The organism is Mucilaginibacter sp. GW821-FHT07H05, assembly GCF_059418485.1.
Genome location: NZ_JBWKPY010000001.1, coordinates 57672 through 115342, shown reverse-complemented (window position 1 = coordinate 115342; position 57671 = coordinate 57672). Strand labels below are relative to the sequence as shown.

61 protein-coding genes (2 of these 61 cut by a window edge) are annotated in these 57671 nt (G+C 43.8%); 44 read left to right on the top strand and 17 right to left on the bottom strand.

Annotation, left to right across the window (positions count from 1 at the left end):
- From AC07M6_RS00545 to AC07M6_RS00415, 27 genes are all read left to right on the top strand, one after another.
- Window positions 1–232, top strand: partial view of a CatB-related O-acetyltransferase gene (locus tag AC07M6_RS00545; protein WP_494886680.1) — the 3' portion only. Its footprint begins 416 nt before the window's first position; the window shows 232 of its 648 coding nt (coding positions 417–648); its start codon lies off the left edge, out of view; its stop codon occupies window positions 230–232.
- Window positions 229–1125 (top strand): alpha-1,2-fucosyltransferase, encoded by an 897-nt coding sequence (locus AC07M6_RS00540; RefSeq protein ID WP_494886679.1) that lies wholly within the window; start codon window positions 229–231, stop codon window positions 1123–1125. The genes AC07M6_RS00545 and AC07M6_RS00540 overlap by 4 nt, the downstream gene beginning before the upstream one ends.
- The gene (locus AC07M6_RS00535) at window positions 1118–2071 is read left to right on the top strand and encodes a glycosyltransferase family 2 protein (protein ID WP_494886678.1); all 954 of its coding nucleotides are present in this window, start codon (window positions 1118–1120) and stop codon (window positions 2069–2071) included. Before AC07M6_RS00540 ends, AC07M6_RS00535 begins: the two co-directional genes overlap by 8 nt.
- On the top strand, window positions 2068–2649 hold the full coding sequence (locus tag AC07M6_RS00530; protein ID WP_494886676.1) for an acyltransferase: 582 nt from the start codon (window positions 2068–2070) through the stop codon (window positions 2647–2649). The genes AC07M6_RS00535 and AC07M6_RS00530 overlap by 4 nt, the downstream gene beginning before the upstream one ends.
- Window position 2650: 1 nt before the next feature.
- A complete protein-coding gene (locus AC07M6_RS00525) occupies window positions 2651–3802 on the top strand; it encodes a glycosyltransferase family 4 protein (RefSeq protein WP_494886675.1) in 1152 nt (383 codons plus the stop codon).
- A complete protein-coding gene (locus AC07M6_RS00520) occupies window positions 3799–4695 on the top strand; it encodes a glycosyltransferase (RefSeq protein ID WP_494886673.1) in 897 nt (298 codons plus the stop codon). Before AC07M6_RS00525 ends, AC07M6_RS00520 begins: the two co-directional genes overlap by 4 nt.
- Window positions 4695–5447 (top strand): glycosyltransferase family 2 protein, encoded by a 753-nt coding sequence (locus AC07M6_RS00515; protein WP_494886671.1) that lies wholly within the window; start codon window positions 4695–4697, stop codon window positions 5445–5447. Before AC07M6_RS00520 ends, AC07M6_RS00515 begins: the two co-directional genes overlap by 1 nt.
- 29 nt (window positions 5448–5476) lie before the next feature.
- Window positions 5477–6418, top strand: coding sequence for a hypothetical protein (locus AC07M6_RS00510; RefSeq protein ID WP_494886670.1), 942 nt, complete (start codon window positions 5477–5479; stop codon window positions 6416–6418).
- The gene (locus AC07M6_RS00505; protein ID WP_494886669.1) at window positions 6415–7320 is read left to right on the top strand and encodes a glycosyltransferase; all 906 of its coding nucleotides are present in this window, start codon (window positions 6415–6417) and stop codon (window positions 7318–7320) included. Before AC07M6_RS00510 ends, AC07M6_RS00505 begins: the two co-directional genes overlap by 4 nt.
- Window positions 7317–8324: a glycosyltransferase family 10 domain-containing protein gene (locus tag AC07M6_RS00500; RefSeq protein ID WP_494886668.1), complete on the top strand. Its 1008-nt coding sequence runs from the start codon at window positions 7317–7319 to the stop codon at window positions 8322–8324. The genes AC07M6_RS00505 and AC07M6_RS00500 overlap by 4 nt, the downstream gene beginning before the upstream one ends.
- Window positions 8325–9308: a glycosyltransferase family 2 protein gene (locus AC07M6_RS00495; protein ID WP_494886667.1), complete on the top strand. Its 984-nt coding sequence runs from the start codon at window positions 8325–8327 to the stop codon at window positions 9306–9308.
- Between the two features lie 27 nt (window positions 9309–9335).
- Window positions 9336–10187: a glycosyltransferase gene (locus AC07M6_RS00490; RefSeq protein ID WP_494886666.1), complete on the top strand. Its 852-nt coding sequence runs from the start codon at window positions 9336–9338 to the stop codon at window positions 10185–10187.
- On the top strand, window positions 10180–11157 hold the full coding sequence (locus AC07M6_RS00485) for a hypothetical protein (RefSeq protein WP_494886664.1): 978 nt from the start codon (window positions 10180–10182) through the stop codon (window positions 11155–11157). Before AC07M6_RS00490 ends, AC07M6_RS00485 begins: the two co-directional genes overlap by 8 nt.
- Before the next feature lies 1 nt (window position 11158).
- Complete coding sequence (locus AC07M6_RS00480) at window positions 11159–12079, top strand: glycosyltransferase family 2 protein (RefSeq protein WP_494886662.1); 921 nt, start codon at window positions 11159–11161, stop codon at window positions 12077–12079.
- Window positions 12080–12176: 97 nt separating this feature from the next.
- Window positions 12177–13073 carry a hypothetical protein gene (locus AC07M6_RS00475; protein WP_494886661.1) on the top strand — a complete coding sequence of 299 codons (897 nt, stop codon included), beginning with the start codon at window positions 12177–12179 and terminating at the stop codon, window positions 13071–13073.
- On the top strand, window positions 13070–14092 hold the full coding sequence (locus AC07M6_RS00470; protein WP_494886659.1) for a glycosyltransferase family 4 protein: 1023 nt from the start codon (window positions 13070–13072) through the stop codon (window positions 14090–14092). Before AC07M6_RS00475 ends, AC07M6_RS00470 begins: the two co-directional genes overlap by 4 nt.
- Window positions 14089–14823: an FkbM family methyltransferase gene (locus AC07M6_RS00465; RefSeq protein ID WP_494886657.1), complete on the top strand. Its 735-nt coding sequence runs from the start codon at window positions 14089–14091 to the stop codon at window positions 14821–14823. Before AC07M6_RS00470 ends, AC07M6_RS00465 begins: the two co-directional genes overlap by 4 nt.
- Entirely contained in the window at window positions 14813–16054 is a 1242-nt protein-coding gene (locus tag AC07M6_RS00460) for a glycosyltransferase family protein (RefSeq protein ID WP_494886656.1), read from the top strand. Before AC07M6_RS00465 ends, AC07M6_RS00460 begins: the two co-directional genes overlap by 11 nt.
- Window positions 16047–17357: a glycosyltransferase gene (locus AC07M6_RS00455; RefSeq protein WP_494886654.1), complete on the top strand. Its 1311-nt coding sequence runs from the start codon at window positions 16047–16049 to the stop codon at window positions 17355–17357. Before AC07M6_RS00460 ends, AC07M6_RS00455 begins: the two co-directional genes overlap by 8 nt.
- Window positions 17358–17366: 9 nt before the next feature.
- On the top strand, window positions 17367–18521 hold the full coding sequence (locus tag AC07M6_RS00450) for a glycosyltransferase family 4 protein (RefSeq protein ID WP_494886653.1): 1155 nt from the start codon (window positions 17367–17369) through the stop codon (window positions 18519–18521).
- A gap of 17 nt (window positions 18522–18538) precedes the next feature.
- Window positions 18539–19945, top strand: coding sequence for an exosortase Y-associated Wzy-like protein (locus AC07M6_RS00445; protein ID WP_494886651.1), 1407 nt, complete (start codon window positions 18539–18541; stop codon window positions 19943–19945).
- Window positions 19936–21075 (top strand): XrtY-associated glycosyltransferase XYAG1, encoded by a 1140-nt coding sequence (locus AC07M6_RS00440; protein WP_494887626.1) that lies wholly within the window; start codon window positions 19936–19938, stop codon window positions 21073–21075. The genes AC07M6_RS00445 and AC07M6_RS00440 overlap by 10 nt, the downstream gene beginning before the upstream one ends.
- The gene (locus AC07M6_RS00435; RefSeq protein WP_494886649.1) at window positions 21068–21688 is read left to right on the top strand and encodes a class I SAM-dependent methyltransferase; all 621 of its coding nucleotides are present in this window, start codon (window positions 21068–21070) and stop codon (window positions 21686–21688) included. The genes AC07M6_RS00440 and AC07M6_RS00435 overlap by 8 nt, the downstream gene beginning before the upstream one ends.
- Entirely contained in the window at window positions 21685–22560 is an 876-nt protein-coding gene (locus tag AC07M6_RS00430; RefSeq protein ID WP_494886647.1) for a glycosyltransferase family 2 protein, read from the top strand. The genes AC07M6_RS00435 and AC07M6_RS00430 overlap by 4 nt, the downstream gene beginning before the upstream one ends.
- Window positions 22538–23098 (top strand): exosortase Y, encoded by a 561-nt coding sequence (xrtY, locus tag AC07M6_RS00425; RefSeq protein ID WP_494886646.1) that lies wholly within the window; start codon window positions 22538–22540, stop codon window positions 23096–23098. The genes AC07M6_RS00430 and xrtY overlap by 23 nt, the downstream gene beginning before the upstream one ends.
- Window positions 23085–23636 carry a WcaF family extracellular polysaccharide biosynthesis acetyltransferase gene (locus tag AC07M6_RS00420; RefSeq protein WP_494886645.1) on the top strand — a complete coding sequence of 184 codons (552 nt, stop codon included), beginning with the start codon at window positions 23085–23087 and terminating at the stop codon, window positions 23634–23636. Before xrtY ends, AC07M6_RS00420 begins: the two co-directional genes overlap by 14 nt.
- 18 nt (window positions 23637–23654) lie before the next feature.
- Window positions 23655–25187, top strand: coding sequence for a hypothetical protein (locus AC07M6_RS00415; RefSeq protein ID WP_494886643.1), 1533 nt, complete (start codon window positions 23655–23657; stop codon window positions 25185–25187).
- A gap of 70 nt (window positions 25188–25257) precedes the next feature.
- Here the strand turns inward: AC07M6_RS00415 and AC07M6_RS00410 are convergent, their stop codons facing one another.
- Window positions 25258–26106, bottom strand: coding sequence for a ferritin-like domain-containing protein (locus AC07M6_RS00410; protein WP_494886642.1), 849 nt, complete (start codon window positions 26104–26106; stop codon window positions 25258–25260).
- Between the two features lie 11 nt (window positions 26107–26117).
- The gene (locus tag AC07M6_RS00405) at window positions 26118–26807 is read right to left on the bottom strand and encodes a ferritin-like domain-containing protein (RefSeq protein WP_494886641.1); all 690 of its coding nucleotides are present in this window, start codon (window positions 26805–26807) and stop codon (window positions 26118–26120) included.
- Window positions 26808–26926: 119 nt separating this feature from the next.
- Between AC07M6_RS00405 and scpB the strand changes: the two genes are divergently transcribed.
- From scpB to AC07M6_RS00390, 3 genes are all read left to right on the top strand, one after another.
- On the top strand, window positions 26927–27487 hold the full coding sequence (gene scpB / locus AC07M6_RS00400) for an SMC-Scp complex subunit ScpB (RefSeq protein ID WP_494886639.1): 561 nt from the start codon (window positions 26927–26929) through the stop codon (window positions 27485–27487).
- A gap of 119 nt (window positions 27488–27606) precedes the next feature.
- Window positions 27607–27783, top strand: a complete 177-nt coding sequence (locus AC07M6_RS00395; protein WP_494886637.1) for a hypothetical protein — start codon at window positions 27607–27609, stop codon at window positions 27781–27783.
- An 82-nt stretch (window positions 27784–27865) separates the two neighbouring features.
- Window positions 27866–28984, top strand: coding sequence for a GNAT family N-acetyltransferase (locus AC07M6_RS00390; protein ID WP_494886636.1), 1119 nt, complete (start codon window positions 27866–27868; stop codon window positions 28982–28984).
- Between the two features lie 90 nt (window positions 28985–29074).
- On the opposite strand, the gene AC07M6_RS00385 is transcribed toward AC07M6_RS00390, so the two are convergent.
- The 10 genes from AC07M6_RS00385 to AC07M6_RS00340 all read right to left on the bottom strand — a co-directional run bounded on the left by AC07M6_RS00385 (window position 29075) and on the right by AC07M6_RS00340 (window position 38663).
- Complete coding sequence (locus tag AC07M6_RS00385) at window positions 29075–29416, bottom strand: helix-turn-helix domain-containing protein (protein WP_194106140.1); 342 nt, start codon at window positions 29414–29416, stop codon at window positions 29075–29077.
- Between the two features lie 71 nt (window positions 29417–29487).
- A complete protein-coding gene (locus AC07M6_RS00380) occupies window positions 29488–30861 on the bottom strand; it encodes a UDP-N-acetylmuramate--L-alanine ligase (protein WP_494886634.1) in 1374 nt (457 codons plus the stop codon).
- A 28-nt stretch (window positions 30862–30889) separates the two neighbouring features.
- On the bottom strand, window positions 30890–30982 hold the full coding sequence (locus tag AC07M6_RS00375; protein WP_494886633.1) for an AgrD family cyclic lactone autoinducer peptide: 93 nt from the start codon (window positions 30980–30982) through the stop codon (window positions 30890–30892).
- 106 nt (window positions 30983–31088) lie between these two features.
- A complete protein-coding gene (gene prmA, locus AC07M6_RS00370) occupies window positions 31089–31931 on the bottom strand; it encodes a 50S ribosomal protein L11 methyltransferase (protein WP_494886631.1) in 843 nt (280 codons plus the stop codon).
- 44 nt (window positions 31932–31975) lie between these two features.
- Window positions 31976–32443, bottom strand: coding sequence for a hypothetical protein (locus AC07M6_RS00365; protein ID WP_494886630.1), 468 nt, complete (start codon window positions 32441–32443; stop codon window positions 31976–31978).
- A 98-nt stretch (window positions 32444–32541) separates the two neighbouring features.
- A complete protein-coding gene (gene tpiA, locus AC07M6_RS00360; RefSeq protein ID WP_494886629.1) occupies window positions 32542–33306 on the bottom strand; it encodes a triose-phosphate isomerase in 765 nt (254 codons plus the stop codon).
- A gap of 103 nt (window positions 33307–33409) precedes the next feature.
- Window positions 33410–34582, bottom strand: a complete 1173-nt coding sequence (locus AC07M6_RS00355; RefSeq protein WP_494886627.1) for a putative sugar nucleotidyl transferase — start codon at window positions 34580–34582, stop codon at window positions 33410–33412.
- A gap of 68 nt (window positions 34583–34650) precedes the next feature.
- Window positions 34651–34899 (bottom strand): type B 50S ribosomal protein L31, encoded by a 249-nt coding sequence (locus AC07M6_RS00350; RefSeq protein WP_494886626.1) that lies wholly within the window; start codon window positions 34897–34899, stop codon window positions 34651–34653.
- A gap of 274 nt (window positions 34900–35173) precedes the next feature.
- Window positions 35174–35764 carry an alpha-ketoglutarate-dependent dioxygenase AlkB family protein gene (locus tag AC07M6_RS00345; RefSeq protein ID WP_494886624.1) on the bottom strand — a complete coding sequence of 197 codons (591 nt, stop codon included), beginning with the start codon at window positions 35762–35764 and terminating at the stop codon, window positions 35174–35176.
- 253 nt (window positions 35765–36017) lie between these two features.
- Window positions 36018–38663: an MBG domain-containing protein gene (locus AC07M6_RS00340; protein WP_494886622.1), complete on the bottom strand. Its 2646-nt coding sequence runs from the start codon at window positions 38661–38663 to the stop codon at window positions 36018–36020.
- A gap of 396 nt (window positions 38664–39059) precedes the next feature.
- Here AC07M6_RS00340 and AC07M6_RS00335 point away from each other — a divergent pair, with 396 nt between their 5' ends.
- Together AC07M6_RS00335 and AC07M6_RS00330 are read left to right on the top strand one after the other, a co-directional pair.
- Complete coding sequence (locus AC07M6_RS00335) at window positions 39060–39869, top strand: hypothetical protein (protein WP_494886621.1); 810 nt, start codon at window positions 39060–39062, stop codon at window positions 39867–39869.
- A 104-nt stretch (window positions 39870–39973) separates the two neighbouring features.
- Window positions 39974–40726, top strand: a complete 753-nt coding sequence (locus AC07M6_RS00330) for a hypothetical protein (RefSeq protein ID WP_494886620.1) — start codon at window positions 39974–39976, stop codon at window positions 40724–40726.
- 458 nt (window positions 40727–41184) lie between these two features.
- On the opposite strand, the gene AC07M6_RS00325 is transcribed toward AC07M6_RS00330, so the two are convergent.
- Window positions 41185–41556 carry a nuclear transport factor 2 family protein gene (locus AC07M6_RS00325; RefSeq protein ID WP_494886618.1) on the bottom strand — a complete coding sequence of 124 codons (372 nt, stop codon included), beginning with the start codon at window positions 41554–41556 and terminating at the stop codon, window positions 41185–41187.
- A gap of 221 nt (window positions 41557–41777) precedes the next feature.
- Between AC07M6_RS00325 and AC07M6_RS00320 the strand changes: the two genes are divergently transcribed.
- Window positions 41778–42281, top strand: a complete 504-nt coding sequence (locus tag AC07M6_RS00320; protein WP_494886616.1) for a hypothetical protein — start codon at window positions 41778–41780, stop codon at window positions 42279–42281.
- A gap of 231 nt (window positions 42282–42512) precedes the next feature.
- Here the strand turns inward: AC07M6_RS00320 and AC07M6_RS00315 are convergent, their stop codons facing one another.
- Window positions 42513–43058: an ImmA/IrrE family metallo-endopeptidase gene (locus AC07M6_RS00315; RefSeq protein WP_494886615.1), complete on the bottom strand. Its 546-nt coding sequence runs from the start codon at window positions 43056–43058 to the stop codon at window positions 42513–42515.
- A 23-nt stretch (window positions 43059–43081) separates the two neighbouring features.
- Complete coding sequence (locus AC07M6_RS00310) at window positions 43082–43429, bottom strand: helix-turn-helix domain-containing protein (protein ID WP_494886613.1); 348 nt, start codon at window positions 43427–43429, stop codon at window positions 43082–43084.
- A 182-nt stretch (window positions 43430–43611) separates the two neighbouring features.
- On the opposite strand from AC07M6_RS00310, the gene AC07M6_RS00305 reads away from it, so the two are divergent.
- Window positions 43612–43887, top strand: a complete 276-nt coding sequence (locus tag AC07M6_RS00305; protein ID WP_494886611.1) for a hypothetical protein — start codon at window positions 43612–43614, stop codon at window positions 43885–43887.
- 197 nt (window positions 43888–44084) lie between these two features.
- Here the strand turns inward: AC07M6_RS00305 and mce are convergent, their stop codons facing one another.
- On the bottom strand, window positions 44085–44486 hold the full coding sequence (gene mce / locus AC07M6_RS00300; protein ID WP_494886609.1) for a methylmalonyl-CoA epimerase: 402 nt from the start codon (window positions 44484–44486) through the stop codon (window positions 44085–44087).
- 91 nt (window positions 44487–44577) lie between these two features.
- On the opposite strand from mce, the gene AC07M6_RS00295 reads away from it, so the two are divergent.
- From AC07M6_RS00295 to AC07M6_RS00250, 10 genes are all read left to right on the top strand, one after another.
- Window positions 44578–45789 (top strand): IscS subfamily cysteine desulfurase, encoded by a 1212-nt coding sequence (locus tag AC07M6_RS00295; protein WP_494886607.1) that lies wholly within the window; start codon window positions 44578–44580, stop codon window positions 45787–45789.
- Between the two features lie 126 nt (window positions 45790–45915).
- Window positions 45916–46329, top strand: coding sequence for a Fe-S cluster assembly scaffold IscU (iscU, locus tag AC07M6_RS00290; RefSeq protein ID WP_494886605.1), 414 nt, complete (start codon window positions 45916–45918; stop codon window positions 46327–46329).
- 86 nt (window positions 46330–46415) lie between these two features.
- Entirely contained in the window at window positions 46416–46742 is a 327-nt protein-coding gene (locus AC07M6_RS00285; protein ID WP_494886604.1) for a HesB/IscA family protein, read from the top strand.
- 348 nt (window positions 46743–47090) lie between these two features.
- Complete coding sequence (locus AC07M6_RS00280; protein WP_494886603.1) at window positions 47091–47912, top strand: MOSC domain-containing protein; 822 nt, start codon at window positions 47091–47093, stop codon at window positions 47910–47912.
- A gap of 312 nt (window positions 47913–48224) precedes the next feature.
- Entirely contained in the window at window positions 48225–49907 is a 1683-nt protein-coding gene (locus AC07M6_RS00275) for a ribulokinase (RefSeq protein WP_494886602.1), read from the top strand.
- Between the two features lie 9 nt (window positions 49908–49916).
- Window positions 49917–50615 carry an L-ribulose-5-phosphate 4-epimerase gene (locus tag AC07M6_RS00270; RefSeq protein WP_494886600.1) on the top strand — a complete coding sequence of 233 codons (699 nt, stop codon included), beginning with the start codon at window positions 49917–49919 and terminating at the stop codon, window positions 50613–50615.
- A gap of 21 nt (window positions 50616–50636) precedes the next feature.
- Window positions 50637–51998 carry a glycoside hydrolase family 27 protein gene (locus AC07M6_RS00265; RefSeq protein WP_494886599.1) on the top strand — a complete coding sequence of 454 codons (1362 nt, stop codon included), beginning with the start codon at window positions 50637–50639 and terminating at the stop codon, window positions 51996–51998.
- A 21-nt stretch (window positions 51999–52019) separates the two neighbouring features.
- A complete protein-coding gene (gene araA, locus AC07M6_RS00260) occupies window positions 52020–53519 on the top strand; it encodes an L-arabinose isomerase (protein ID WP_494886598.1) in 1500 nt (499 codons plus the stop codon).
- A gap of 496 nt (window positions 53520–54015) precedes the next feature.
- Window positions 54016–55659 (top strand): M28 family peptidase, encoded by a 1644-nt coding sequence (locus AC07M6_RS00255; protein WP_494886597.1) that lies wholly within the window; start codon window positions 54016–54018, stop codon window positions 55657–55659.
- Between the two features lie 175 nt (window positions 55660–55834).
- Window positions 55835–56545 carry an NUDIX hydrolase gene (locus AC07M6_RS00250; protein ID WP_494886595.1) on the top strand — a complete coding sequence of 237 codons (711 nt, stop codon included), beginning with the start codon at window positions 55835–55837 and terminating at the stop codon, window positions 56543–56545.
- A gap of 173 nt (window positions 56546–56718) precedes the next feature.
- Here the strand turns inward: AC07M6_RS00250 and AC07M6_RS00245 are convergent, their stop codons facing one another.
- Window positions 56719–57671: the final stretch of a sensor histidine kinase gene (locus AC07M6_RS00245; RefSeq protein ID WP_494886593.1), read on the bottom strand. It continues 1177 nt past the right edge of the window; only the last 953 of its 2130 coding nucleotides appear in the window; its start codon lies off the right edge, out of view — the gene reads right to left on this strand; the stop codon is at window positions 56719–56721.

Sequence of the window (57671 nt, the reverse complement as noted above, 5' to 3'; positions counted from 1 at the left end):
TGTGACAATTGGGGACGGTGCCATTATTGGCGCCGGCGCGGTGGTAACTAAAGATGTACCTCCTTATGCCATTGTGGTTGGCTCACCGGCGAAAGTGATCAGGCACAGGTTTGAAAAAGAAGAGATTGATTTTTTATTAACCTTTAAATGGTGGGATAAAGATGAGGACTGGCTCAAAGCCCATTTTAAAGACCTGCACAATATCAAATCATTTGTTAAAAAACACGCTTGATCATCGTAAAATTACAAGGCGGCCTGGGTAATCAAATGTTTCAATACGCTTTTGGGCTTTCACGTTCGGCAGCGTTAAATAGTACATTATACCTTGATCTTTCGTTTTTCGCATCGCAACAAACTGGCTCTGACGTAACTTATCGTGAGTATGAGTTAGGCTTATTTTCGGATAAGATCCAGATAGCTAACAACGAAATTATCAAAAGCTTTACTAATCCTAATCGCTGGCAAAAGGTATTAACTAAGTTGGGCACCACAAAAAAACAAGTTTACCGGGAGTATTCGTTAAAGGTAGATCGGGAGGTCTTCAACCTCTCCCCTCCTGTTTACTTTGATGGCTATTGGCAAAGCGATGATTATTTCAAAAGCCACGAAAGATTAATAAGAGAGGCCTTTGAATTTAGGAAACCACTAAACAGCCAGTCTCAAAATATTGCAGATACACTAAACTCACAGCAAAATACAGTTAGCATTCATATCCGTCGGGGCGATTATGCAAGTTCGGCAAGGACTAACGAACTACACGGTACTTGTTCGGTAAGCTATTACCGGCAGGCTGTTGGCACTATCAAATCCAGACTCACCGATCCTCATTTTTATTTTTTTTCGGATGAGCCTAATTGGGTAAAGGATAATTTAATAGCCGATTTGGAAAACTATTACATAGTTCAGCACAACACCGGTGCCGATAGCTGGCAGGATATGGCCCTGATGAGTCAATGCCAGCACCACATTATTGCCAACAGCAGTTTTAGCTGGTGGGGTGCCTGGTTAAATCCTGATAAGGAAAAAATAGTTATAGCCCCGCAAAACTGGTTCAATGCAAAAACCGATTATTTTAATGATGCGGATATCATACCCAAAAACTGGATCAAAATAGCCAATGCCTGAACCGCTGATCTCCATTATTATGCCGGCCTATAACGCGGCGCAGTATCTGGAGGAATCTATTCAATCGGTTATTGACCAAAGTTATACTAACTGGGAGTTGATCATCATCAACGACGGATCAACAGACGGCACGGAAGCTATCGCTAACAAATACACTTTGGCCGATACCCGGATAAAGCTGATTAACCAATCAAACCAAAAGCTGAGCGCGGCACGAAACACAGGTATAAAAATCGCCACGGGGCAATGGATAGCTTTTTTAGACGCCGACGACCTGTGGATACCCGAAAAGTTAGCCAGGCAAGTTAAAACGATGGAGGAATACCCGGATGCAGGTGTAGTTTTTACCGGCGGTTATACTTTTACCAATAACGATATCAACGACAGTTTACCATACCAAACCATCTCAGGCTTTTATAGCGGTGCCGAAATGTACAAATTATTATACCAGGGCAATTGCATTCCAGTGTTATCGGTATTAGTTAAAAAGCCTTGCTTGGATATGGTCGGGTTGCAGGATGAAACCTTAATGGCTTGCGAGGATTGGGACCACTGGCTAAGGCTCGCCGCTAAAAATGTTGGCTTTTATGGGATGCCTGATAAACTATTTTATTACCGCAGGCATACAAGCAATATGTCTAATGATCCTCACTTAATGTCTTTTTCAAAAGCGTACGTCTTACTCAAAAACTTCAGGGCAGCGTTTTTTACCCCGGCAGAAATAACAAAATTGAAAAACTTTGTTCAAGTTACTATTTGCCAGCTGATTAAAGCAGGTAAAATTAAGGAGGCTTTGTATTTAAACAGCAAAAACACGATTATTACAAAAGACGCCTCCGGCAACCTGATCGGTTTTTTAATGAACAAGTTAAAAGGGCAGTCATATTATTTAGTGCGCCTGATTTTTAAAGTGGATAAGATATTATCTAAACCCGTTCAGCAATGAAAACATGGTTAAATAATTGCCTGGCTAAAATAGTGAACAGACTGCTTTTACTGCATGAAAAACACAGACTGAACATCATTTACAAAAACCCCAATATCACCGGTACCGAAGGGTTAAGGATAGAGGAATACTTTACGGCCAACCTCCCTGCAGGCAACTTCAGCATTAAGTTTGGCCCGTACGTTTACATTAAAAAGTATTGCCACATTTTGCTTTTCGACGGGGCCGAATTAACGATTGATACGAATGTATTTATCAATAACTATTGCTCTATTAACTGCCTGGAGAAAATACACATCGGCGAAAACACCATGTTTGGCGAAGGCGTAAAAATATACGACCATAACCATGCCCACAGTTATATCAACGGAAAACTTACTGTTGAAAAAGCAGATTTCAATACCGCGCCAATAATTGTTGGCGCTAACTGCTGGATAGGCAGCAACGTAACCATATTAAAGGGTGTTACCATTGGCGACAACGTAATTATTGGCGCCAATAATCTCATCTATCAATCTATCCCGGCTAATACTATTGTAAAAGCAAAAAGCGAGTATACTATAGTACCACAACCATAATTTGGCAAACGCCCCAAACAAAGTATTATTTATCAGTCACGAAGCTTCACGCAGCGGCGCCCCGATAGTGCTATTGCATTTACTGCGCTGGATAAAGGCCAACACCAATTTGCAGTTTGATATATTACTATTAAACGACGGCGTGTTGCGGCCCGATTTTGAGGCCATTGCTAAAACTTACATAGCAGAAGATCTCTTTAACGAGCATAGCGTTATCAACAGGCTTAAAAAGAAGTTTTTCAATTTATCGGCCGATAAAGTAAAAGGGGTAACAGACCGGCTTGCGCATAACAAATATCACCTTGTTTATGGCAACACGGTTGTAAGCCTGCCCTGGCTAAACCGGTTCAGGCAGGATCATCAGGTAAAAACAATTTGCTGTATCCATGAACTATCGTACGCGTTAAATTATTGTTTCAGCAAAGTATATCTTACCCAAAACCTGCCATTGGTTGATAAAACTATAGCGGTTTCAAACGCGGTAAAAACCAATCTGATCCATAACTATGGTTTAAGCGAGCATCAAATTGAACTGCAATATGAGTTTATAGATACTCATGTAACCGTAGGCACCGTTCCACCATTGCCCATCGGGGCCGGCGAGTTTATAATAGGCACCGGCGGCACCCCCGAATGGCGAAAAGGCGCCGACCTGCTTATCCCTCTTGCCTTAAAATTGACAGAACGCTACCCTGATTTAAAATTCAAAATTGCCTGGCTGGGTGCCGATGAAGAAAACACCTATGTGAAAAACCTGATTTACGATGCCGGAAAATGCGGCATCCGCGATCAATTGATCTTTATCAAACCAAATGATAGCCCCCTGGATACCATCAGTCAGTTTGATGTTTTTGTATTGCTATCGCGCGAAGATCCTTTTCCATTGATAGCGCTGGAAGCCGCTTTTTTACAAAAACCCATCATCGCGTTTGAAAACAGCGGCGGGATCCCCGAACTGATTAATCAAGGGGCCGGGCTGCTTGCACCATACCTGGATATCGGCCAGATGGCCGACTGCATTTACCGGCTGTATCATGATAAAATACTGAGGGATAAAACCGGGGCAAAAGGAAAAGAATTGATACTGACCAAATACAATTCTGATGTTATCCCACCTGATATTTATGCGATTATAAATAAGTTGATGGCATGATATCTATCATTATTTGTTCGCGCTCCGCAGTGTTAAACCAGGAATTAGCCCATAATATCAAGCAAACCATTGGTGTAGAACATGAGGTGATCCTGATAGATAATTCCGCCAACCAGTATGGCATTTGCGAAGCTTATAATCTTGGCGTAAAACACAGCAAGCACCCTATACTATGCTTTATGCACGATGATATTTCCTATCATACCCAAAACTGGGGCCAAAATGTGATAGCCCATTTCGGGGATGAGCAGGTAGCGGCAGTCGGTGTGGCAGGCACGCCTTACTGCGCTTTTATGCCCGGGCCATGGTGGGGGAACGGTATACAATACCAACACTTGCTGCAAGCCGATAAAAACAACCCGGCGGCTTTAAAATCAAACGCTGATGGCATTGCAAAACGGGAAGCTGTTATATTAGATGGGGTTTGGCTCTGCATTAAAAAGCAGGCGTTCGATCAAATCAGTTTTGATGCGTTTACTTTTAAAGGCTTTCATTTTTACGATGCGGATATCTGCATGCAGTTGCATCAATCAGGCGGCAAAGTATACTGTATTAATGATGTACTGATCAGCCATGCCTCATTAGGCGAAGTAAACACTACCTGGATAGAAAATGCTTTAACATTTCATCGCAAGTGGGAAAAGCATCTGCCGGCCACCTGCCTCAACCTAAGTAATACCCAAATGGGGCATCTGGAATATAAAACCCTCAATAGCTTTATTTGGGCCTGCGCGGCAAATAAATATACCAACAAGCAAATTTATGCCCTGGCTTTAAAGTACCTGGCGCGTTTTAAAAAAGGTTATCTGTTTTATAAAACACCGGGATATTTCATCAAGTTTGGGTTTAAATATTTGTTTAAAAAAGGCGCTCCTTTTTATAATTTTAATTAATGACCGCAAAGAAACACATTGACATTATCATACTCAGCTATGCTAAAAACGACCATTTAAAAGGGCTGACCATACAAACTATCGAAACCCTTTTAGCTTCCGAAGATCCGAAAGCGGTCCATTTTAATGTAGTGGTAATAGAATCGGAAAAAACACTGCAGCCCTATCAGTTTCCAAACTCAACTACTATTTACCCGCAGGAAAAATTCGGTTTTCATAAATATCTCAACATCGGGATTAAAAAAACCAATAACCCATACGTTTGCCTTTGCAATAACGATCTGATATTTCATAAAGGCTGGGCCACCGAAATATTAAAAGCGATGAATAACGATCCCTTGATGCTAAGTGCGGTACCCTATTGCCCCAACTTTCACAAAAAGGAGGGCTTTGCCGAGGGCGCACCGCCATTTGAAGGTTACTTTGGCGTTTTAATTGGCTGGTGCATTTTTGTTAAGCGGGAAATTTTTGATGTGATTGGCTTACTGGATGAAAAGTTTACATTTTGGTATTGCGATTATGATTATTCAAATACCTTAGAAAAATATAAAGTAAAAAACTGCCTGATCTCCACCTCTATTGTAACCCATTTAGGCAGCGAATCGCTTAAAACCGTTGATAAAAAAGCTTTTCAGCGATTAACCCAGATACCCCGGTTTTACTTTAGTTATAAGTGGCACCACCGCTCTTATTTAAAGTTTATGGCCCAAACTACCCTGTTTAAACTTCAGATGCTGTTGGGTATGGCATAAGGATAATTTCAATATAAAGCACCTCGTTTTTGCCTCCGGTTTTCGATCATAACTATTCGGTAATAACCATAGCCACCAATAAGCTAAGCTATGTTCAGTTTGCCCTTAATTGCGCGCAATCGGTACTGCTGCATAACGATATCGACATTTATATCATATCCAATTTAACTTTCCCGGTCCCCGATCCATTACAAAAAAGGGTTAAAATAGTTAAGGCTACGGAAGAACATGCCGCATTAGGTATAGGCATTAAGCTTTATTTAGATCAATACCTGCAAACCGAAAACACATTGTTCATCGATTCGGATTGTTTATGTTATGATAGTCTGGAACCTGTATTTAGTGCATTTAACGGAAAAGATGTTTCGGTGGTTGGCACCATAGTTAATGCAGCCGAATGGTGCGGCCCTGACGACGCCGTGGTTATTGAAAACGCGTTTGGAATAAAAAAGCTCCCAAGGTTTAACGGCGGCATCTACTTTATAGCCAAAACTGCCATTGCAGAGAACGTCTTTAATTTTGCGAGGGATTTGGCCCCGCAATATGATCAGATGGGCTTTAGCCGGCTAAAAAACAAATGGATCAACGAAGAGATCCTGATCGCCATAGCGATGATGGTGTATCACCAAACACCTATAACTGATAACGGGACTTTCATGACGGATCTATACACAGACCACCATCCGGCTGTATTAAATGTATTGAAAGGATCAAGGCAATTAAACAACCCGCAACCGGGTGAATTATATCACCGCCCCTGGTATCCCATTGGCAGTTATTCGCCTGTTATCCTCCATTTCGGCGGTAATAATTTATACGCATTCCCTTACATCACTCAATATGCTTTGCTCAAATTAAAAGCACTTAAGTTCGGTAATAGCTTAAGTTCTATATTGAGTGGCCTGTTTTTAAAGCTCCCCTATCAATTATACCGCAATGGGAAAAAGATCATAAACCAGTCAACTGAATGAGCGCTTTCACCCTTTCCTACATCATTGCTACCCGCAACCGTCTCCCTTTTCTGAAGATCACTTTAGAAAAACTGATGGGCGCATTGCAGCCTGACGAGGAGATTGTAGTGGTTGATGGCAACAGTACCGATGGTGCCAAAGAATACCTGCAGCAATTGTTTGAGCAAGGCAAGATCCACCAATTGGTTTCGGAACCCGACCACAACCAGGCACACGGCTGGAACAAGGCCATGCTTATGGCTAAGGGCACCATCATCAAAAAAATAATAGATGATGACGTGCATCATTATACAGCCATCCGCAAATGCCGGGATTATATGTTAAATAATCCGCAGATTGATATCTGTATTTCCAATTGTCTGTCCACAGCGCTTTTATCGCCTCAGAATATTACTGAAGCTAACCGGTTTGATCAGTATAAAAAATGGAAAGCCGGCATGGTAAATTGTTTTACGTTTAGCGATATCTCCATGCTGATCAGGAAAAGCGCGTTAAGCTACCTGGGGTTGTACGACACGCAATTTGCAATGATGGATTGGGAATACGCGCTGCGCTGCTCCTATTTAAAAGCGGACATTGTTTATTATACCGGCTATAATTCGCTTAGCGTGGATACCCCGGGTAATGTCACATCCAAGACAGATGACGCTAAATTGAAGGCAGAAGGGCGCATAGGCCAGCTAAAATATGACTACGAAGGCGATAGGTCTGATATCTCGTTTTACTCGGAAATGAAGATCGCTATAGGTAAGATCATCTTCCGTAAACGGGGCAGTCCATCGGCAGAAACGCCCGGTTTGGAAACGATCCCCCCGGAAGAATTAAGCAAAATATATTACCAGCTGTATCAGTACCTGGAGAATTATAGCCGGGCAACTGATGCAGCATTTATTGAGCAGTGAAAAAAAAGATCAGGATTAAATTTCAAAACGGCATAACCTACCAAATGGCCCTTAACGAAGTGCTGAATGTGGTAGCCGATACATTTGATTTTGAAGAAAGCGACCAGCCCGATTATATTTTCTTTGCGCCTTATGGTAATGATATCCCTGTACCGGGGCCTTATGTCCGCATTGGCTATTTTTGTGAGAATATTACACCCGACCTGACTTGCTGCGAATGGGCTTTTGGCATTCCGCCGGAGCAGCAGGTTAACGATCCTAAATACAAACGGATACAATGGCATAATCTAAACCCCGAAGACCTGGTAAAAAAAGACTGGGATGCTGAAGCTATCCTGGCTTCAAAAACCGGGTTCTGTAATTTCCTGTATTCGCACCGGGTGCCTTACCGCGAAGAATTTTTCAGGCAGCTATCCAAATATAAAAAAATAGACGCGCCGGGCAAAAGCATGAATAATATACCTCCCATAGATAGCCGGCCCGGAGATGATAAGTGGGATATCAAACACCGGTTTCTTTCGCAGTATAAGTTTACCATCGCTTTTGAAAATTACGTTTACCCGGGTTATCAAACCGAAAAACTGTACGATGCCATGCTTTGCCAAAGTATCCCCATTTACTGCGGCGACCCTGACATCGGCACGATATTTAACACCAAAAGTTTCCTGAACGCTCCCGATTATATTAACACCAATAATTCACCGCTTGTACAATTTCTGGAAAGGCGGTCGCAATCTAATTTTACCGATATCCGGCCCATGTATTACAAATCGCCGAAAGACCGTATTCAGCGTAAGCTAAAATCAATTGGGAAAGTATATAAAATGAAACTGCAGTTTAATAAGCTGGATTTTAGCCCCTTAATAGACCAGGTAATTGCACTGGATAAAGATCCGGATAAATATATGACCATGCTTAAACAGCCCTGGTTTAATAACAATACCGTTCCGCCCGGTACCTCATTAAGAGATCGCTGGATAGAGATATTTAATTCGGGAAGATAAATGATAGCCCCTTTAGTTTCCATTATCATCCCTGTTTATAATGCCGAAGCCTACCTTGCGCAAACCATACAATCGGCCTTGGATCAAACCTGGCCGAATAAGGAGATCCTTATGATTAACGATGGCTCTACCGATAATTCATTGGCCATAATCCGGCAATTCGATAGTGACATCATTAAAATATATTCGCAGGAAAACCAGGGGGCCAGTGTGGCCCGCAACTATGGGTTAAAGCAGGCGCAGGGCGAGTATATTCAGTTTTTGGATGCGGATGACCTGTTAAGCCCCGATAAAATTAAGACGCAGATGGAGGTTTTGATGGATTTCCCCGGTTATGTTGGCTTGTGTGGCACCATTCATTTCCAGGATGGTACCGATCCCCTGTCCTATCCCTTGCAACACGAGTGGGTATCAGCAGGATCGGATGATCCGGTTGATTTTTTAATAAAACTATATGGCGGGGCGATGATAGGGCCCGAATATGGCGGGATGGTACAACCCAATGCCTGGTTAACGCCCAAAGCATTAATTGACAAAGCCGGCCCGTGGAACGAAATGCGTAGTCCAGACGATGACGGCGAATTTTTTTGCCGGGTGATACTTGCCTCAAAAGGCATTAAATATGCTCATAACGCTGTCAACTACTATCGCAAGTTCACCACATTAAATAGCTGGAGTGCGCAGCGAAGCCACCAATCGTGCAGTAATATATTGCAGGCAACTAAATTAAAAGCACAGCATTTGCAGAACAGGAAAGGCGACCCAAGGTTGAAAAATGTACTGGGCCGCTTGTTTTGGGAAAATGCGTACAGTTTTTACCCCTATTATACAGACCTGGCAGCCGATGCGCAAAAAAACGCGGAAACGTTAGCGCCTCATTTTAAGTTCAATCCCTATCAAAAGGGATTAAACCATGCGTTGGCCCGGGCCTTCGGCTGGAAAACGGTGAAATACCTGCAATACCTCAAGCAAAAGATCAGTTGAAACATACAGTTAAACGATTGCTACATTATGTCAACCCATAAGGCCGTTACTTTAGTCATTTTCACCTGCAAGGGGCGCGAACACCTGCTTCAAAAATCTTATGCTTCATTTAAAAAAGCCTGTAGTTTTGAATTCAGTAAAATAATACTGGCTATTGACGGGCAGATTGACCCGACCATTATCGTTCAGATAAACCCTGATGTTATTATCCAGCACACTGAAAGGCGCGGTTATGTAAACAGCATAGCCAAAGCCTTAAAGCTGATTGACACGCCCTATTTTTTTTGGCTGGAAGACGACTGGGCATTTCATCAGCAAGTAGATATAGCCCTGATGATGGACTACCTGGAAAACAATAAAAACTGGGCCGAAATACTATTAAGTCAGTATGGCCCGTTAAAGCCCGAATTTAAAACACAACCATTAGGCAACCATTTATACAAGGCGCCTTTCGGCTTTTCGGCCAATCCCTGCCTGTGCCATACACATCATATCCGCGAAGCGTTTAACTTGCTGGAAACATCACCCAAAGGTGATAAACTGGGCGAGGATGGTTTTGAAAACTTCCTGACGAAAACCTTTGAGGAAAAAAATATCACCTGTGCTATTCTCGACCCGGTTGACGGTTTAGGTATAACGCACGAAGGTTATCTGGAAAGTACCCCCCGCAATTGGCACATGACCAATTCTATGGAAGCAAAAACTAAAGCGCATTTATTAACCATACCGGTGCCCACCTTTGCGCGTAGGGTTTATATGATGGTTAAGCTTTTTGCAACGTTTTGCCGGCTGTCTGCAACCCAGTTAACCAGTAACAAGGTGTATGAATATTGTTTCCGCATCATTTCGTCTGCAAAAACCTTAAAAAAGGATGACTGAGCAGCGATACGTTTTAACTATAGCCACCGGCAAAAAGCTATACCTGGATATGGCGGTTAACCTGGCCCGTTCTTTTTTTTTATGGCACAAGGATAATAGCATCATTTTTCAGCTGGTTACAGATCAGCAACAGCATATTCCGGCTGACATCCTATCAAAAATTGAGGTTATTGATATCAAACCGGGCGCATTGGGCGAAGGGTTTTCGCCTAAACTGCATTTGGATAAACTGGCTGATAAAGGTCAAACCTTGTTTATTGATAGCGATTGCCTGATATATGGTAACCTCGGCTTTGTGTTTGAACAATTTAAGGGGCATGCCGTATCGGTAGCCGGTGCTTATATCTCAAAAGGCGAATGGTTTGGCAGTATCGAACACGTTTGCAAACAATTTAACATCCAGCATTTGCCAAAATTTAACGGCGGCATCTATTATTTAGAAAATGGCGAAGTTGCGGCTAAAGTATACCAAACCGCCCGTGAGTTAGAAAAGCGGTACGATGAAATAGGTTTTGTGCGATTGCGGAACCGGCCCAACGATGAAGTTTTAATGGCTTTAGCTATGGAGTTGAACGGCCAAAAACCTATTCCTGATGATGGCAGCATATTAGCCGAGTTTGTCAATTTCCAATCGGGCATAAAGTCTGATCTGTTAAACGGAATAGCCGAACTTTATAATCATCCTGAACACCCCTTATACCAATCCAACTGGCATTTAATCATTGCCAGGCCGGCGATAGTCCACTTTTTGGGCTATCATAACCAGGTGATGCCATACATTAAAGAAGCGAATCTGCTGAAGCATCTCTACGAGGGTAAACGATCAAAAAACACAGCGGCATTACTTACCTACTGGCAAGTCACTTTACCATTTAAAACCCTTGCTTATTTAAAAGGAAAATTAAGGCCGCTATACCGTTTACTGTTTGGTACCCGCGAAATAAAAAAATCGGAAAGGGTGGTTGACTGACATGGATGTAAGCATTATTATCGCCACCTATAACCGTTTATGGAGTTTGCCCAAAGCTGTAAATAGTTGCTTTGATACGGCATTAAACATCGAGGTAATAGTTGTTGACGATGGCAGTACCGATGGCACCTGGGAATGGCTTACAACGCAGGATAACGTGACGGGCATCCGTCAGGATAACCGGGGGAAAGATTGGGCGGTAAATAAAGGCTTCGAGGCTGCAAAAGGGAAATATATCCGCTTTTTAGATTCGGATGATTGGCTGCTGCCCAACTCAACCGATGAGTTATTTAGCGCGGCAGAGCACCATGAACTGGATATTACTTGTGCCGGGTACCAGGTTTTTAACGAGGATGAGACTTTCTTAAAAGAAATAACCTGGACGGTATGCGACGATTTTTTAGCCCAGCAGCTGGGTGAATGCGATTCATCGCACTATAGCGCCTACCTGTTTAAAAAAGACTTTATAAAAGATATCCCCCATCGCCAGGAATATGGTGCTTATGACGATCGTAAATTTATCATTGAAGCGGCCATACAGCAACCTAAAACAGGATATATAACCCATCCTGCTTTTGCGCACCGGGAACATAACAAGGGCCGGTTGCAGCAAAGCACGGGTTTGCAGGCAAGCGCCAACCATTTGGCCTTACTAAATATCTATAAAGAAAGCTTTGATGAATTAGCTAACAAAGGGGCGTTAACACAAAGGCATAAAAACGCGGCTTGCAACACCCTATGGCACCTGGCACACTGGATAGCTAAAACCGATATGGTTAAAGGCCGGGATACTTACAAATGGGTTTACCAACTAAATCCCGCTTTCCGGCCCACTGAAAACTTAACCATAGCGCGCTTATATCAAGCTATTGGCTTTGTAAACACCGAGAAACTATTACGATTACGGCGCGCATTTAAATAATATATCGATTAAAGCTTTAAACCTCTTTTACGAAGAACCCGATCCCGACCGCTGGCTGCCTTATGACCGTTATCCGCGTAAACTGATTAGACGGATAGTGCGAGGCAAAGCCAAACCCGGCGGAGTGATGATGGTGGCGCTTAACTTAATGAAGGGGCTGGATAGCCTGCATATCCCCTACCGGTTTAACGATTATAAATACATCAGTCAACATCCTGATGAAACGGCCTGCATTATTGGGAAACCTCACTTGCTGTTCAAAAAGAAATGGAAAAACCCTATTGTTTTTGGGGCCGGCATTTTCTCGCACCCATCTGATGAGCCAGATCTGTTAGCCCGTTGCCCAACTATCAAACGCATACTGGTCCCTGGTCCCTGGATGGTGGAGATGTTCAGGCCACTCTACGGCGATATGGTTTCGGCGTGGCCCACAGGTATTGATACCGAACAATGGTCGCCCGATGGTGAGCAAAAGGATAAGCCCTTCGATTTTTTGATATATGATAAGATCCGCTGGGAGCGGGATCAATATGTACCCAGCATACTGCAGCCTATCCTGGATATCTTATCCAAACATCAACTTAAATACACCGTGCTAAAATATGGCACATACGCCCCGGCCGATCTAAAAGCCGCGCTCGGTCAAGCGAAAGCTGCCATTTTTTTATGTGAGCACGAAACGCAGGGATTAGCCTATCAGCAAATACTGGCTACTGATACACCCATACTTGCCTGGGACCGCGGCGGGTACTGGCAGGACCCATCGTATTATCCCCGCATCCAATTTGGCCCGGTAAGCTCTGTTCCGTATTGGAGCGATGGCTGCGGACTTAAATTTGCATCCATACCAGATTTCGAGATGAAGCTAAACGAGTTTTTAAAGCTATATCAAACAGGAGTATTTAAACCGAGGGAGTATATCCTGGAAAACCTGACACTTGAAAAGTGCGCGGCCAATTATGTAAACATCGTGCAATCAACCCAACTTAAATGAGGATATTACTGATCATGGATCCCGGCATACCGGTACCGCCTCAGCTTTATGGCGGGCACGAACGTTTGGTATATCTTTTTGCAGAAGAGTATCAAAGACTGGGACATGAAGTAACGCTGCTTGCCGGGCCCGATTCCTATTGCAGCGGCAAAACAGTAACTTTTGGCATCAACTCGCTTGAGCGGTCTGGTTTACAAAAGCTTAAGGAAATGCTTTTTGTGTGGAAATATCTTTATCAGCGGCATTCGGATTTTGATCTCATCCACAATTTCGGGCGTTTGCTATATCTGCTGCCTGTTTTAAACAAAAGGGTTAACAAAATCATGACCTACGGGCGTAAAGTAACACCATCGGGGATAAAAAGGATAACCGCCCTTCCTCATCAAAACCTGATATTTACGGCCTGCAGCAATTATTGTGTAAGTACCGGTAACGTAGCCGGCAAGTGGGCAACCGTTTATAATACGATCGATTTTTCAAGCTATACCCTAAACCCTAAATTTGATGAGCACGCCCCCTTAATGTTTTTGGGTAGATTAGATAGCATAAAAGGCGTACATTTAGCCATACAAGCTGCTAAGGCAAGCCACCACCAATTAATTATTGCCGGCAATATCTCTCATACAGCCGATAATTTGCATTATTATAAAACAGAGGTAGAGCCGTATATTGATAACGAACAAATAAAATACGTAGGCGCGTTAAATGATACCGATAAGAACAGGTACCTGCGACAAGCCAAAGCCCTGCTATTCCCCATACAATGGGATGAACCATTTGGTATGGTAATGATAGAAGCCATGGCCTGCGGTACGCCCGTTATCGCCTTTAACCGCGGGTCGGTGCCCGAAGTGGTTAGGGATGGCGTTAATGGATATATCGTTAATAACCTGCAGGAAATGATAGCATCGGTAAACCGCATCAGCCAGATAGACAGGGCCGACTGCTGTAAATCGGCATACGATAATTATAACGTAACCCTGATTGCGAAAAACTACCTTAACCTGTTTAACCCATGAGTTTAAAGCTTAAAATAGGGCAACTGATCAGTTATATAATTGATAGCCTTACCCGTTTAAATATAAAATCTGTTTCGTTTTTACCCAACGGCAGATTGGTTGTGCTTGATTTAAAAAGGGCCGGGATTAACCTGCAAACTATTTTTGATGTAGGCGCCAATGTTGGGCAAACGGCAACTGCATTAAATAAGCATTTCCCTAAAGCCAGCATTTACTGTTTTGAACCAGTAGCTGATGTGTACCGGGAAATGGTAAAAAACACGGCAAAGCATCTGCAAATTACCTGTATCAACAAAGCTTTAGGCGGTGCAAAAGGCGAAAGTAAGATCTACAAATCGGCCAATTACAGCGGGATCTCTTCTATCAACGGACGGGGCGTTAAAGATTTTTCGCAGGAAGAGGTGATCTGTGTTGATACCGGTTTAAATATTTGCAAAGAATACCAGGTAACTGATATTGATATGCTGAAAATAGATACGGAAGGCTACGAGATAGAAGTACTGAAAGGCTTTGAGCCGATGCTGAAAAACCATATTAAAATGATCTATATTGAAGTTGGTTTCGATCCTGCTGACCCGTGCAAAACCTATATATCAGATCTGCTGACTTACTTGCGCGCTTACAATTTTATCCCCTCCAGTTTGTATGACTCGTATAGATTAGGGCGCGGTAAACTCAAGTTGAACCATAGCGATATGCTGCTGATCAATACCAACCTGATTGAGCTATAAAATACTGATCGTTTCATCCGGCCAGCCATCCTTAAACCCGCGTTTGGTGAAGGAGGCCGATACCCTTAGCGAATACGGCTATGCCGTTACGGTATTATATGCCTACTGGAATGCCTGGGGGACTGAACTGGATAAAGAACTGTTAAGCACTAAAAAATGGAATGCTATCCGGGTCGGTGGCGATCCTGTGCACCAGCCGGTTACCTATTTCATCAGCAGGCTTATTTATAAAGCCGCCAGGTTGTTTACCCAAAAAACCGGCTCCATGCTGTTTGCAGATATAGCTATCGCACGCAGCAGTTTTTTCCTCATCCGCGAAGCAAAAAAACATGATGCCGATCTGTATACCGGGCACAATTTGGGGGCACTGCCTGCTATAGTTAAGGCTGCAAAAAAACATAACAAATTATGCGCGTTTGATGCCGAAGATTTCCACCGGAACGAGGTTACTGATGATGCGGACAACATGCACGTAAAACTAACCACCTGTATTGAAGACCGCTATATTCCCCATCTGCAATACTTAACCGCAAGCAGTCCGCTGATCAGGGAAAAATACCAGCAGCTTTACCCGCAGATAACAACGGAAACCATCCTCAACACCTTTTCAAAAAATCAGGGTGTTAAGATCCCACAGGCTGGCACTGATGGTGCGGTCAGGCTCTTCTGGTTTTCACAAACTATTGGCAATAACCGCGGGCTGGAAGATGTAATTGGCGCTATGATCATATTAAAAGGGCTTCCGCTGGAACTGCACCTTTTAGGGCATCTGCCAAACGGTCCGCAAAAAGATCATCTGATGGGTTTGATAGCCATAGCCGGTGTGCACAAGCGTGTGTTTTTTTACGATCCGTTACCGCCTGATGAATTAGCGGCCTTTGCATCGCGGTTTGATATTGGTTTAGCTTTAGAACCCGGATTTTGCATCAATAATAACCTGGCCTTAAGCAATAAAATATTCACTTATTTGCAAGCCGGTTTAAGTGTTATAGCCAGTGATACACCGGCGCAATCACTGCTGTTAAGCGCGTATCCACAAATTGGCGCGCTATATAAAAAAGGTGACCATAAAGAGCTGGCACAAGTAATTAAACGCTGGCTAACGGACAGGCAATTATTAATCGCTTCAAAAAACGACGCTTACCAGATTGGACAAACTACCTTAAACTGGGAAAACGACGGCGGTAAATTGTTAAAACTGGTTAAAAATACATTAGGGTCAATTGAATAAAAAGCTGCTCATTATATCTCCTTATTTCCCGCCCTCAAACGCGGCGGATATGCAACGGGTACGAATGAGCTTGCCCTACTTTGCAACTTTTGGCTGGGACGCCGAAGTAGTTGTGGTTGATGAAAGATACGCGGATATAGTGAAGGACGACCTGCTGATGCAAAGCGTTCCCTCATCAATAAAAATCCATAAGGTAAAAGCGTTTAATAAAAAGCTGACTGCAAAATTTGGATTAGGCAGCATTGCCTTACGATCGTTATGGTATTACCGGCAAAAGGTTAACCGGCTGTTGAAAGACGATAAGTACGATTTGATCTACTTTTCGACCACGCAATTCCCGGTTTGTATTTTGGGGGCCTATTGGAAAAGGCGGTTTGGCATACCTTATGTGATAGATGTGCAGGACCCCTGGCATACCGATTATTATCGCGATAAGCCTAAAGATCAGCAGCCGCCTAAATACTGGTTCTCCTACCGTTTAAACAAATACCTGGAGCCTGTGGCCATCAAAAATGCGGATGGGCTGATCAGTGTATCTGCCGCTTATGTTGATGATCTGAAAGCACGTTATCCCGAGATAAAGGATCTGCCGGCAGCAACCATCACCTTCGGCGCTTTTGAGCCTGATATGGAAATTGCGGAGGAAAACATGGGCCAATTCCCCGGATTATTGGATCCAGACTTGGTTAACATCGTTTATATTGGCCGCGGCGGTGCAGATATGCATAAAGCTATAACGCCGGTATTTGAAGCAATACAAGCCGGCTTACAAAACGATCCACAATTATTTCAAAAGTTAAGGTTCTATTTTATTGGTACCAGTTATGCCCCGGCGGGTACCGGCATCTCTACTATTATGCCATTGGCTAAACAATACGGTGTTGAAGATCATATTGTGGAGATTACAGATAGGATAAGTTATTATCATACCCTAATTACCTTGCAAAAAGCCGATGCCCTGTTTATACCCGGCTCGGATAGCCCACAATACACGGCATCAAAAATTTATCCTTACCTACTAACAAAAAAACCTTTACTGGCTATCTTCCATCCGGATAGCAGTGCGGTAGAAATATTGAAAAGCTGTACCGAAAACGCCCATGTGCTAACGCTGGATGCCCCTCCTGATGAAATGGCTGATGCTTTAACCCCAATATTAGCCAATTGGGCTAATGGCCTGTTTAAACCCATTACACTCAACAGCCATATGGATAATTATACAGCTAAAAAACTAACCGGCCAACAGGCCGGATTATTTGACAAAGCCATCCAACATTTTGAAGCCGGACGTAGTAGTATTTAAACTTTGTAGTTGAAAAAACTTGTTATAATTACCACCCACCCCATACAGTATTACGCGCCGGTTTTTAAATTACTGAACCAGCGTAAGCGTATCGATATAAGGGTTTTTTATACCTGGGGCCAAACCTCCCTGCAAAAACACGACCCCGGTTTTGGCAAACAGGTGGAGTGGGATATCCCATTATTAGAGGGATATGATTATGAATGGGCAATAAATACATCACCGCGACCCGGCTCGCATCATAGCAAGGGCATTATCAATCCGGGATTAATTGCCCAGATAGGAGCTTACCAGCCCGATGCCATATTAATATTCGGCTGGAATTATCACAGCCATTTAAAGGCGATGCGGTATTTTAAAAACAAAGTGCCGGTGTATTTCAGGGGCGACTCTACCCTACTTGATGAGCAGGGAGGGTTAAAATCGTTACTGAAAACCATCTATCTGAAATGGGTTTACCGGCATATTGACCATGCTTTTTATGTCGGGACAAACAACAAGGCCTATTTTAAAAAATACGGTCTAAAGGATGAGCAGCTCAGCTTTGCCCCACATGCGGTTGATAACGAAAGGTTTGCAACATCCCGGCAGGTTGAAGTAACCGAACTGCGTAAAAACCTGGGCATCGGGATACAGGATACGGTAATTCTGTTTGCAGGTAAGTTTGAAGAGAAAAAAATGCCGCAACTGCTTTTAAACGCTTTTTTGCTGATCAATAACCAGGCGCTGCATCTGCTATTTGTTGGTAATGGCGTATTGGAAGATCAACTACGCAAACAAGCCGCTGGGCATGCCAATATTCATTTTTTAAATTTCCAAAACCAAAGCTATATGCCAGTAATATACCAGGCTTGCGATCTATTTTGCCTGCCCTCCAAAGGACCAGGCGAAACCTGGGGGCTGGCTGTTAACGAGGCAATGGCCTGTGGTAAGGCCGTGCTGGTATCTGATCAATGCGGCTGCGCTGTTGACCTGGTAACTAAAACCAACGGAATAATTTTCAAAAGCGGTGATATTGATGAAATAACATTAGGTTTAAAAAAGATAACAGCAAATACAACAGATCTAAAAGCAATGGGCAGGCAGTCGGCTTTGCTGATAAAAGAATGGGATTTTGAACATATTGCAGCCGCGATTGAAAACAAACTATTAAATGAAATTTGATTTAACCCGCCATATTTATGCCTAAGCAGGTTTCGTACGAGCGGCTTATTGCATTATACATCCCGTGGGCGCTGGCCTTGCTGTTCAAAAACGATCCGGTGTTATCTTACTACATCGCCTGGCTGGGTTCGTTTTTCATATTTTCAATAACATTAACAGGCTGGGTTAAGCCCCTGCCGGGCGATCTTTCGTTTGGCGAACAGCTCATGCGGCCCATCATTTTAGTGCAGATCATTTTTGCAGGATATATGTGCTGCACATCTATATTTTACTTTTATAATGTATTAGGGTATGATAACTTCGAGAAAATAAGCTCGTACTTTATTATTGATAAGGATAAACTTTTAATCACCGCCCAGTGCCAGCGGTTTTATTGCCTGGGGCATGCCGCCTTTGTTTCGGGGATCCTTGTATTTATGAAATACCCCGAAAAGCCAAAATTTGTATTTGAAAAGGAGCGCGCCGCGAGTTTGCTGTTTTATACGGCTATCATCAGCTTTCCGGCGTACTTTATTTTTAACAGGGTTCCCGGCCTTTCGCAGTTCTCTAATCAGTTTAGTACGTTAAGTTTCATAGCCGGTACACTGGCACTTGCTTTTGCCATACCCGAAAAAAAACCATGGAATATAATTATCTGTTTGTTGTTATACTTCTCTAATTTTTATACCGCACTGGTATCCGGTTTTAAAGAACCTATCATTATCAGCGTAATGGTATTAGGGATATTTTTATATCCTAATTATAAAAAAGTAGTATTAGCTACCTTTATTCCCCTGCTGCTTATTTTGTTCCTTTTACTACCTACTTATGCGCGTATTTTCAGAGAAAACGCCTGGAGCGGAGAAACTTCACAGGACGATGCCACACAACTCGCTTTAGATGCCGCGTTAAACAGCGATGACAGTATTGAAGATACGAACTGGAACTTTCTGGTATTCCGTTTAAGTGAGATAGATATGTTTACCAATTTCGTGGAATCTACGCCGGTCAAAATTGATTATTATGGTTTTGATTTAGTCAGGCAATCGGCTATTGTGGTGATACCGCGCATTTTGTGGCCCGGTAAACCCAGTACCGAGGAATTAGTGATGGAACGGGTATACAACGCGGGTGTTATCCGTCGCGGATCAAAAGTTTCGGCAAAGCCGGCCTATATTGTTGATGCTTATCTATCGTACGGGCAGTTGGGCGTATTTTTGGCGCTGTTTATATATGGTGCAGCAGCCCAGCTAATCTCGCAAAAAGCCGAAGAATTATTTGGCGGTTACCTGCTTGGATCGGCGCTGATCTTTTCGGGCTTGTTTCAAATATTTTGGCGGGGCCTTAGTTTTGAATTTATCCTTAATGCTGTCTTTTGGAGTTATATCACCATGATTATGATCCATAAATTTTTAAGAGCTAAAAACATACTGCAATCAGCCTGAAAATTTTACAGATAAATGCCTCTTATAAACCGGCTTATATTTATGGCGGCCCCACCATGTCGGTTTCAAAACTGAGCGAGCAATTAATTGCTGCAGGGTGTATGGTGCAGGTGTTTACCACCACCGCCAACGGACAAACTGAATTACCGGCCTTTCAGCATTTTCCTGTTGAAGTTGACGATGTACCTGTTTATTATTTTAACCGGATCACAAAAGATCATAGCCATTTTTCGCCGCGGCTATTGGCGGCGGTATGGAAACAGGCAAAAAACTTCGATGTGGTACATATCCACGCCTGGTGGAACCTGGTTTCGGTACTTTCCTGTTTTATAGCGTTACTACGTGGTGTCCCGGTTGTGGTATCGCCCCGCGGTACGCTAAGCCCTTATTCTTTCCATAATAAGAACGCGTTCATTAAAAAATGCATTCATCATTTATTAGGGAAACCATTGTTAAACCGGTGCAGCATCCATGCCACTTCATCATACGAAAAAGCTGCGCTTCAACGACTCATCAGTCCGGTGCAGTTATTCACGCTCCCTAATTTCATTGAACTACCGGATACCGCCCCAATAAAACCGGATGACTTTACAGGTACCCTAAAGCTGTTGTTTTTTTCGCGGATAGAAGAAAAAAAAGGCCTCGATATTTTACTGAATGCGTTGGTTAATGTTACCATCCCCTATCATTTAACCATTGCAGGCAGTGGCGAAACTGGCTACACCGACAGCTTAAAACTACTTGTCCAACAAAACAATATCGCTGATCATATCAGCTGGATAGGCTTTCAAAATGAAAACAAATTTGCGGTGCTGGCCAATCATCACCTGTTAATACTACCTTCGTACGATGAGAATTTTGGCAACGTAGTGATCGAAAGCCTGCACGTAGGTACTGCCGTGTTAATAAGCGGGCAGGTTGGCCTGGCAGCTTATGTACAGGAAAACAATTTAGGGTGGATCTGCCAAACCGATGCCGGTTCGGTTGCCGGGGCCATCAATAGCATCGATCGGGAACGTTTAAAAATGATCGCGAAAACAGGCCCGGCCATTATAGAGAATGATTTTAACGAAAAGCGCTTAGTTAAAAAGTATACAGATATGTATCAACAAATTATACAAAATGGCTGAATACCAGGATTACGGTTATAACGATGCCGGCGCTACCCATGTTTTTGGATATTTACAGCAACCATTGCTTTCGCTACTTGATAAAAATGCGAATCGCTGTATACTTGACCTGGGCTGCGGCAACGGTTATTTGGTAAATTACCTCATATCCCAGGGCTTTAATGCGTACGGTACCGATGCATCTGCACAGGGTATCGGTATAGCGCGTAAAACCAATCCCGACAGGTTCTTTTTACAGGATCTTTCAACCGGACAATTACCGGCGGAACTACAGCATTTAAAGTTCGACACTATTATATCAACTGAAGTAATTGAACATTTATATAATCCCGAAGCATTTATAAACCTGTGTAAGGATGCCTTAACGGCAAAAGGCGAGATCATTATTTCTACACCATATCATGGTTATTTAAAAAACCTGATGCTCGCCTTGTTTAATAAATGGGATACACATGCTAACCCCTTATGGTTGGGCGGGCATATTAAATTATGGTCGGCAGCTACCCTGGGCCGGCTGTTAACCAATGCTGGTTTTGAGGTCACTGCCTTCCGTGGCTGCGGCCGGGTCCCTTATTTTTGGAAATCAATGATCATTAAAGCCCGTTTAATTTGAACGCTGCTTACTCTTTTATCATACTAACTTATAACGAAGAGTTGCACCTGCCGGGATTACTGGCTTCGGTTACCGGCCTGCATGCCCCCATTTTTATTTTAGATAGCGGCAGTACCGACCGTACCGTAGAGATAGGCAAAAGTTACGGCGCCATGGTTTATCAGCATGCTTTTGAAAACCATCCTAAACAATGGGACTTTGCATTAAAGAGTTTTCCGGTTACCACCCCATGGGTAATTTGTCTGGATGCCGACCATACGGTTACGCCCGAATTAAAAGAACTCTTGCTTAATTTTGATCCGGAAAGTTATGCCGGTATTGATGGGATCTATTTTAACCGCAAATATATATTTAAGGGAAAGTGGATAAAGCATGGAGGCTATTTCCCATTTTACCTGCTTAAAATGTTTAGGTATGGCGTGGGATATTCTGACCTGAATGAGAATATGGACCATCGTTTTATTGTGCCGGGCAAAACAACGATTTGGAAAAAGGGCTGGATCATTGAAGAAAACCTGAAAGAGAATAACATTGGTTTTTGGATAGAAAAACACAACCGCTACAGCGATCTGTTAGCGCAGGAAGAGGTGGAAAGAATAAAAAAAACAAGGGATCAAACAGTAACACCTGATTTTTGGGGTTCGCCGGATGAGCGCACCGCCTGGCTGAAACGCTTGTGGTGGAAAATGCCGCTGTTTATCAGGCCCTTCCTGTATTTTACACATCGCCTTATTTTTAAATTAGGTTTTTTAGATGGGCGTACGGGTATCATGTTCCATTTTATGCAGGCCTTTTGGTTCAGGATGGTGGTGGATATTAAAATTGATGAATTATTAAAACGAGAGCGTAATGATACAGGCTCAAAAAAATAACGGACCGGCCAGGTTTATCGTTACGTTTATCGTACTGTTCCTGGTATTTTATTATTTTAATATCCTGTTTTTTGGGCTTACGTCGCCAGGGGGGCATTATAATGCTTTCCTTGCCCGTTATTTTAATTATATTGATGGTATCCGCTGGCTCCTCATTAAATCTACAGTAGCCGTGCTTAAATGCTTTGGCTATACGGTTATTAGCAATAAGTACCAGATATTGGTTGCAGGCCGCGGCCTGTTACAGGTAGTTTATACTTGCCTGGGTATAGGTGTTATCAGCTTTTTTTCAGCCTTTGTAATCGCTTATCCCAAACAGCTGAAGACCAAGATCATTTTTTTAATAAGCGGTATAATTGGCATACAGGTATTAAATGTAATGCGCCTGGTGCTATTGGCTTTATTTTGGGACAGGCGTAAAAACCAAATAGTAGATCATCACACGGTATTTAATCTATTTATTTACATCGTAATTATGGTAAGCTTATACTTTTGGATCAAATCCAAAAAAACAGATAAAACCCATGAAGTCAACTGATCTGTCCTTATACCAAAATACGGCCTACAATCCGGGCGGTAACGGGTTAAAACGTTTTTTATGGTTCTATGTAAATGCCGTTATCTTTAAAACCAGCCTGGTTCCCATCAGCGCGGTTAAGCGGTCGCTTTTGCGTTTATTTGGCGCAAATATTGCTGAGAGAGTAGTGATAAAACCCTGTGTTAATATCAAATATCCCTGGAATTTAAGCATTGGGCAACACACCTGGATAGGTGAAAATGTTTGGATTGATAGTTTAGTACAAATAAGCATCGGCGCCAATGCCTGCCTCTCGCACGGGGCAACTATACTAACCGGCAGCCATAATTATAAAAAACAGGCTTTCGATTTAATAACCAATCCGGTTGTGATAGCCGATGGCGTATGGATAGGTGCCGGGGCAATTGTTAACCAGGGCGTTACAGCGGCATCGCACAGTGTGCTGACGGCTGGGTCGGTTGCCAATAAAAACCTGGACGAATATGCCGTATACCAGGGTAACCCGGCCGTGAAGATCCGTGTGCGCCAAATAGATTAATAACATTATTTTTAATTAATGCCATCAGATAACCTGCTTACCAAATATATATTAGCCTTTACGGGTTTAGTTACACTAATAATAAGCGTATTGGTTTTCATACACCCGCCGGCCATATTTCCCGACCCGGGCTGGGGCTTCCATGTTATGCGCAGTATGCAAATGGGCGCTCCCTTCAACACCCTGGCAAACCCCGATACCGAGGATATCTCCAAAAATACGTTTAGATTTTTATCCTGGTGGTCGCCCGGACAGTACCTGGCCCCTTACATTTTTGTCGCTTTGTTTAAATTGAATTTGGGGCAGTCAACCGCATTGATAGCCGGTATTGGTTCATTTATTGGCTTAGCCGGGTTTTATACCTTTTTCAAAAAGATTGGTTTCACTTCCCTCATATCGGCTATCAGCATTGCTTTTATTGCCAGTCAGCAAGCTTATTTTATTCCGTTTGTTTTTTACAATGGTGGTGAGATATTGCTGTTCGCTTTTTCGGGATGGTTCTTGTATGGCTGCGCCTGCTTTAAAAAAGCCGATTGGCTGTTAATCGTTTTTATACTATTATCCGGCCTGGTTGGATTTTTCTGCAAATCATCCTTCCTATGGATCTACCTTTCAGGCGCATTATTCCTTTGGATCAGGTTATCAAACGGAAAAAAGTTGCTCAACTGGCTAATTAACGGGTTTACTATTGGCGTACCTGCTATCCTGTCGTTAGCCATTATTCAGTTTGCCTATCTTTCCAAAGGCGATAATCCCGCATCCGATTCGCTCGGCATAAAACTAACCTGGGAAAGCTCCAGCTTTCCTTTAGCCTCGCCCTTATTAGCCGGTTTTTCAATTGACGACCTGACCGGTGGCATAATCAATCGTCCCATTATCATATTGGTATTACTGGCCTTGCTTAGTCTGGCGCTGGTGGTTTATATCTGCAAAACCAACCCCAACAAAAATTACGTTTTATTGATCTGCATTTTTTATACCGTAGCGGTAGTATTTTACGGCATCAACTTTTTAAGGCAAGCCAATATATCGTATGAGGCCCGGCACATGCGCCTGATCGGGCTCATCATTACACCCGGCATCATCTTTTTACTGAGCAGGATAAAGCCGCAATACCGGATGGTTTTGATGCTGGTATGGGTATTTATTTTATATAAAAACTACCGTTTTATCCATGCCGAATACAACAAAAACATACATGAGGCAGCCCATGGCGCAACGGGCCTGGCGCAGATATTTATTGATCAGCCTACGCTGAATTATGTAACCCGGCTGGATGATCAGCAACGTAACGCCATATTTGTATTTATTAGCAATGATATTGGCTTAGAGATTAAGCATAACCGCATTATTACCTTCAACCCTTTGGATGATGACCTGGTTGCCGAGAACCTGTATACCTATAAAGGCCATGCAGGGCCGGTTTATATGGTGCTTCCAGTTACTTTTAAAGGTGCAAAGGCCGGGGTGTATATGAAGAGTTTCCCGGGTTATCACAACTTTACAGTTCAGCAAACCAGTAAGGATTACCTCATCTATTCGGCACAATAAGCGCTCATTATTTCAAAAGAAAAGCGTCTCTGAAATCAGGGACGCTTTTCTTTTGATGAGCTATTTACACTTAAGATACGTGGAATGGGGCAACTAAAGCTAATACCTGGGCCATGGTCAATGGCTCGTCAAAAGCCTCGGTAGCGGCTGATAAAGATATGGTTGACCCAACTGTAGCTCCGGCTAATTTTGTAATATCAACTGTAGCCTGTACCGATACGTTTTCGCCGGTGTAATTACCATCCACAGCGCCAATACCCGTGTCGTTTGCACCGGTGATCCACGGCTTGGTAGCGCCCGCACCCGCCATAGTAGTACGGCGCAGGTAACGGATAGCCGAAGCGTGACGGGCTTCGACCGAGTGGATATTCAGCGCTGCTGTAAGATACGTCTCATTTTTCAGTAAAACGCCCGACTGCCCTTTATAGGCACGCACACCGGTATCTTCTAATACCTGGGCCACAGCCAAAAATGTAGGGTAGTTGGTAAACACTGTACCAAAGGCACCGCCAGCTGTAAAATCGTAAGCGCTGTCGGCAGGTTTAGTAACCGCGTTGATGCCCAGGGCTGTTTGCAAAAAATTAACATGTGCTAATTCGTGCGCGGCTATAGGCGCTAAAATGTTGGTACGGTCGGCAGCGGGGATAGTTAACCCTGTAGCAGCTAAACCACTGCGATAAAACGCAGCTTCGAAATATTCCAGTTTTAAAGCGAAGTTAAGCGTGGCCAACACGGCCGATGATGGCGTTTGGCCATAAGCCTTTTTAAGCAAAGCGCTTAATGCAAAAGGCAATGCGGCTACCGCTACTTTAGTACCAAAGCCGGTCATGTTTTTTATCGCATCGCGGCGCGGACTGATCCTGTCCTGAAACTCGGGATCAGCTTTTTCAATTTCTTCAATAATTCCTGATAAATTCATGGCGGTGTTGATTAAGGGATGTAGTTAAATGAAGATGCACTTACTTTAGTTTTCAGATAGGCATTAGCTATCCGCAATACCTGCGCAACAGATTGCGCCTTATCCATGGCATTGGTATCCAGTACCGTATTATCGGCAAAGCTGCCATAATTAACCAGGTTACGGATATAGGCCGCGTGCCGCGCCTCAACCGAAACAATTTTACCGGCCAGCAATAAATAATCGGCATTTTGTATCAGGTAGCCTGCACCGTTATAGGCGGTAACCCCGGTATCCTCAAAAGCCTGTGCTGCGGCAAGCACTTTGGTACGGCTGCTAAAATCAATCGTACTAAAATCAACCGAAAGGCTGGTAATGGCGTTTGCACCAAGTGCTGTTTTAAAAAACTCGCGGTGGGCCACTTCATGGTCCCTGATATCGGTTAACAGGGCTGTCTCGTCCGTTGTTATGCCGTTGTAGGGCGTTAAGGCAACCTGCAGGTAAAACGCTGCTTCCAGTTGCTCAAGCGCATAAGCATAGTTTAAAATACCAATATCGCCCGATCCGATATCGATGGTATTAAAAGTTTCATCGTTGCTGTGTTTACGGCATGATGCAACGGCCAGTACGCCTGTTGCCGCTACTGCCCCTGCACCCGCATAACGCAAAAACGACCGGCGGGCCATATTTACATCAGTTCCTTTATCAAATAATGTTTTCATAGCGTAATGTTTATCGTTTGCTATATTTACCGTAAAAACAACAAAGATGGTTTTCGTAAAAGGAAACTATCTTAACACTTAGGGGAATAGAGCAAAAGGCTATATCGTTAAAGTAAAAAATGGATCAGATTGAACAACATATTGAAGCCCTGATCTTTGCTTCAGAGCAAAGTATCCGCACCGAGGAAATCATGTATTGCCTGCAGGCAACGTTTGAACAGGATTTTACAGAACAGGAGATCAACGCGCACCTTGATCGTATTAAAATAAAATACCAGGCCCCGGTTTTGGCAATTGAATTGGTTAAGATAGGTAATGGTTATCTTTTTTTAACAAAAAAAGAATATCACCCGGTTATTAACCAATTGCAGTTACAGCTATCAAAAAAGAAACTGAGCCAGGCAGCTATAGAAACATTGGCCATTATTGCTTACAAACAGCCGGTAACTAAACTGGATGTAGAACAAATACGCGGGGTAAACAGCGAATATTCGATCCAAAAACTGCTGGAAAAAGAATTGATTGTGATAGCAGGCAAGGCCGAAACGGTAGGAAAACCATTAATATATGCTACCAGTCCGCTTTTTATGGATTACTTTGGCATTAACAATATAGCTGAATTACCTCAAATTAAGGACTTTATCGACACCGCCGTTAGCATAGGCGAACAGCAGGAATAAATTTTAATATTTTTTTGCCGAAAACGGTTTTTAATTATTTTTGAAATACAATATTTACACTTGTTCAAAAAAAAGATTTGTACTAAATTTATCTTGATAAGATTTTAAAGATAACGCTTATGGAAACGCCCAAAAAACCCTTGAAGAAAGCCGCGTCGGATAATGATGACCTGGACGATGATGATGATATCACCCCGGCAAAGAAAAAATTCGATGATGATGAAGACGATTACGATGCGCCTTTGGACGACATGGAAATTGATGACCTGGACGATTTTGATGACGACGATTATTAATTGCTGATATATGATTGCAAAAAAGCATCCCGTTTAAATCGCAGGATGCTTTTTTTATAATTGTACTTTTTAAGCCATCAGCATGACCGTTATTGAAGTTAAGGACAGATCAACAAGAAAAATATTTTTGGATGTTGCCCGCTTTGTTTACAAAAACGATGAGATTTGGGTATGCCCGCTTGATGTGGAGGTTGAAGCGGTGTTTGATCCGGCTAAAAATAACTTCCATCAGCATGGCAAATGTATCCGCTGGATACTACTTGATGAGCAGCAGCAAGCTGTTGGGCGCATTGCTGCCTTTATTAATCAGGATAAAGCTTACCATTACGAACAGCCTACCGGCGGCATTGGTTTTTTTGAATGTATTGATAACAAGGATTATGCTTTCCTGCTGTTTGATACCGCTAAAAACTGGCTGATACAGCAGGGCATGAAGGCCATGGACGGGCCCATTAACTTTGGCGAGAACGATAGCTTTTGGGGCCTCCTGGTTGAAGGGTTTACCCAGCCATCCTACGGCATGACCTATAACCCACCCTATTACCAGGCATTTTTTGAGGCTTACGGCTTTAAAACATTATATCAGCAGATCACTAATCACCTGGCGGTTTACAAGCCTTTTCCCGAACGTTTTACCAAAATAGCCAACTGGGTTGCGCAAAAACCGGGATATAGTTTTAAACATTTAAAGGTAAGGGAGATAGATCAGTTTGCGCATGATTTTATGGAGATCTATAACGATGCCTGGAAAGATTTTGAAAACTTTGTGCCGATAGAAAAGGCCACCATACTGGAAAGCTTTAATAAAATGAAGACCATTATGGACCCTAAGCTGATATGGTTTGCTTATGTAAACAACGAACCTGCATCGTTTGTAATTATACTGCCCGATGCCAACCAAATGATAAAACCATTAAACGGTAAGCTGGACCTGTTAGGAAAACTCAAGTTTTTATACAACAAATGGAAAGGCGTAACCCGCATGCGGGCCATTGTAATGGGTACAAAACAAAAGTATCAAAAACATGGGTTGGAATCGGCCATGTTTATTAAACTGAAGGAATATGTATTGCCGCTTAACCAATACCAGGAACTGGAACTATCGTGGGTGGGCGATTTTAATGATAAAATGCTGGCCATACATGAAGCCACAGGCGCAACCTTTGGTAAAAAACATTTAACCATGCGCTGTGTATTTTAGGAATAAGGATAGTGAAATAGCATTAACCACAAAGTCCGCAAAGTTTTTACTTTAGTGGCCTTTGTGGTTAAATAAAAAGCGATATAGCTGTTATGCGGTAACCTTGTTGTGGCGAAGTTCTTCAAATAATTCGATCACTTTCTTTTGCAGATCGATCACTTCAGTTTCGCGGTCCATCAGTTTCTTGTTAACTGTCTCCAGTTCGTTCTGAAACTTTTGGTCCTGCTCTGTTTCATTAAATGTAAGCAACTGTACTACAGTCATTTCAAATAATGTTGATATCTGTTCAAGCCGGGATAAATTAATATCAGTTATACCCGTCTCTATCTTAGAGAAAGCCGGGATAGAGATATCTAAACGCTTTGCAACATCCTCCTGGCTCCATCCTTTTTGATGACGTAGTAATCTGATTTTTTTTCCGAGGGTTTTCATAATTAATTAAGGATAAAGGTTTCTCAATAGTTAATAAAGTTACAATTAAATTTTAATATTCAAAAATTTAATTAATTCATAGAATTTTTTATTATTTTATTAGCTAATGCTGATAAATCTATCCCTCCAAAATTCCCCGAACTCATTAACAGCAGGTTTTTTCCGCTCATTTGTAATCCTTCCAGGTGGGTTTTAATCGCTTCCGGGTCGTTAAAAAACAGTAAATTATCCTTTGCAAATGCATCTTTTACCACCGATGCATCGTAAGGTTCCATCTTTTTTTGTTCAAATGTTTTACGGTCTATAAAAACAATAGCCTCGCTGGCACTGTCAAGCGTACCTGCATATTCTTTTAAAAAATCTTTGTTTAAACTGCTAAAAGTATGTAATTCCATACAAGCTACTAATCCCCTATCAGGGAATTGCGTTTTTACCGCCTGTATAGTTGCCCGTAGTTTAGACGGCGAATGGGCAAAATCTTTATAAATATTAGTGCTATCGTTCTTTGCCAATAGTTCCAGCCGGCGGGCGGCCCCTTTAAATGTGGTAATAGCCTGATAAAACCCGGCGCTATCAATACCCAACTGCTGGCAAACCAGCCTGGCGGCTTCCATATTCAGCAAGTTATGATCGCCAAATACTTCCAGCGGATAGCTTTTACCGGCGGTTATAACGGCGGTTATACCATTTGATATTTGGTATGATGGCAAAGCATAAGGTATTTTATCAATCCTTGCAGAATTGTCTTCCGCTACTGCCTGATTTAGCACCTCGTCGGTTTTGCTATAGATAAGTTTGCCCCCCGGCTGTATGGTTTTAATAAACAGCCTGAACTGCTCGATATAACTATCAAAGGTTGGGAATACATTAATATGATCCCAGGCTATGCCGCTGATGACTGCAATATTAGCTTTATATAAATGAAACTTCGGCCGCCTGTCAATCGGCGAAGCCAGGTACTCGTCGCCCTCTATTACAATTACAGGGGCGCTATCGGTTAGTTTTACCATGGTTTCAAAACCGGCCAGCTGCGCGCCAACCAGGTAATCAAAATCCATCCCCGCGTGCTGCAATACATGCAGTATCATACTGGTGATGGTGGTTTTGCCGTGGCTGCCGCCAATAACTACCCGTAATTTATCTTTCGACTGTTCGTAAATATATTCGGGGTACGAGTAGATCTTAAGGCCCAGTTCCTGCGCTTTCAATAGTTCTGGATTATCTATACGGGCATGCATACCTAAAATAACAGCATCCAGATCGGCAGTGATTTTTTCGGGGTACCAGCCATCCTGCTGCGGCAGGATACCATACCTGGCTAACCTTGTGCGCGATGGTTCAAAAAGTACATCGTCTGATCCGCTTACCTTAAAACCTTTATTGTGTAAAGCAATGGCCAGGTTGTGCATCGCGCTGCCACCTATGGCTATAAAATGTACTTTCATTAAGTGTAGCAGTTGTGGAAATTAACTGTTACAAATAAACGTAAAATGCCCAATCGCCACAATTAATATTTTCAAGTCCCTTCGGGACTTTTGGTTGGTAGAAAATAAAAACGACGAACACGAGGCGTTCCTATCGGAACGCTTGGTGAATTGGATTAATGTTTCTACCAACCAAATGTGCCTAACGGCACATCAGAAATCAAATTAATTTTTAATGTAATCCAGGTCTACTCTTTCACAAACTTTGCGGCTACCCAATCCTTCATTTTTAAATGACTTACATAGGTTAATCCATGCTTTAAAGCTGCGGCTGTGATCATTTCCAAATCCACAGCTTCATAAAATCCGCTGAAATAGATCACGCCGCCATCACATAAAACCTGACTGTAGGCAGGCATCTGATCAAGCAGAATATTGCGGTTAATATTAGCCAAGATAACATCAAATTCCGCATCAAAAGGGATCACTTCTTTAGACCCGCACAATGGGGTAATATTATAGATGCCATTGAGTTCGGCATTCTCGATAGTGCTTTCGTAACATACCACGTCATAATCAATAGCCGTGATCGTTTCGGCGCCTAATTTAGAGGCAAGTATGGCTAAAATGCCGGTCCCGCAACCCATATCCAGCACATTTTTATCCTCTACATCTGCCGATAGCAGCAGCTCCATCATCATGGTAGTAGTTTCATGATGCCCGGTGCCAAAGGCCATTTTAGGGTCGATAACGATTTCGTACGGGAAATCCAACCGTGGTTGATGGAATGTAGCCCGCACATATACCTGGTCGCTTACCTGCATGGGTTCAAAATTGCTTTCCCAAATCTCGTTCCAGTTTTTGTGCTGCACCAAGTGAATATCATAGCTGAAGGTAAACATGGCATGATAAGGTGCCAGCTGCTCGGCCAGGCGTTCATCATCAAACACATCAACCGGGATATATGCCTTAAAGCCGGCCTCCACTTCTTCAAAAGTATCAAACCCTATTTCGCCCAAAGCATTGATCAGCAGGTCTTGCTGAAAATCTTCGGTTGGGAGAGTGGTGAAATGGAGTTCGTAGTAATTCATTGGGTAGATATGAGATGTTAGATTTGAGATATGAGAAATTAAGATTATTCTTTGCCGGTTTCCTCCACCGTATTCGCTTTCCTGAACGCTTTCAAATCCAACAGCAATAGCACTAAAAAGTTTACCAGCCAGTAAAACAGCTGCACGCCGGTCATAAACAGGCCAATATGGATCAGGTGTTCGGTACCTACTGCCCTGTCCCATATCATATAGGCAATACCACCGGCCGCAATTAAGCAAACGATGGTGATACCAATAAAAATACCGATGGCTGCTTTATGGCGTACCAATATCTTATCCCACAAGGGTAAAATGATGAGGTATTGGGTAAGCACCGCTATCACAAACTGAAAGGGCGCGAAGATCTTATAATAAGCAATCAAACCTGCTGCCGAACCATCGCCAATATCCGACAATCCCTCGAAGCTATGATGCAGGGGATTGTATTTGATCACTACCGCGAATACAAAAAACGCGACAAGCGGCGGAACGATTACTTTTAAGAATCTCATTTCTTTCAGTCCGAAAGACCGAAAGTCGGGAAGTCGGAAAGATGCAAACAGCTTAAATAGCTTTCGGTCTTTCCGACTTCCCGACTTTCGGACTAATATTAATTAAACGTTTTTACGATATCCACAAAATCGCGCGATTTCAGGGAAGCGCCGCCTATCAGTCCGCCGTCAATATCGGGTTGGGCAAATAGTTCAGCCGCGTTTTTAGGGTTGCAGCTACCACCGTAAAGGATAGTCATGTTATCGGCTACAGCCTGACTGTATTTAGCGGCAATTTCCTTACGGATAAAAGCATGGATCTCCTGCGCCTGTGCCGATGATGCGGTTACACCCGTACCAATAGCCCAAACCGGTTCGTAAGCAATAACTAACTGTGCAAAATGCGTTTCATCTAAATGGAAAACACCTTCGGCTAATTGCGATTTGATCACATCGAAATGCTTTTCGGCGTTACGCTCGTCCAATGTTTCGCCAATGCAAAAGATGGGTTTCAGGCCGTTGGCTAATACCGTATCGGTTTTTTTGGCCAGCAGGGCGTTATCCTCGCCAAAATACTGGCGGCGTTCCGAGTGGCCTAATATCACGTAAGTAGCACCAACCGAGTTGATCATTTTAGCCGAGATCTCGCCGGTGTAAGCGCCGCTTTCGGCCTGGTGGGCGTTTTGCGCGCCAACAGCAACCTTAGCATACCCCTTAGCCATTTGCGCCAGGCTGTGTAAATGTATAAACGGACTGCATACCACAGCAGTTTGGCTGCCAGTCACTTCGTCCTTTACCATATTGACTACTTCCGAAAACAAGGACAGGCCCTCGTTGTAATCCATGTTCATTTTCCAGTTGCCGGCTACTATTTTTTTTCTCATGATACCCCCTAACCCCCTAAAGGGGGAATTTTTGGTTTATATTTATTTGTAATTAGTTGATTCTATATATTGTATTGCCCCATTTCGTTCCCCCTTCAGGGGGTTAGGGGGTTCGTGTTAATTCAAACACTTCCTTCAAAATCGCCTGCTCGTTCTCATCAAATGCACGATGCTCCCTGCGGGCGAATACTTTGGCGGTGGTTTCCAGCATTTTTGTAATGCGGTATTCTTCAAAGCCATCGGCGCCGCCCCAGCTAAAATCGGGCACGTGGTTAACCGGGAAGCCCGGGCCAAAAACATTGGCACCTACCCCTACCACTGTACCGGTATTAAACATGGTGTTAATGCCGCTCTTAGCATGGTCGCCCATAATTAAACCGCAAAATTGCAGTCCGGTTTTGCGGTAATGCTGTGTGGCATAATCCCACAGCTTTACCTCAGCGTAGTTATTTTTTAAGTTGCTGTTATTGGTATCGGCACCCAGGTTACACCACTCGCCAATTACCGCGTTGCCTAAATAGCCTTCGTGCCCTTTATTGCTGTAGCCCCATATCACGGCATTATTAACCTCGCCGCCTACACGGCAATAAGGGCCAATGGTGGTGGCGCCGTATATTTTAGTCCCCATTTTAACCTGCGAATGCTCGTTAATGGCAAAAGCCCCGCGGATATGCGTGCCTTCCCAAATTTCGGTATTGGCGGCCAGGTAAATGGGGCCGTTGGTGGTATTAAAGGTATTACACTCGCTCAGTGCGCCTTCCTCGGCAAAAAAATCGGTACCGATAATGGTGTTGGTGGCGCTCATCACCGCGCTTTCGCGGCCTTTGGTGATCAGGCTGAAATCCTTGCGCAGTTCGATATCGTTATAACGGAAAATATACTCGGGGTAACGGATATGCACCGGCAGGTGCGTAACGCTGGCAGCCAGGTATTTGGTTGATGGATCAAACTTAGCCGCATCGCCGGCATCCAGGCGCACGGCAATCAGCTGGTCCTGGTAGTTTAGCGCCTGGCCTATCTGTAGTTTGTCAACCGCTTCCAGCAGGGCCTCATCGGGACAGATAGCGCCGTTGATGAACAGGTTATCGGCCGTAATATTGATAGGGAACTTACCTTGCAGGTAAGCGCGGGTATGCCACGAGTAGGCCTGCCCCAGGTGTTTGGCCCATTTTTCGGCAATGGTCATGATGCCGATACGCAGGTTGGCCACCGGGCGCGTAAATACTAAGGGGAGCAGGTTTTGATACGAGTTATCGTCGAACAGGATGATGGCCATGTGGCAAAAATAAAAAAGTCTCCCGATGTATCGGGAGACTTTCAAACTTATTTATTTTATAAGTACAATTATTTTTTGTTGTAACGGGTACGGAATTTATCGATACGACCTGCAGTATCAACCAGTTTCATTTTACCGGTATAGAACGGGTGCGAGGTGTGCGAAATTTCCAGTTTCACTAACGGATACTCGTTGCCATCTTCCCATTTTACTGTTTCGCGGCTATCGATGCATGATTTTGTGATAAAAGAGTACTCGTTAGACATATCTTTAAACACAACTAATCTATAATTTTTTGGATGCAGGTCTTTTTTCATTTCTTAAATTCCTTCTAAAAGAGGTGCAAAGATAGTATCTTTTTTATTATCTATCAATAGAATGCGTAAAATTTATTAACATTTATGTTGGGGTGAATTTAACCACAAAGCCCACTAAGGATTTGCTGATACTTCAGCACAAAGGTCACTAAGGAAGATAAGATTTCTAAAATAGCTTTGTGTTCAGAATTAGGTCACTAAGTAATTAAATTCATAAAATAGCTTTGTGCCCTTCGTGGCTCCTCCCTTTGTGGACTTTGTGGTTAAATCTTCGTTAACGCCCAGCCACCATCGTCCTAAATGTTAAATTAACCCGAGGCTCCTTCACCTTTTTACTTTTGGGCAAACTATGCAGCCAGTGAGTTTGTGTGGTGCCTTTCATAACCAGCAAACTGCCGTGCTCCAGCATTAGCGATGCGGCTTCCTTACTTACCCGGTGCTTCAGGCTGAACTTCCGTTCGGCGCCGAAGCTGAGGGAGGCGATGGTGCTATCCTTGCCCAGCATCTTTTCATCATCGCTATGCCAGGCCATGCCTTCGTCGCCGGTGTGGTACAGGTTAAGCAGGCAGGAGTTATAATGCTCGCCGGTAAGTTGTTCGGTTAAGGCTTTCAGGGCCAGCAGGTCGGGGGTCCAGGCTAAAGCCGTGCGTGTAGTGCCCGAGTAAGCATAGTCGAAATCCTGATCGCCGTACCAGGCTACCTTGCGTTTGGTAATGATATGCCGCCCGAAGATCCTGGCTTCGTCGTTTTTCCATTGAATAGTATCCAGTAGTATTTGCAGGTAACTATCAGCTTCGGCGGTGCCCATTACCTTGCCGTAGTAGTTTACCGTACCATCAAAGGGGAGTATGTTTTGTAAATGCATGGTGGCAAATGTAGCAGGGCAAATGTAGGGTTAAAACCCGTTTCTTGCTATGTGCTGCGCGTCATTGGGTCATTCGCTGTGCTGTCATTGGGTCATTGTGTTTGCTTTGCGGGTCCAACTTCTGCCCTCTTTCCGCCGCAGCGGCTTTGCATAATCAACACCTTGCAAACGCACCACAAGCGCTTGGGATCGGTTCTTGATATGTTGTGCTCGTTGGATGGTTAGCTATAAAGAGATACCCGGTCTGTTGTCATTAACGGCTTAGCAAAACGTATCCTGATAATATTTTCACACTTTTTTTATTATTAATAACATAATAATAAACAGCCGCAGGAAGATCACTGTTTTTATAACGACCATCCCATGGTGTATTATATCCTATTGAATAATATACCAGTTGCCCGTTCCGGTTAAAAATCTCCACCGCTATATCTGTCGAGCCGTTTAAGTTTTGAATATTCCATACATCATTGATACCATCGCCATTGGGCGTAAAAGCGTTAGGAATAACTAATTTACGAGTATCTGCGTCAACAGTAAGTGTACCCTCTTCATAGTTAAATATATAATTATCAGCAGCACCGCCGCTTGCAATAATCGGATATTTACCAATTGGCGAATTGGGCACCGCCACAGTGCTAATTAAAGGGACAAATTTTAAATTTGACAACCCCTCGTTATTAACAAAACCAGTGTAAGTAGCAGTCAGTACCGGGTTTGGATCACCAAAATACCGATTCTGGTTGTTTACTTTAACCTCCAATACTGCCGGAATAACATTGCCGGCCGGAACAGCAAAGGTAGCATCCGCTGCCTTACTGGAAGATAAAACGACATTGCCGGAATAATTACCAACCGGAGTTAAAGCCGCCAACCTGATATAGATTGTCATCGCAACAATGGATCCGCCAGAGGGCGTAAGGGTGATATTGTTGCTAAAACTGACATTATTTGTACTAATTTCAAACCCCTGCGGAGCCGTTATTAAAACACTGGATTGCAACCAGGCTCCAGATACCTTAAAAGTATTTGTAACGGATGGTGTTCCGTATGTTGTTGATAAGGCTGATAAGGCCCCGATTATGCTTATTGCCGGTAAAGGATTCACTGTTAACACTCCATCCTGGTAAGTAAATAAGTAATTATCGGCCGTACCGCCGCTTGCAGTAATTGGATATTTACCTATCGGTGAGGAGGGGGTAGCTGCCGTATTAATTAACGGGACTGCTGATATATTTGATAAATTCTCATTGTTTACAAAACCTGTATAAGTGGCAGTAAGTACCGGGTTTGGATCGCCAAAATATCTGCTCTGATCGTTTATCTTAACTTGCAACATTGCAGGAGTAACATTGCCGGCCGGAACCGCAATATTAGCATTCGCTGCTCCATTAGCAGACAAAACGATATTGCCGGAATAACTGCCAACCGGAGTTAAAGCCGCCAACCTGATATAAACTGGCATATCGTTAATTGAACCGTTAGAAGGCGTAAGGTTAACCGTATTGCTAAAGTTGGCGTTATCGGTACTAATTTCAAACCCGGAAGGAGCCTTAATTATAATATCGGAAGTTAGCCAGGTTCCTGATACGTTAAATATGCCGGTAACAGAGGGGGTACCGTAAATTGTTGACTGGGCTAATAGAGCATTGGTTGTACTTATAGCGGGTGAGGGATTAACCGTAATTTTAAATTTTACAGGCGCACAATTATTATCGCCAAGAATAAAGTTACCAATACCAAGCGCACTTGAACCTGCAGGCAAACTGACTGTAGTGATTGTGGAATTATTTTCAGCATCTACCACAGTTACCGAACCACTTACTTGATTAACTACCAAAACACGTTTTCCGTCGGGACTAATACTTAACCCAATTGAGCCAACGCCTCCTAATGGCGCGGAAGCGATAGTTTGCCTGGTTGCTATATCTGTAACCAACAGCCTATTGGTACTGCCATCTCTGGTGTACAATAATTTACCGTCGGGGCTTACAGCGGGCGATACAGGATAATAACCTACAGGAATAGTTGATGTTACCGTATTTGTAACGGTACTTATTACTGAAACACTATTAGACACTTCATTACAAACATAAACAAACGCACCATCCTTACTTGCAGTAATTCCCCAGGGTTGGATACCTACAGGTATGGTTGTTACTATCGCTCCTAAAACTGTATTAATAACAGTGACGGTTCCAGCAGTATTATTACTGTTAGCATTTGAATCGTAATTTGTAACGTACAGTAATGTTCCGTCAGCATTGGTCACCAAGCAAAGTGGGCCTTTCCCGGCAGGAATTTTTTTTATTACCGCGTTAGTAGCGGTATTAATGACAGAAACATTTCCGTCATTAACATTACCGACATACACCCGGCTACCATCAGGACTTGCACATAATGAGTAAGGGTAAGATCCCACTTTTATAGTAGCGGTTACCGTATTTGTTAGCGAATTGATAACTGAAACAGATCCACCAAAGGAATTTGAGACATATACACAGTTGGTTGCGGGACTAACCGCTACACCTACCGGTACATCCCCAACAGGAAACGTTTTTAACACACTATTTGTAGCAAGGTTAATAACAGAAACCGTATTAGCATAGCCATTAGTAATATAGGCCATTCCGGATACGGCAGGGGTAGCGGTAATAGTGGCTGTTATTGGGGTATTACCCGTATTTACGGGGATAAATGATGCAATATCGCCGTTACCCTTAGCAGGTAAACCAATTGCAGGATTATCATTAACCCAGTTGTAACTGCATAAAGCACCGGTAAAAGTTATTTGCGCACTTGGAATACCATTTGTAAAATTTTGATCTGTCTGCGCTTCGGAACAAAAACAAATAAGCAATAAAATAGTAGTAGTTATAATATAACGAAAGCGCTTCATTTAAGATAAGGTTGCCTATCAAATATTTTTTAAAAGTAATCAAATCCTTTAAGAATCGTCCCATCTTCTGGCGCAACTCCGCCAATATCTCATTTACTCTTGTCGGGTACGCAAAGCAAGCCAGCTTATTATCAGCCCTATTGCTATGTGCTTCGCGTCATTGGTCATTCGCTGTGCTGTCATTGGGTTATTGCTTTGCGGGTCTAACTCCTGCCCTCATTCCGCCTGCGGCGGAAAGAGGGGGAACGCGCTGCTGAACTTCTTATCGTTTTAGCGGTTAACGCACAACTCCCCATTTTAAAATCCTTTACTATATTTATCGCCATTACGCTGCCCCATTTTGTAACATTTATAATTTACGGCGTCTAAACCATATCTCTTAAAATTATCTCTATAATGAAATATCTATTTTTAGCCAGCCTTGCCGCTTTAACACTTGCAGGCTGTTCATCAAACCCCGGCCCGGGCCAGGGCAACCAGGTAAACATTCAAAGCAATACCGCCGGCGGTTTCGATGTTAATAAACTGGCCCCCATTGTTAAAAAAAGCACCGATCCGGCCACGCTCGAAAGCGCTATCAATACGGCAGCTAACGGTATTACCAATCTCGATTTAAACAACGATGGCAATATCGACTATCTGAAAGTTAAAGAAGAAGGCAGTAACCGCCTGAAGGTGATTGACGATGTAGACCCCAATCAATCGGTTGATGTAGCTACCATCAGCATCACGCCTAATCAAAATAATAATACGGCCGGCCTAAACATTGTTACCAACCCCGATTATGGCGGCAGTGTGTACCAATACCACTCCAACTTTGGCTTTACCGATTTTTTATTGTTAAGCTACCTGATGCGCCCGCACCCGTATTACGTGCCCATGTACCACTACGGCTATTATCCGCGTACTTATGTGCGCACCCATGTTTATACATCGCGCCCTAATGGTTTTGCATCGCGCAGTAACCCTGTTTACCGGGCAACGCCTGCTTACCGCCGCAGTTTAAGTTCGCCGTCGGGTTCGCAAAGATCGTTCTCAAGGCGCAGTAGCGGTTCAGGCAGCAGGTCTGCAACCCGCAGCACAGGTTTTGGCTCGGGCAGTTCGTCAAGCCGTAGTTCAAGCTTTGGCCGCAGTTCGGGTTCGTCCAGCCGCTCGTTCGGCAGCAGCAGGTCATCCAGTTTTGGCCGCAGCGGCAGGCGCCGTTAATCAGCCTTAACGAAACAAAAATTGATCAGGTTATCATTACAGCAGGCGCTTTTAAGCGCTATATAAAGCAAGGTGTGCTAAATAATGCCACCGATACCCATAACATGAAACTTACAGAAGAACAGAAAAAAAATTTCAGGTCGATTATTTTGCTCGACGCGATGATTAATAACGACCGGCAGTTTAGTACCGATGTTAATAGCGACGATATGCTATTGGCGCCCTTGTTAAAAGAGCTGATGGCGCAGGGTTACGTAATTTTTACAGGCGGCAATTACAAGGTGAGTTCGAGCGGCAAGGATGTACTCGCCACGTTTAACAAGCGCTATGCCGAATACCTGAAGATATACGATATATATGCCTTTGTTGATTTGGATAAAGGCGAGTTTGCTTTTTCGGGCTACTTTGATTTTGATAGCGACCAGGCCTGGGACGATTTTAAAAACGAAGACCGTTTTGAAGACCTGCGCATCACCGTGGCCCTGTTTAAAAAGATGGACCCGGCCGAGATTGTGTTTATGGCCTTCATTAACGAAAACCGTTTTGATACCGGCATAAGCGGCTGGCAAAAGGACTTACTGGGCGACGCTGTTTGGCAGGAGATAGAAGAGATTATAGACACCGCCATTAAACCCGAAGAACTGGGCGCCGATGCCATGGAAGACATGATCAACCAGGGTTCGGCCATTTTACGGTACCTGTTGGAGCAGGAAGAAGCCCGCCGCCGCGACGAAGGGAACGGCGCAGGCTATACCGAAGATGTAATTGTAGAAGAAACCGTTGAATACTACCAGCCCTATTATTACGATCCCTACTATGTATCGCCGGTGTGGTACCTGCCGCTGTTTTTGTGGTAGATACCGCGCATTTTTCCACCATGTCATTGCGAGGTATCCCGATAACTATCGGGACGAACTATACAGAGCGGCTCTTTAGGTGTGAGATTGCTTCGTACCTCGCAATGACAGGTTTAGCGCAGGGGGTGTCATGGTGAGCTTGTCGAACCATGGTGGGTAAGCCTCACACGCACCCTTCGACAGGGTAACAGCCTCCCCCCCTGTCATCCACACCTTTGGGCTGGGATTTGATAACTCGCACTGACAAGCTACTTACCTATCGCTTGTATAGGGTTAACACAACTTAACACAATTCAGCCATTTTTCGACTTAATGTATTGATAATCAAAATATTAACTTTTTATCGTGTTAACCCTGATTTGGACGCAGTACAAAGTATATAAGACACTGATTATTAATAAATTACCACAAATCGCTACCGCAAGCGTCCTTGCTTGCGGCCCGCAGGACAAGCGGGGTTATTTATCGGGTGCATCAAGAAAAAGATGCAGCGATTTGATCTTGCCATCCTCAATTATCGCGATATCCATGCCTGTTGCAACAGGTGGTTGGCCGGGTATTCCCAACGTCCATGAAATATGCTGTACCTGGTGGTTTACTTGTGGCGGACGGTTCAACTCAAATTTAAATTCAAGCGGCCATTGCGCCTGCAGTTTGTCAACCAAATCATTTATGGCCTGGTAACCTGTAATTGCCGGGCCTTCGTTCGACTCATAAAATACCATGTCGGCAGCGTACACCTCTTTCATGGCCGCTAACCGCTTTGCGGCATCCCGGTCATTCCAAATTACCAATAAACTATCTTCTAAAAGTTTTGCTGAATTTTCCATTCCGTTGTTTTTTTTGCCTCAAATTAATAGTATTTGAACGGATTAGCAATATGTTTTATCATTAAATAAAAACCAAGAAAAGGCACGGGTACACATCCTTTAACCCTGCGCTGCATACTCGCGCCAGTGAAGGCGCGAAGAAGATAACTTTCTGTCTACAACCAGCGTATACAAATAACTTTTCTAATAATTAACAAATTATTAACTTAAACATTAAGGAAATGAAAACAATTCAAAGACTAAGCATTTGCGTGTTCCTGATGATTTTCTTTATTCCCGCAATTGCAAACAGTGGAAAGTTAAAACCGTTCCACGTTATTCCCGGTACTAAAATTGGTAAACACTTTACGTATTATGTATTGAATTACAGACTTATTGATATGGGTCTAAATTCTACATCCGGGCAGCATGATTATGTTTGGCAAAGTTGGTTATCTACGGATGAAGACAACGTCGCTATTCGCGTAGTTGAAACTGTTACTTCACATTTTACTGGAAACTCAAACTTTGACGTCAGTATATTAGCAAACCATTACACAGGTAGTATATCTGGAATTACAGGGCCTCAGTATTACACTGTGCCGGCTGACTTAATCCAGCTTTGGGACAGTACTCATACTTATTACTATGATAATATGACTATTGAAACATCCGCTGGCAATATGTATTATGGCGAATATGACAGTTTGCCCGTTTTATATAATCCAAGTGTAGATTATGAGTAAAACTAATAGTTAATGCATGATTAACTATTTACAAGGCTTGATTAATTAGCTAATTATTAAAGTGTTAAAGGACTTGTAGCTTGCCTGCGGCAAACTACAAATCCTATTAAAAGACTGTAAAGTTTAGTTTGATGATTATATTTTCCAGGTACAACAGAAAGGGCACGAGTACACATCCCTTAACCCTGCGCTGCATACTCGCGCCAGTTGGGGGATAGCTGAGGGATTTAATTAATATTGAGAATACTGCATGATATTTGACAATCTATAAGTCATAGCAAGAATACTAACCTCAAAATTTTCGGCTAATTTGTCAATCAATGCTGCTTCATCAAGCTTCCTAAATTTAACTTTCTTTAATTCTTCAATAACAAGATCTGCAGGCATCAAAATTGCAGCAGCAAATGCATTTGCTTGCTGCTCTTGTTGCATTTCTATCGTATCATATTGTTTACTACTTCTATACTTCACTAAAAAATCTCTATCAATAAATAGTTTTTCATTCTTTCGATGAAGTATATAGTGACCTAACTCATGAGCAATTGTAAATCTTTGTCGATTGATACTGTGTTTATCATTATAACTTATAACAGCTCCTGAATCATCGCCTAAAATTAACATACCAGAAACTTCATCTCCTAAATCATATGGAACTAATGCTAATCCTAATCCTTTTACTACTTTTTCAATAGGTATAGCAGGTTTAACTATATTAAAGCGTTCAAGCAATTTTATAGCCTCATCTTCTGCCTTATTGTATAATTTGGTAATTGGCATATAAATTTATTAACCTTGTTAAGTTACAAATGTTTTTTTAGCATATCTATATTCTTGATCAGGTTTTTTAAATTCCCTACCTCTGAAGAATCAATTCGACTTTTGTACTTTTTATTCAAAGCAGCGATAGAGGACTCTTCAAAGAAAATGGATTTCAATTCATTCAAATCAAGGTCCAAAATATTGGCAATCTGAATAAGAGTATGTATCTGTACCTTTTGAATTCCCTTTTCTATATTAACGACTGAAACACGAGATAAGTCTATTCCTTTTGCTAAATCTTCTTGATTTAGTTTTTTTTCCGAACGCCTTGCTTTAATTAGTTTTCCCAATGCTTCATAAAAAGGCTGTTGATTATTAGCTATTCCCATAAAAACGTATACGTAAAAAACTTCACAAAGTTATCAATTAATACATGATAGTTAGTATGTAACTCATACTCTATTTTTAGCTATGATTTTTAATGTATGTAACACATACATTAAAAATTGTATTATTTACTTGACTTTTTAAAAACATTATTTATCTTTGCTATAATTAAAAAACTAAAAAAATGGGACAAAAAATCGGAAACGTAGTGATTTCATATGACATTAATAGAAATCACACAGAAGTAAAAAATGCAATGATTGCAAAAGGTTATTTTGATAACTGGAGAATAGGTACTGGAACAACTTATATAATGCCTAATACAACTTTATGGAAACAATCTATATCTACTGATCAAGCATTAATTGATTTAAAAAATACATGTACATCGCTTAATGTGAAAATAGAAAAGGCTGTGGCCGTATTGGCAGAAGAGTTTGTAGGTGAGAATAATAATTAAGCAAACATTAGATAACAAAGAAAGGAGGTATTAAAAATGGCGAACAGTAAATCACAATCTTCTTATAGAAGTGCGAAATCAGGTCAATATGTTACAAAAAAATATGCCGAAACGCATAAATCAACGACTGTAAAAGAAAGTAACAAGAAAAAATAAGTATCATTTAAATTCAGACCCTTGGAGTAAACCAAGGGTCTTTATACCACCTCCATACACAACTCCACCAAAACCCCATTAACCCCCTTCGGGTGCACAAAGCAAACCAGCTTATTATCCGCACCACGTTTTGGCTCATCATTCAGCAGCACAAAGCCCTCCTTGCGCAGGCGTTCCATTTCGGCTACAATATCATCAACCTCAAAGGCAATATGATGGATCCCCTCCCCTTTTTTGGCGATGAATTTGGCAATGGCGCTATCGGGGTGGGTGGCTTCCAGCAGTTCAATTTTATTGGGGCCGGTTTGTAAAAAGGCGGTTTTTACGTGTTCGCTGGCTACTTCTTCTACCTTGTAAATATCGGTGTTCAGTAACTTTTTATAGATGTCGCCGGCTGTTTCCAGGCTATTTACCGCGATACCAATATGTTCTACCTTTTTCATAGACAAATATTGCAAATTAATGACTGCCTAAGGCATATTGCGTAATTTAAAACTAAAAGTTTACTTATCTTTGTACTGTTAATTTTTTGCTATGGAATTTCCTATTTATTTAGATAACAACGCGACTACGCCAATGGACCCACGGGTGCTTGAAGCTATGCTGCCTTACTTTAACAATAAGTTTGGTAACGCGGCCAGCCGTAACCACGCTTTTGGCTGGGTGGCTGAAGAAGCTGTTGACTACGCCCGCGAACAAGTGGCCAAGCTGATTGGCGCTAACGAGAAAGAGATCATCTTTACATCAGGCGCTACCGAAAGCGATAACCTGGCCATTAAAGGTGTGTTTGAGATGTACAAAGAAAAGGGTAACCACATCATTACTGCTACTACCGAACATAAGGCCGTGCTGGATACCTGCAAGCATATCGAAAAACTGGGCGCGCGCATTACCTATTTAGATGTTAAATCTGACGGCTTAATTGACCTGGCCGAACTGGAAGCTGCCATGACACCCGAAACCATTTTGGTTTGCATTATGTACGGCAATAACGAGATTGGTGTAATACAACCTATTAAAGAAATATCGGCCATTGCCCACAAACACGGCGCTTTGTTTATGACAGACGCGGTACAGGCAGTTGGTAAGATCCCTGTTGATGTTAATGCCGATGGTATCGACCTGCTGGCTTTATCGGCACATAAAATATACGGACCTAAAGGTGTTGGCGCATTATACGTTCGCCGTAAAGGCCCAAGGGTTAAAGTTACCGCCCAAATGGATGGCGGTGGTCACGAGCGCGGTATGCGTTCGGGTACGCTGAATGTTCCGGGTATTGTGGGTTTAGGTAAAGCCTGCGAACTTTGCGGACTGGAAATGGAAAGCGAAGCAAAACGCCTTTCGGCCATGCGCGACCGTTTAGAGAAATCGCTGACCGTGCTGGAAGAAAGCTATGTGAACGGTAATGTAGAACACCGCTTACCACATGTAGCCAATATCAGCTTTAAATATGTAGAGGGCGAAGGCTTAATGATGGCCATGAAAGATCTGGCGGTATCGTCAGGTTCGGCTTGTACTTCGGCATCGTTAGAGCCATCGTACGTGTTGAAAAGCCTGGGTTTATCCGATGACCTGGCGCACTCTTCTATCCGTTTCGGTTTAGGCCGTTTCACTACGGACGAGGAAGTTGACCACGCCATTGAAGTAACCCTTAAAGCCGTTACCCACCTGCGCGAACTTTCGCCGCTATGGGAAATGTTTAAAGAGGGTATCGACCTTGACTCGATTGAGTGGGCGGAACATTAAGAAGAAGTCCGAAGTCAGTAGTCGAAAGTCTATAGTCTTTGGAACACTTTTTGAAAATAGAATAATAATATGCGAGTCGGTATTTCTGACTCAGAACTTATAACTTAAGACTTAATACTTAAAGACATGGCTTATTCAGATAAAGTAATTGATCACTACACCAATCCGCGCAACGTGGGTACTTTAGATAAAAGTAACCACAAAGTTGGTACCGGCCTGGTGGGTGCCCCTGAGTGCGGCGACGTAATGCGCCTGCAAATTCAGGTTGATGATAACAACATGATCACCGATGCCAAGTTTAAAACCTTTGGCTGCGGTTCGGCCATTGCGTCGTCATCCTTAGCTACCGAATGGTTAAAAGGCAAAAGCATCGACGATGCCATGAAGATTGACAACATGGATATTGTGGAGGAACTGGCTTTACCACCGGTAAAAATTCACTGCTCGGTTTTAGCCGAGGACGCTATTAAAGCTGCCATTAACGATTACCGCGTTAAAAACGGTATGGAGCCAATTGCAAGCGAGAAAGCGCATCACTAATTGAAGTCCTAAGTCGTTAGTCTTAAGTCCAAAGTCATCAGTCCTTGGACTTAAGACTAAGGACTATGAACTTAAGACTTAATAACATGGTAACTATAACAGATAAAGCGAAAAGCAAGATAGATCACCTGATGCAGGATGCCGGGCTGGATGCCTCGTATTTTTTACGGGTATCGGTTCAGGGAGGCGGCTGCTCGGGCTTATCTTATAACCTTGATTTTGATAACGAGGAGAAAAAGGGCGACCAATTTTTCGAGGATCGCGGGATTCGCCTGGCGCTTGATATGAAATCATTTTTATACCTGGCCGGCACCGAACTTGATTTTTCGGACGGGCTGAACGGGAAGGGCTTTAACTTCCACAACCCTAACGCTACCCGCACCTGCGGTTGCGGCGAAAGCTTCTCGGTATAATTCAGGCTAATTAAAAATATAAAGGTCGCTTATGAACAGGCGGCCTTTTTTTGTTAAACAATTTTTAGCCTCGCTTTTAAATAAAAGACATCGCAACAAAGACCATCAGTAAGACCATAAGGTAACTTACCATCAGGCTTATAGTTTGCCGGTCGCCGATGTGTTTAGCTCGTTCCTGGGGTGTCATTAAATAAGGATAGATGATGTACTGCTAATGTACCTAATTTTAATTATTAAGCATAATTTAATTTACAGATAACTAATTTCAACCAATATTTAATAGGGATTTTTACCGCTAACTATTAAATTGCATGCATATTTGTTCAAAACAACAACCTGCTTGCCGCCATGCTACATATTAGCGACCTGATTATATACCCCATAAAATCGTTAAAAGGTATTTCCGTTCAATCTGCAAAGGTTACCGACCGGGGGCTGGAGCATGACCGCCGTTGGATGCTGATTGATCACAACAACCGCTTTATCTCGCAAAGGGAAGTACCCCAGATGGCTTTATGTATGCCCGAATTAACAAGCACGGGCTTAACCGTAACCTATCTGCCAACCGCCGAAAGTATAGTGATCCCCTATCAGCCTTTAACTAATCATCTTACAACAGTAACCGTTTGGGATGATGCCTGCACAGCCCAATATGTAAGCCATGAGACCGATGCCTGGTTCAGCCGTATTTTAAAGATCCCCTGCAGGCTGGTTTATATGCCTGATGATACCCGCCGGATAGTAGAGCCCGCCTATACCGACGGCAGTAAGATCACCTCCTTCTCTGATGCTTATCCGTTTTTAATCATCGGCGAGGCCTCGCTGACTGATCTGAGCAAGCGCGTGGGCCAGATCATCCCTATGAACCGTTTCCGGCCAAATATGGTATTCACCGGCGGCGATGCTTATATGGAAGATGAAATGGCGCACTTCACCATCAATCATATCCATTTTTACGGGGCCAAATTATGCGCCCGCTGCCCTATCCCGGGTATTGATCAGGATACCGGCATTAGCGGTAAAGAACCCATAAAAACAATGGCAGCCTATCGCCGTAAAAACAATAAAGTGTGGCTGGGCCAAAACCTGGTACATACCGGCGATGGCGTATTGCATGTGGGTGATGCGATTGAAGTGCTGGAGTTGAAGGCAGCGGCTGTGTTTGATTGACCTCCAAACCACCAATTTGTCATTGCGAGGAGCGGCCAGGATAGTGCATTGGGTGCGACGTGGCAATCCCGTAGCAATGCAATCGTAAACGTGCTACGAGATTGCCACGCTATCGCTCGCAATGACAACGGGGAACAAATTTTTCAGCGCCGTTGTTGGTGTTGCCACCGACCACTTCCCTTTGCAACATGAAGGCGCATTGTCCCCACGCATGTTGTGGGTGACAACACCAACAACGGCTTCCACAATTTTTTTCTCAAAAATTTTATTTAGTAAATAAATAACTGTTAATTTAACAATTATTTATAACCAATGAGTAACCTATCTGAATTTGTGATCGGGGTTGATTATGGCACCGACTCTGTACGCTCTGTTATTGTGAACGCCGGTAACGGGCAGGAAGTAGCCACATCTGTATATTACTACCGCCGCTGGCAGCAGGGGCTATACTGCAATGCAGCCGAAAACCAGTTTCGCCAGCACCCGCAGGATTATATAGACGGACTGGAAACCACCATTAAGGATTGCGTTAAAAAAGCCGGTCCGCAGGTTGCCGCGCAAGTGAAAGCCATATCGGTTGATACTACCGGATCAACCCCCGTCGCGGTTAACGCGCAGGGCGTGCCTTTAGCATTATTGCCCGAGTTTAAAGATGAGCCCAACGCCATGTTTGTGCTTTGGAAAGACCATACATCGATAAAAGAAGCGGCAGAGATAAACGCCCATGCCGAAAAATTTGATACCAACTACCTGCAATATGTGGGCGGTATCTACTCGTCCGAATGGTTTTGGGCCAAATTACTGCACGTGCTGCGGGTTGATGAAACCGTACGCAAGGCCATGCACTCGTGGGTGGAGCATTGCGACTGGATCCCCTTCCTGTTAACCGGCGGTACCGATGCAAAAGATATCAAGCGCGGGCGCTGCTCGGCCGGGCACAAAGGCTTATGGTCTGCCGATTTTGGCGGCCTGCCACCTAACGATTTCTTCTCTTCGCTTGATCCGCTGCTGGATGGCATTACCGATAGATTATACAAAGACACCTACACTTCCGATGTTTCGGCCGGTACGTTAAGCCCTGAATGGGCCGAACGTTTAGGCTTAAGCACCGATGTAAAAATTGGCGTAGGCGCTTTCGACGCGCACATGGGCGCCGTTGGCGGACAAATTGAGCCTTATTACCTCAGCAAGGTAATGGGTACATCTACCTGCGATATTTTGGTAGCGCCCAATGTTGACATGGAAGGCAAATTGGTTGCCGGCATCTGCGGACAGGTAGATGGCTCGGTAATACCGGGTATGGCAGGTTTAGAGGCTGGGCAATCGGCCTTTGGCGATACCTATGCCTGGTTCCGCAAATTGCTGGAATGGCCGTCGCAAAGCCTGTTGCTGCAAACCAAACTGGTAGATGCCGAAACCGCTCAGGCTTTGGCCGATGAGATCTCGGCCAAAATCATCCCCGAATTAAGCAAACAAGCGGCGGCTTTACCGCTAAGTGATAACGCCGAACTGGCTATCGACTGGTTTAACGGTCGCCGCACACCTGATGCTAACCAACTACTGAAAGGCAGCATCAGCGGGTTAAATTTGGGCAGCGATGCACCGAGGTTATTCCGCGCCCTGGCCGAGGCTACCTGCTTTGGGGCCAGGAACATTGTAGCCCGTTTTGAAAGCGAGGGCGTACCCGTTAAAGGCCTGATTGGTATTGGCGGGGTGGCTAAAAAATCGCCCTATATTATGCAAATGATGGCCGATGTGCTGCAAATGCCTATCCGCATCCACCAGTTTGAGCATACCTGTGCCCTGGGCGCCGCTATGTTTGCGGCTACCGTGGCGGGCATTTATCCCGATGTGCAACAAGCTATGGCAGCTATGGGCGGCGGCTTTGATGTGGAGTACACGCCAAATGCCGGTTTAGCCGATTTTTACAGCAAACGCTACCAGCAATATTTAAGTCTGGGCAACTATATCGAACAGAACACTACAGCACATTAATTTAAAAAGATGAGCAAATACAAACATATACAAGAGGCAGCCTACCATGCCAATATGCAGCTGCCTAAACTGGGCCTGGTGCTATTTACCTTTGGCAACGTCAGCGCGGCCGACCGTGAACTGGGCGTTTTCGCGATTAAACCCAGCGGTGTGGCCTATGATGATCTGACGCCGGAGAAAATGGTGATCGTAGATTTTGACGGCAACACCATACAAGGCGATCTGCGCCCGTCGTCGGATACTAAAACGCACGCGGTGCTTTACAAGCACATGCCTACCATTGGCGGTATTGTGCACACGCACTCCACCTACGCTACGGCCTGGGCACAATCGCAGCGCGATATCCCCATTTTTGGCACTACCCATGCCGATTATAATACCGTAGATATCCCCTGCGCGCCACCGATGAGCGACGAGATGATCCAGGGTAACTACGAATACGAAACCGGTTTCCAGATCCTGAATTGCCTGAAAGAAAAAGGTATGGATTACCGCGAGGTAGAAATGATATTAGTAGGCAACCATGCTCCGTTTACCTGGGGCAAAACAGCAGATAAAGCCGTACATAACAGCGCCGTGCTGGAAACAGTAGCTAAAATGGCGCTGCTGACCGAGCAGATCAACCCGCAGGCACCGCGCCTGCAGGATTCGCTGATCCGCAAACATTACGAACGCAAGCACGGACCGGATTCTTATTACGGACAATAAACCTATTAAAAACCTTACCTGATGAAACGGCTTTTATGCTTTTTTATATTACTATCTGGCACGCAATTGTTTGCTCAAACGCCGGTAAAAGTAGCGCAAACCCCGCCGTTAGGCTGGAATAGCTATAATTGTTTCGGCTCGGCCGTGCACGAGGATGAGGTGCGGGCCAATACCGCTTACATGGCCAAAAATCTGAAACAGCATGGCTGGCAATACGTAGTAGTAGATTTTTTATGGGCTTACGATAACCCGCCGGGTAGCAATATCGGTAACCCCTATCAAAAAAACCTGCAGGACGGCTCCTTTGTACCCTGGTTAACCATGGATAAATGGGGACGGCTGCTCCCCCAGCCCAACAAGTTCCCTTCGGCGTTTGGCGGTAAAGGCTTTAAACCACTATCTGATTATGTGCATGCGCAGGGTTTAAAATTTGGCATCCATGTCATGCGTGGCATCCCAAGGCAGGCTGTATGGGCAAAATCGCCGGTACTGGGCGCACCGGGTATTACGGCTGATATGATTGCCGATACCTCCTCCAAATGCCCCTGGATGAACCATATGTATGGTTTAAACATGAGCAAACCGGGTGCGCAGGCTTATTTGAATTCCATTGTAGCCCTCTACAAATCGTGGGATGTAGATTTCATTAAAGTAGATGATCTGTCACGTCCCTACAGCGTAGCCGAGGTAGAAGGTTATAAAAAAGCCATTGAACAAAACGGCAGGCCAATGGTATTCAGTCTTTCGCCGGGCGAAACGCCGGTAGCACAATCGGCACACGTGGCGCAATACGGCAATATGTGGCGCATGGCCGACGATTTTTGGGATAACTGGAAAGAGATTGTCCACATGTTTGAGTACGCCAAGCGCTGGGAAGGCACTGGCGGTCCCGGTCATTGGCCCGATTGTGATATGCTGCAAATTGGCAAGCTATCTAAACGCGGGCCGGTTGGTAAAGAACGTTACAGTCGCTTTACCGAGGAGGAATTATACACCCATATGAGTTTTTGGTGTATCTACCGTTCGCCCTTAATGATCGGCGGTAACCTGCCCGAAAACCGGGAACTGGAACTGAAATTATTCACTAACGATGAAGTGCTGGCCGTAAACCAAAAAGGCGAAAACCCTAAACAATTATACAATAAAGATGGCGCCATGGTATGGTACAGCCACATCCGCGGAAGCAAAAATATTTACGTGGGGCTTTTTAATTTAGGCGATGAAACTAAGAGTATCAGCGTTGATCTTTCGGCCCTCGGACTAAGCGGTAAGGTAACCGTGCGCGACCTTTGGAAAAAACAGGATGCCGGCAGCTTTACCACTTCTTATCAACAACAAATAAACAAACACGGCGCCGCATTACTGATGTTATCGGCCAAATAAAACATAAACAGATTGAATACAATGATAGATTTAAAAACCTTTGAAGTATGGTTCGTTACCGGTAGCCAGGACTTATATGGCGAGGAAACATTAAAACAAGTAGCCGAGCATTCTAAGCAAATAGCTGCGGGCATTAATGCTGCCCCACAGGTGCCCGTAACGGTAGTATTTAAACCTACTGTAAAAAGTATGGAGGAGATCTATAACCTGATCCAGGAAGCCAATGTGGCTAAAAACTGTATCGGTATCATCACCTGGATGCATACCTTCTCGCCTGCTAAAATGTGGATCAACGGGTTAAAGATCCTGCGCAAGCCGGTACTGCATTTACATACCCAATTTAACAGCCAGATCCCATGGTCGTCCATTGATATGGACTTTATGAACCTGAACCAAAGCGCCCACGGCGATAGGGAGTTTGGGTTTATGATGTCGCGCCTGCGCATCCGCCGCAAGGTGGTGGTTGGCCACTGGCAAGAACAGGAAGTGCTTGACCAAATTAACACCTGGAGCCGCGCAGCAGCGGGCTGGAACGATTGGCAGGGTGCTAAATTTGTTCGCTTTGGCGATAACATGCGCTTTGTAGCTGTTACCGATGGCGATAAAGTAGAGGCAGAACTGAAGTTCGGTTTCTCGGTAAATACCCATGGTGTGGGCGACCTGGTTGCTGTGATTGATAAAGTGACCGAAAGCCAAATTGATGAATTAATAGCGGTTTATGCCGAGCAGTACAACATCGTACCCGAACTGCAAAAGAATGGGGCCAAATACAGCCACCTGCGCGATGCGGCCAAGATAGAAATAGGTTTACGCACGTTTTTACAAGCCGGCGGCTATAAAGGCTTTACCGATACTTTTGAAGACCTGCATGGCATGGTACAACTGCCGGGCATCGCATCGCAACGCTTAATGGCCGAAGGCTATGGCTTTGGGGGTGAGGGCGACTGGAAAACAGCGGCTTTAGTACGCGCTATGAAGGTAATGGGCAGCGGCCTGCCGGGCGGCAATGCCTTTATGGAAGATTATACCTATCATTTTGATGGCGGCAACTCCATGGTTTTAGGATCGCATATGCTGGAGATTGATTCGTCTATAGCCGGTACCAAACCAAATGTTGAAGTACATCCATTAGGTATTGGCGGCAAGGCCGATCCGGTACGCCTGGTATTTAACGTAGCGGCAGGTCCGGCACTAAACGCTTCTATTGTGGATATGGGCAACCGTTTCCGCCTGATTGTTAACGAGGTTGAGGCTGTAGAGCCGCAAAACGATCTGCCTAAACTACCCGTCGCCCGTGTGCTTTGGAAACCATATCCAAACATGAAAGACGGATGTGCAGCCTGGATCTACGCCGGCGGCGCGCACCATACCTGCTACAGTCAGAATTTAACCAATGAACATTTAAGCGATTTTGCCGACATGGCCGATATTGAGCACCTGACCATTGGTAAGGATACCAAATTAGCCGAATTTAAAAAGGAGATCTTTTGGAATGATGCGGTGTATCGCATCGGAAAATAATTGTGATGGTGGTGGCGATTTAACCACAGAGCGCACGGAGTTTTTGCACAGAGGGCACAGAGATTTTTCTTTGTGCCCTTTGTGGTTTTGCTGATGCCCGATCAAGCGTCCACGCTTGATCGCACTTCCTAATTAAGCGTCCTCGCTTAATCTATTTCGCAAGCGTGGACGCTTGCATTAGGTAGGTTTCAAGCGTGGACGCTTGAAACGGCAGTGGGATTTTTCTTTGTGCCCTTTGTGGTTTTGCGCCTTGTCATTGCGAGGTACGAAGCAATCGCACACACAAAGAGCAGTCATGTAATGTTCGCGATTGCTTCGTACCTCGCAATGACAAGTTTATTATTCTCTGTGTACTCTGTGATTCCCCCTCCGTGCACTCTGTGGTTAAATCCCCTGTGGTTAAACTCGCCCCATACCCATCCTCGCCTATATGTTACTTTCATGTTAATTAAAATATTCAGGATTTAACTATCTTGTGTCCTCAATTTTAGGTTATATGAAATTAAGTTTTATGGCAGCGGGTGCAATTTGTGCATTGCTTTCGATTGGTAACAGTGTTTATGCTCAACCAAAATTAGTCGGCAAGGCGGTGGATGATGCCATGCAGGCAGCCAGCGCCGATGAGATCAAAGCCAGCATTACTTACCTTGCCGATGACAAATTGTTAGGCAGACAGCCCGGTAAACCGGGTTTCCAGATGGCTGCCGACTATGTAATAGAGCAGTTAAAATCGTTTGGCGTGCAACCCGCCGGCGAGCATAACGGCTGGACCCAGCAGGTACGTTTCCGCCGCACTTTCGCGGGTAAAACGGGGGCGGCTACTTTAACCGTTAACGGCAAAACCGATAGTTTAAAATATGGTACGGATATATTCATCTATCCTGATCCTGTGCATAAGGTGGTTAGTTCGTCAGGCCAACTGGCTTTTGCCGGCTATGGCATTACCGAGAAACAATTAAATTATGATGATTATGCCGGGCTAAATGTAAAAGGAAAAATCGTTGTCATTATTCGCGGTGCGCCTAAAAGCTTTCCATCATCCGATGCATCACACAGTATGGATTTGATCACTATCCAAAAAAACGCGGCCGCGCACGGTGCTAAAGGTGTGATACTTGCCGTAGCCGATTCGTCCGCACGTGCCATATTACCTAATCCCGGGCGTCGCGGAAGCTATAGTATTATGGACGAAAAAGGTATCCCGGTGGTATCGCGAAACTACTATGGCGGTGTAGAGATGCTGGGCATGATTGGCTATAAAACTTTCAAACTGCTGGCAGGCAGCGCCGGCAAAAACCCGGCGGATATTACGGCATCAATTAAAGGGGGAACGCCCATGCCTTTCCCCATAAATGCAGGCATCAGCGCATCGGCCGATTTTGATTACCAGGATATTGCCGGCTTTAATATAGTAGGGAAAATAGAAGGATCAGACAAAAAACTAAAAGAAGAATACGTAGTACACAGCGCCCACCTCGATCATTTGGGTGTTGGGCAACCCGTGCAGGGCGATTCTATCTATAACGGCGCCCATGATAATGCTTCGGGTGTGGCCAGTTTGCTGCAGATAGCCAAGATCTATCATAACCTGGGTATTAAGCCCAAACGCTCTATCCTGATTGTAGTGGTAACCGGCGAAGAGCTGGGCGATTTGGGCTCGGGCTATTTTGCCAGTCGCCCTACCGTGCCGGTAAAATCAATGGTGGCCGATGTAAATACCGATATGCCAACTATCATTGCTCCCCTGTTATCGGTAACAGCGCTGGGGGCCGAGCATTCTTCGCTCGCAAAAACGGTAGACCTGGCTGCAACATACATGGGCCTGACGGTTGAGCCCGACCCTGAACCGGAGCAAAACCGCTTTGTACGCAGCGATCAGTATAGCTTTGTAGTACATGGCATACCGGCACTGCACATTAAATATGGCGCCCGTACCCCGGATGGTAAAAATAACCTGAACGAATTTGTACAAAAATGGCGCGCCAAATATTACCATAAACCACAGGACGATATAAACGGTATATTTGATTTTGATGCCGGCCGTAAGTATGCCCAGTTAAATTTCCTGATAGGATATATCGTGGCTAACGATACAGGACGCCCAACATGGAATAAAGGTGATATATTTGAGAAGAATTAAGATAATTAAAAAGACTTACGAAGTATTGGAAGCTTTGTAAGTATAACCAATAACAAGCCATTATGTCATTGCCAGGTACGAAGCAATCTCGAACTATGCAGATCTGCTCTTTGGGTGTGCGATTGCTTCGTACCTCGCAATGACAAATTGGTAAGTTTGACACCATAAAAACAACATGCACAAATATACCGGACAGGATAAATTTTTATTAGCAATTGATTGTATCATATTTGGCTTTGATGGTAACGACATTAAGCTGTTGCTGATACACCGCGGCCTTGAACCCATGAAAGACCATTGGAGCCTGATGGGTGGCTTTGTACACGCCAGTGAAACACCGGATGATGCCGCCAACCGCGTTTTGGAACAGTTGACCGGCTTGAAAAATGTGTACATGGAACAACTGCACGTTTTCGGCGCGCCCGATCGCGACCCGGTTGAACGGACCTTATCTATCGCTTATTTTGCTTTGATAGATATCCATAAGTATGAGAAGCAGCTCACGCACGAGCATCATGCCGAATGGTTTCTGCTGAACGAATTGCCCGATCTGATTTTTGACCACCCCGAAATGGTGAAGATGGCCAAAAAACAATTACGCTATAAAGCAGCCTTACACCCTATCCTGTTTCAGCTATTGCCCGAGAAATTTACTATTCCGCAACTGCAATCGCTATACGAAGGCATTTACCAGTCTAAGTTAGATGATCGTAATTTTAGCCGTAAGATCCTGTCGACCGGACTGCTGGTGAAATTGCCCGAAAAGGAAAAACTATCGTCGAAAAAAGGGGCGTTCTATTATAAACTGGACCAATCCAATTACCTCGAGAATTTCGAGTCCTTCCTTAATTTCATCCCAAATCCCGAAAGATTTTTTAAGGATTAACAACCTTAATGTCATTGCGAGGAGCAGCGTAGGGATTGTGTTACAGGGCGACGTGGCAATCTCGTAGTTTGTTCTGCGTACGACGAGATTGCCACGCTATCGCTCGCAATGACAATCGGTTAGATGACAGCACAGCGAAACGACTAATGACCCAATGACGCGAAGCATACTAACTATTGCAACGTTTTTGGCAGCATCACCGTAAACGTAGCCCCTTCTCCCGGTTTCGACTGTACATCAATAGCCCCTTTGTGCTTTTCGATGATACCAAACACGATAGAAAGGCCCAGGCCTGTACCTTCGCCAATATCCTTGGTGGTAAAAAACGGATCGAAGATACGTTGCTTTACTTCTTCGGTCATGCCGATGCCGGTATCCGTAATTTCAATCACTATATTTTCCGGATAATCCCTGGTAGTGATCAGGATATACTCGTTCCTGTGCACGGCTTTAGCTTTTATAGCCTGTATACTGTTATTGATCAGGTTTACCAGTACCTGGTTAATTTTACCCGGGTAACAGTTCAACAACGGCAATTTATCAAGCAATGGTTTTATTTCGATATCATAAGGTATGGTGCTGCGCAAAAGCACCAGTGTGGTTAGTATAGACCGGTTAATGTCTATCGCTTTAAGCGCCAGTTCATCGGTACGGCTAAAGGTGCGCAGGCTGTGCACAATTTCGGCAGTACGGCTGGCCCCTTCTTCAATACCTTCCAGCAGGGTTATCACTTCTTGTTTTATAAAATCAATATCAATTTCTTTAGCATAATTGGTGGCCTTTTCCTGCAAAGTGGTATCCTGTGGGTTAGTTACCAGTTGCCGGTAATATTCAATCAGGTTAAAAACCTCTAAAAAATCCATTTTTAGAGGTTTTATATTGGCGCTTACAAAGTTTATCGGATTATTTATCTCATGCGCTATGCCTGCTGTAAGCTGCCCCAGGGAGGCCATTTTTTCGGTATCCACCAGCTGCATCTGCGCCGATTTCAGGTTTTCGATCGTTAACGAAAGGTTCCTGTTACTTTCTATCAGTTCCTGGGTGCGCTCCCTAACCTTGTTTTCCAGTGCGAAATTTTGCCCGGTGATCAATCGCTCGTTCTCGAGGGCGATGGCCAGGGCAATAG

What these genes read in the sequence shown, in the direction of transcription:
- AC07M6_RS00315 (WP_494886615.1), bottom strand. Translation starts at nt 43,058, where the DNA reads ATGCCAATTACCAAATTATACAATAAGGCAGAAGATGAGGCTATAAAA.
- AC07M6_RS00405 (WP_494886641.1), bottom strand. Translation starts at nt 26,807, where the DNA reads ATGAAAACATTATTTGATAAAGGAACTGATGTAAATATGGCCCGCCGG.
- AC07M6_RS00285 (WP_494886604.1), top strand. Translation starts at nt 46,416, where the DNA reads ATGGTAACTATAACAGATAAAGCGAAAAGCAAGATAGATCACCTGATG.
- xrtY (WP_494886646.1), top strand. Translation starts at nt 22,538, where the DNA reads ATGATACAGGCTCAAAAAAATAACGGACCGGCCAGGTTTATCGTTACG.
- AC07M6_RS00395 (WP_494886637.1), top strand. Translation starts at nt 27,607, where the DNA reads ATGGAAACGCCCAAAAAACCCTTGAAGAAAGCCGCGTCGGATAATGAT.
- AC07M6_RS00495 (WP_494886667.1), top strand. Translation starts at nt 8,325, where the DNA reads ATGATAGCCCCTTTAGTTTCCATTATCATCCCTGTTTATAATGCCGAA.
- AC07M6_RS00335 (WP_494886621.1), top strand. Translation starts at nt 39,060, where the DNA reads ATGAAATATCTATTTTTAGCCAGCCTTGCCGCTTTAACACTTGCAGGC.
- AC07M6_RS00415 (WP_494886643.1), top strand. Translation starts at nt 23,655, where the DNA reads ATGCCATCAGATAACCTGCTTACCAAATATATATTAGCCTTTACGGGT.
- AC07M6_RS00530 (WP_494886676.1), top strand. Translation starts at nt 2,068, where the DNA reads ATGAAAACATGGTTAAATAATTGCCTGGCTAAAATAGTGAACAGACTG.
- AC07M6_RS00520 (WP_494886673.1), top strand. Translation starts at nt 3,799, where the DNA reads ATGATATCTATCATTATTTGTTCGCGCTCCGCAGTGTTAAACCAGGAA.
- AC07M6_RS00390 (WP_494886636.1), top strand. Translation starts at nt 27,866, where the DNA reads ATGACCGTTATTGAAGTTAAGGACAGATCAACAAGAAAAATATTTTTG.
- AC07M6_RS00515 (WP_494886671.1), top strand. Translation starts at nt 4,695, where the DNA reads ATGACCGCAAAGAAACACATTGACATTATCATACTCAGCTATGCTAAA.
- AC07M6_RS00465 (WP_494886657.1), top strand. Translation starts at nt 14,089, where the DNA reads ATGAGTTTAAAGCTTAAAATAGGGCAACTGATCAGTTATATAATTGAT.
- AC07M6_RS00480 (WP_494886662.1), top strand. Translation starts at nt 11,159, where the DNA reads ATGGATGTAAGCATTATTATCGCCACCTATAACCGTTTATGGAGTTTG.
- AC07M6_RS00345 (WP_494886624.1), bottom strand. Translation starts at nt 35,764, where the DNA reads ATGCATTTACAAAACATACTCCCCTTTGATGGTACGGTAAACTACTAC.
- AC07M6_RS00385 (WP_194106140.1), bottom strand. Translation starts at nt 29,416, where the DNA reads ATGAAAACCCTCGGAAAAAAAATCAGATTACTACGTCATCAAAAAGGA.
- AC07M6_RS00255 (WP_494886597.1), top strand. Translation starts at nt 54,016, where the DNA reads ATGAAATTAAGTTTTATGGCAGCGGGTGCAATTTGTGCATTGCTTTCG.
- AC07M6_RS00410 (WP_494886642.1), bottom strand. Translation starts at nt 26,106, where the DNA reads ATGAATTTATCAGGAATTATTGAAGAAATTGAAAAAGCTGATCCCGAG.
- AC07M6_RS00350 (WP_494886626.1), bottom strand. Translation starts at nt 34,899, where the DNA reads ATGAAAAAAGACCTGCATCCAAAAAATTATAGATTAGTTGTGTTTAAA.
- AC07M6_RS00435 (WP_494886649.1), top strand. Translation starts at nt 21,068, where the DNA reads ATGGCTGAATACCAGGATTACGGTTATAACGATGCCGGCGCTACCCAT.
- AC07M6_RS00485 (WP_494886664.1), top strand. Translation starts at nt 10,180, where the DNA reads ATGACTGAGCAGCGATACGTTTTAACTATAGCCACCGGCAAAAAGCTA.
- AC07M6_RS00320 (WP_494886616.1), top strand. Translation starts at nt 41,778, where the DNA reads ATGAAAACAATTCAAAGACTAAGCATTTGCGTGTTCCTGATGATTTTC.
- AC07M6_RS00505 (WP_494886669.1), top strand. Translation starts at nt 6,415, where the DNA reads ATGAGCGCTTTCACCCTTTCCTACATCATTGCTACCCGCAACCGTCTC.
- AC07M6_RS00265 (WP_494886599.1), top strand. Translation starts at nt 50,637, where the DNA reads ATGAAACGGCTTTTATGCTTTTTTATATTACTATCTGGCACGCAATTG.
- iscU (WP_494886605.1), top strand. Translation starts at nt 45,916, where the DNA reads ATGGCTTATTCAGATAAAGTAATTGATCACTACACCAATCCGCGCAAC.
- AC07M6_RS00365 (WP_494886630.1), bottom strand. Translation starts at nt 32,443, where the DNA reads ATGAGATTCTTAAAAGTAATCGTTCCGCCGCTTGTCGCGTTTTTTGTA.
- AC07M6_RS00330 (WP_494886620.1), top strand. Translation starts at nt 39,974, where the DNA reads ATGAAACTTACAGAAGAACAGAAAAAAAATTTCAGGTCGATTATTTTG.
- AC07M6_RS00470 (WP_494886659.1), top strand. Translation starts at nt 13,070, where the DNA reads ATGAGGATATTACTGATCATGGATCCCGGCATACCGGTACCGCCTCAG.
- tpiA (WP_494886629.1), bottom strand. Translation starts at nt 33,306, where the DNA reads ATGAGAAAAAAAATAGTAGCCGGCAACTGGAAAATGAACATGGATTAC.
- AC07M6_RS00445 (WP_494886651.1), top strand. Translation starts at nt 18,539, where the DNA reads ATGCCTAAGCAGGTTTCGTACGAGCGGCTTATTGCATTATACATCCCG.
- AC07M6_RS00305 (WP_494886611.1), top strand. Translation starts at nt 43,612, where the DNA reads ATGGGACAAAAAATCGGAAACGTAGTGATTTCATATGACATTAATAGA.
- AC07M6_RS00250 (WP_494886595.1), top strand. Translation starts at nt 55,835, where the DNA reads ATGCACAAATATACCGGACAGGATAAATTTTTATTAGCAATTGATTGT.
- AC07M6_RS00355 (WP_494886627.1), bottom strand. Translation starts at nt 34,582, where the DNA reads ATGGCCATCATCCTGTTCGACGATAACTCGTATCAAAACCTGCTCCCC.
- AC07M6_RS00310 (WP_494886613.1), bottom strand. Translation starts at nt 43,429, where the DNA reads ATGGGAATAGCTAATAATCAACAGCCTTTTTATGAAGCATTGGGAAAA.
- AC07M6_RS00490 (WP_494886666.1), top strand. Translation starts at nt 9,336, where the DNA reads ATGTCAACCCATAAGGCCGTTACTTTAGTCATTTTCACCTGCAAGGGG.
- mce (WP_494886609.1), bottom strand. Translation starts at nt 44,486, where the DNA reads ATGAAAAAGGTAGAACATATTGGTATCGCGGTAAATAGCCTGGAAACA.
- prmA (WP_494886631.1), bottom strand. Translation starts at nt 31,931, where the DNA reads ATGAATTACTACGAACTCCATTTCACCACTCTCCCAACCGAAGATTTT.
- AC07M6_RS00270 (WP_494886600.1), top strand. Translation starts at nt 49,917, where the DNA reads ATGAGCAAATACAAACATATACAAGAGGCAGCCTACCATGCCAATATG.
- AC07M6_RS00325 (WP_494886618.1), bottom strand. Translation starts at nt 41,556, where the DNA reads ATGGAAAATTCAGCAAAACTTTTAGAAGATAGTTTATTGGTAATTTGG.
- araA (WP_494886598.1), top strand. Translation starts at nt 52,020, where the DNA reads ATGATAGATTTAAAAACCTTTGAAGTATGGTTCGTTACCGGTAGCCAG.
- AC07M6_RS00280 (WP_494886603.1), top strand. Translation starts at nt 47,091, where the DNA reads ATGCTACATATTAGCGACCTGATTATATACCCCATAAAATCGTTAAAA.
- AC07M6_RS00340 (WP_494886622.1), bottom strand. Translation starts at nt 38,663, where the DNA reads ATGAAGCGCTTTCGTTATATTATAACTACTACTATTTTATTGCTTATT.
- AC07M6_RS00420 (WP_494886645.1), top strand. Translation starts at nt 23,085, where the DNA reads ATGAAGTCAACTGATCTGTCCTTATACCAAAATACGGCCTACAATCCG.
- AC07M6_RS00380 (WP_494886634.1), bottom strand. Translation starts at nt 30,861, where the DNA reads ATGAAAGTACATTTTATAGCCATAGGTGGCAGCGCGATGCACAACCTG.
- AC07M6_RS00295 (WP_494886607.1), top strand. Translation starts at nt 44,578, where the DNA reads ATGGAATTTCCTATTTATTTAGATAACAACGCGACTACGCCAATGGAC.
- AC07M6_RS00275 (WP_494886602.1), top strand. Translation starts at nt 48,225, where the DNA reads ATGAGTAACCTATCTGAATTTGTGATCGGGGTTGATTATGGCACCGAC.
- scpB (WP_494886639.1), top strand. Translation starts at nt 26,927, where the DNA reads ATGGATCAGATTGAACAACATATTGAAGCCCTGATCTTTGCTTCAGAG.
- AC07M6_RS00535 (WP_494886678.1), top strand. Translation starts at nt 1,118, where the DNA reads ATGCCTGAACCGCTGATCTCCATTATTATGCCGGCCTATAACGCGGCG.